The 46,739-nt window shown below is 62.2% G+C and carries 46 protein-coding genes, 1 tRNA gene and 1 pseudogene; 25 read left to right on the top strand and 23 right to left on the bottom strand.

Annotation, left to right across the window (positions count from 1 at the left end):
* Window positions 1-101 precede the first annotated feature (101 nt).
* The 3 genes from NKI37_RS30345 to NKI37_RS30335 form a co-directional block, all read right to left on the bottom strand.
* A complete protein-coding gene (locus NKI37_RS30345; RefSeq protein WP_023704148.1) occupies window positions 102-707 on the bottom strand; it encodes a general stress protein in 606 nt (201 codons plus the stop codon).
* A 31-nt stretch (window positions 708-738) separates the two neighbouring features.
* A complete protein-coding gene (locus NKI37_RS30340) occupies window positions 739-1,491 on the bottom strand; it encodes a DUF4142 domain-containing protein (protein WP_023700948.1) in 753 nt (250 codons plus the stop codon).
* 261 nt (window positions 1,492-1,752) lie between these two features.
* The gene (locus NKI37_RS30335; protein WP_023671089.1) at window positions 1,753-1,941 is read right to left on the bottom strand and encodes a hypothetical protein; all 189 of its coding nucleotides are present in this window, start codon (window positions 1,939-1,941) and stop codon (window positions 1,753-1,755) included.
* 130 nt (window positions 1,942-2,071) lie between these two features.
* On the opposite strand from NKI37_RS30335, the gene NKI37_RS30330 reads away from it, so the two are divergent.
* From NKI37_RS30330 to NKI37_RS30300, 7 genes are all read left to right on the top strand, one after another.
* Entirely contained in the window at window positions 2,072-2,458 is a 387-nt protein-coding gene (locus NKI37_RS30330) for a hypothetical protein (RefSeq protein ID WP_023710871.1), read from the top strand.
* 144 nt (window positions 2,459-2,602) lie between these two features.
* On the top strand, window positions 2,603-3,190 hold the full coding sequence (locus NKI37_RS30325) for a TetR/AcrR family transcriptional regulator (RefSeq protein ID WP_023710872.1): 588 nt from the start codon (window positions 2,603-2,605) through the stop codon (window positions 3,188-3,190).
* A 104-nt stretch (window positions 3,191-3,294) separates the two neighbouring features.
* Complete coding sequence (locus NKI37_RS30320; RefSeq protein WP_023700951.1) at window positions 3,295-3,870, top strand: DUF308 domain-containing protein; 576 nt, start codon at window positions 3,295-3,297, stop codon at window positions 3,868-3,870.
* Between the two features lie 118 nt (window positions 3,871-3,988).
* Entirely contained in the window at window positions 3,989-4,198 is a 210-nt protein-coding gene (locus NKI37_RS30315) for a hypothetical protein (RefSeq protein ID WP_023671091.1), read from the top strand.
* Window positions 4,199-4,257: 59 nt separating this feature from the next.
* On the top strand, window positions 4,258-4,527 hold the full coding sequence (locus tag NKI37_RS30310; RefSeq protein WP_023726509.1) for a PilZ domain-containing protein: 270 nt from the start codon (window positions 4,258-4,260) through the stop codon (window positions 4,525-4,527).
* Between the two features lie 170 nt (window positions 4,528-4,697).
* On the top strand, window positions 4,698-5,246 hold the full coding sequence (locus tag NKI37_RS30305) for a dihydrofolate reductase family protein (RefSeq protein WP_023710873.1): 549 nt from the start codon (window positions 4,698-4,700) through the stop codon (window positions 5,244-5,246).
* A 696-nt stretch (window positions 5,247-5,942) separates the two neighbouring features.
* Complete coding sequence (locus NKI37_RS30300) at window positions 5,943-6,377, top strand: hypothetical protein (protein ID WP_023671095.1); 435 nt, start codon at window positions 5,943-5,945, stop codon at window positions 6,375-6,377.
* A gap of 392 nt (window positions 6,378-6,769) precedes the next feature.
* Here NKI37_RS30300 and NKI37_RS30295 read toward each other — a convergent pair whose 3' ends face one another.
* The 7 genes from NKI37_RS30295 to NKI37_RS30265 form a co-directional block, all read right to left on the bottom strand.
* Window positions 6,770-7,582, bottom strand: a complete 813-nt coding sequence (locus tag NKI37_RS30295) for an SDR family NAD(P)-dependent oxidoreductase (RefSeq protein WP_352791115.1) — start codon at window positions 7,580-7,582, stop codon at window positions 6,770-6,772.
* Window positions 7,579-8,598, bottom strand: coding sequence for a sugar phosphate isomerase/epimerase family protein (locus NKI37_RS30290; protein WP_352791113.1), 1,020 nt, complete (start codon window positions 8,596-8,598; stop codon window positions 7,579-7,581). The genes NKI37_RS30295 and NKI37_RS30290 overlap by 4 nt, the downstream gene beginning before the upstream one ends.
* Window positions 8,595-9,362 (bottom strand): SDR family NAD(P)-dependent oxidoreductase, encoded by a 768-nt coding sequence (locus tag NKI37_RS30285; protein WP_023728472.1) that lies wholly within the window; start codon window positions 9,360-9,362, stop codon window positions 8,595-8,597. The genes NKI37_RS30290 and NKI37_RS30285 overlap by 4 nt, the downstream gene beginning before the upstream one ends.
* Window positions 9,363-9,401: 39 nt before the next feature.
* Window positions 9,402-10,508 (bottom strand): ABC transporter ATP-binding protein, encoded by a 1,107-nt coding sequence (locus NKI37_RS30280; RefSeq protein WP_023728471.1) that lies wholly within the window; start codon window positions 10,506-10,508, stop codon window positions 9,402-9,404.
* 25 nt (window positions 10,509-10,533) lie between these two features.
* Window positions 10,534-11,439 (bottom strand): carbohydrate ABC transporter permease, encoded by a 906-nt coding sequence (locus NKI37_RS30275; protein ID WP_023671100.1) that lies wholly within the window; start codon window positions 11,437-11,439, stop codon window positions 10,534-10,536.
* Window positions 11,432-12,355, bottom strand: coding sequence for a carbohydrate ABC transporter permease (locus tag NKI37_RS30270; RefSeq protein ID WP_352498863.1), 924 nt, complete (start codon window positions 12,353-12,355; stop codon window positions 11,432-11,434). Before NKI37_RS30270 ends, NKI37_RS30275 begins: the two co-directional genes overlap by 8 nt.
* 93 nt (window positions 12,356-12,448) lie before the next feature.
* On the bottom strand, window positions 12,449-13,714 hold the full coding sequence (locus tag NKI37_RS30265) for an ABC transporter substrate-binding protein (RefSeq protein WP_023683165.1): 1,266 nt from the start codon (window positions 13,712-13,714) through the stop codon (window positions 12,449-12,451).
* 211 nt (window positions 13,715-13,925) lie between these two features.
* Here NKI37_RS30265 and NKI37_RS30260 point away from each other — a divergent pair, with 211 nt between their 5' ends.
* The gene (locus NKI37_RS30260) at window positions 13,926-15,065 is read left to right on the top strand and encodes an ROK family transcriptional regulator (RefSeq protein WP_352791111.1); all 1,140 of its coding nucleotides are present in this window, start codon (window positions 13,926-13,928) and stop codon (window positions 15,063-15,065) included.
* A 29-nt stretch (window positions 15,066-15,094) separates the two neighbouring features.
* Here NKI37_RS30260 and NKI37_RS30255 read toward each other — a convergent pair whose 3' ends face one another.
* On the bottom strand, window positions 15,095-16,135 hold the full coding sequence (locus tag NKI37_RS30255) for an aminopeptidase (RefSeq protein ID WP_502896400.1): 1,041 nt from the start codon (window positions 16,133-16,135) through the stop codon (window positions 15,095-15,097).
* Between the two features lie 238 nt (window positions 16,136-16,373).
* Entirely contained in the window at window positions 16,374-16,607 is a 234-nt protein-coding gene (locus NKI37_RS30250) for a hypothetical protein (protein ID WP_023671105.1), read from the bottom strand.
* Window positions 16,608-16,792: 185 nt separating this feature from the next.
* On the opposite strand from NKI37_RS30250, the gene NKI37_RS30245 reads away from it, so the two are divergent.
* From NKI37_RS30245 to NKI37_RS30235, 3 genes are all read left to right on the top strand, one after another.
* Window positions 16,793-18,793, top strand: coding sequence for an AI-2E family transporter (locus NKI37_RS30245; RefSeq protein WP_023691875.1), 2,001 nt, complete (start codon window positions 16,793-16,795; stop codon window positions 18,791-18,793).
* A 129-nt stretch (window positions 18,794-18,922) separates the two neighbouring features.
* Window positions 18,923-19,081, top strand: a complete 159-nt coding sequence (locus tag NKI37_RS30240; RefSeq protein WP_023735062.1) for a hypothetical protein — start codon at window positions 18,923-18,925, stop codon at window positions 19,079-19,081.
* 274 nt (window positions 19,082-19,355) lie between these two features.
* A complete protein-coding gene (locus NKI37_RS30235; RefSeq protein WP_352791107.1) occupies window positions 19,356-19,484 on the top strand; it encodes a hypothetical protein in 129 nt (42 codons plus the stop codon).
* Between the two features lie 27 nt (window positions 19,485-19,511).
* Here NKI37_RS30235 and NKI37_RS30230 read toward each other — a convergent pair whose 3' ends face one another.
* Complete coding sequence (locus tag NKI37_RS30230; protein ID WP_352791105.1) at window positions 19,512-19,880, bottom strand: response regulator; 369 nt, start codon at window positions 19,878-19,880, stop codon at window positions 19,512-19,514.
* Between the two features lie 156 nt (window positions 19,881-20,036).
* Between NKI37_RS30230 and NKI37_RS30225 the strand changes: the two genes are divergently transcribed.
* The 3 genes from NKI37_RS30225 (at window position 20,037) to NKI37_RS30215 (ending at window position 27,683) form a co-directional block, all read left to right on the top strand.
* The gene (locus NKI37_RS30225) at window positions 20,037-21,830 is read left to right on the top strand and encodes a PAS domain S-box protein (protein WP_352791103.1); all 1,794 of its coding nucleotides are present in this window, start codon (window positions 20,037-20,039) and stop codon (window positions 21,828-21,830) included.
* Window positions 21,831-22,021: 191 nt separating this feature from the next.
* On the top strand, window positions 22,022-22,315 hold the full coding sequence (locus NKI37_RS30220; RefSeq protein WP_023704064.1) for a hypothetical protein: 294 nt from the start codon (window positions 22,022-22,024) through the stop codon (window positions 22,313-22,315).
* A 736-nt stretch (window positions 22,316-23,051) separates the two neighbouring features.
* On the top strand, window positions 23,052-27,683 hold the full coding sequence (locus NKI37_RS30215; protein WP_352791102.1) for an autotransporter outer membrane beta-barrel domain-containing protein: 4,632 nt from the start codon (window positions 23,052-23,054) through the stop codon (window positions 27,681-27,683).
* Between the two features lie 161 nt (window positions 27,684-27,844).
* Here the strand turns inward: NKI37_RS30215 and NKI37_RS30210 are convergent, their stop codons facing one another.
* From NKI37_RS30210 to NKI37_RS30185, 6 genes are all read right to left on the bottom strand, one after another.
* Entirely contained in the window at window positions 27,845-29,077 is a 1,233-nt protein-coding gene (locus NKI37_RS30210; protein WP_352791100.1) for a MalY/PatB family protein, read from the bottom strand.
* Between the two features lie 49 nt (window positions 29,078-29,126).
* The gene (locus NKI37_RS30205; protein WP_031244332.1) at window positions 29,127-30,251 is read right to left on the bottom strand and encodes an amino acid ABC transporter permease; all 1,125 of its coding nucleotides are present in this window, start codon (window positions 30,249-30,251) and stop codon (window positions 29,127-29,129) included.
* An 18-nt stretch (window positions 30,252-30,269) separates the two neighbouring features.
* The gene (locus NKI37_RS30200) at window positions 30,270-31,349 is read right to left on the bottom strand and encodes an amino acid ABC transporter permease (RefSeq protein ID WP_352794645.1); all 1,080 of its coding nucleotides are present in this window, start codon (window positions 31,347-31,349) and stop codon (window positions 30,270-30,272) included.
* A gap of 279 nt (window positions 31,350-31,628) precedes the next feature.
* Window positions 31,629-32,642 (bottom strand): amino acid ABC transporter substrate-binding protein, encoded by a 1,014-nt coding sequence (locus NKI37_RS30195; RefSeq protein ID WP_023671115.1) that lies wholly within the window; start codon window positions 32,640-32,642, stop codon window positions 31,629-31,631.
* Window positions 32,643-32,807: 165 nt separating this feature from the next.
* A complete protein-coding gene (locus NKI37_RS30190) occupies window positions 32,808-33,767 on the bottom strand; it encodes a LysR family transcriptional regulator (protein ID WP_023671116.1) in 960 nt (319 codons plus the stop codon).
* A 301-nt stretch (window positions 33,768-34,068) separates the two neighbouring features.
* Complete coding sequence (locus NKI37_RS30185) at window positions 34,069-34,272, bottom strand: CsbD family protein (RefSeq protein WP_023673385.1); 204 nt, start codon at window positions 34,270-34,272, stop codon at window positions 34,069-34,071.
* Between the two features lie 101 nt (window positions 34,273-34,373).
* Between NKI37_RS30185 and NKI37_RS30180 the strand changes: the two genes are divergently transcribed.
* Complete coding sequence (locus tag NKI37_RS30180; protein WP_155923352.1) at window positions 34,374-34,568, top strand: hypothetical protein; 195 nt, start codon at window positions 34,374-34,376, stop codon at window positions 34,566-34,568.
* A 569-nt stretch (window positions 34,569-35,137) separates the two neighbouring features.
* Here the strand turns inward: NKI37_RS30180 and NKI37_RS30175 are convergent.
* On the bottom strand, window positions 35,138-35,536 hold the full coding sequence (locus NKI37_RS30175) for a hypothetical protein (protein ID WP_023755061.1): 399 nt from the start codon (window positions 35,534-35,536) through the stop codon (window positions 35,138-35,140).
* A 508-nt stretch (window positions 35,537-36,044) separates the two neighbouring features.
* Between NKI37_RS30175 and NKI37_RS30170 the strand changes: the two genes are divergently transcribed.
* Window positions 36,045-36,497: a BA14K family protein gene (locus NKI37_RS30170; protein ID WP_023683173.1), complete on the top strand. Its 453-nt coding sequence runs from the start codon at window positions 36,045-36,047 to the stop codon at window positions 36,495-36,497.
* A 232-nt stretch (window positions 36,498-36,729) separates the two neighbouring features.
* On the opposite strand, the gene NKI37_RS30165 is transcribed toward NKI37_RS30170, so the two are convergent.
* A tRNA-Ser gene (locus NKI37_RS30165) sits at window positions 36,730-36,819 on the bottom strand.
* 359 nt (window positions 36,820-37,178) lie between these two features.
* Between NKI37_RS30165 and NKI37_RS30160 the strand changes: the two genes are divergently transcribed.
* The 3 genes from NKI37_RS30160 to NKI37_RS30150 all read left to right on the top strand — a co-directional run bounded on the left by NKI37_RS30160 (window position 37,179) and on the right by NKI37_RS30150 (window position 39,607).
* Window positions 37,179-37,925, top strand: coding sequence for a hypothetical protein (locus tag NKI37_RS30160; protein ID WP_023755060.1), 747 nt, complete (start codon window positions 37,179-37,181; stop codon window positions 37,923-37,925).
* Between the two features lie 116 nt (window positions 37,926-38,041).
* Window positions 38,042-38,365 carry a hypothetical protein gene (locus NKI37_RS30155; RefSeq protein WP_352791094.1) on the top strand — a complete coding sequence of 108 codons (324 nt, stop codon included), beginning with the start codon at window positions 38,042-38,044 and terminating at the stop codon, window positions 38,363-38,365.
* Between the two features lie 252 nt (window positions 38,366-38,617).
* Entirely contained in the window at window positions 38,618-39,607 is a 990-nt protein-coding gene (locus tag NKI37_RS30150) for a BMP family lipoprotein (RefSeq protein WP_023683177.1), read from the top strand.
* A gap of 290 nt (window positions 39,608-39,897) precedes the next feature.
* On the opposite strand, the gene NKI37_RS30145 is transcribed toward NKI37_RS30150, so the two are convergent.
* Window positions 39,898-40,311 carry a hypothetical protein gene (locus NKI37_RS30145; protein ID WP_023698757.1) on the bottom strand — a complete coding sequence of 138 codons (414 nt, stop codon included), beginning with the start codon at window positions 40,309-40,311 and terminating at the stop codon, window positions 39,898-39,900.
* A 13-nt stretch (window positions 40,312-40,324) separates the two neighbouring features.
* Window positions 40,325-40,531, bottom strand: a complete 207-nt coding sequence (locus NKI37_RS30140) for a SlyX family protein (protein ID WP_196813704.1) — start codon at window positions 40,529-40,531, stop codon at window positions 40,325-40,327.
* Between the two features lie 218 nt (window positions 40,532-40,749).
* Between NKI37_RS30140 and NKI37_RS30135 the strand changes: the two genes are divergently transcribed.
* The 6 genes and pseudogenes from NKI37_RS30135 to NKI37_RS30110 form a co-directional block, all read left to right on the top strand.
* Window positions 40,750-42,282 carry an ABC transporter ATP-binding protein gene (locus tag NKI37_RS30135; RefSeq protein ID WP_023698756.1) on the top strand — a complete coding sequence of 511 codons (1,533 nt, stop codon included), beginning with the start codon at window positions 40,750-40,752 and terminating at the stop codon, window positions 42,280-42,282.
* A complete protein-coding gene (locus NKI37_RS30130; RefSeq protein ID WP_352791092.1) occupies window positions 42,279-43,418 on the top strand; it encodes an ABC transporter permease in 1,140 nt (379 codons plus the stop codon). Before NKI37_RS30135 ends, NKI37_RS30130 begins: the two co-directional genes overlap by 4 nt.
* 1 nt (window position 43,419) lies before the next feature.
* Complete coding sequence (locus NKI37_RS30125; RefSeq protein ID WP_023671125.1) at window positions 43,420-44,391, top strand: ABC transporter permease; 972 nt, start codon at window positions 43,420-43,422, stop codon at window positions 44,389-44,391.
* A 109-nt stretch (window positions 44,392-44,500) separates the two neighbouring features.
* On the top strand, window positions 44,501-44,893 hold the full coding sequence (gene cdd / locus NKI37_RS30120; RefSeq protein WP_023714063.1) for a cytidine deaminase: 393 nt from the start codon (window positions 44,501-44,503) through the stop codon (window positions 44,891-44,893).
* Between the two features lie 12 nt (window positions 44,894-44,905).
* Window positions 44,906-45,724: a purine-nucleoside phosphorylase gene (locus tag NKI37_RS30115; RefSeq protein WP_023686468.1), complete on the top strand. Its 819-nt coding sequence runs from the start codon at window positions 44,906-44,908 to the stop codon at window positions 45,722-45,724.
* A pseudogene (locus tag NKI37_RS30110) lies at window positions 45,724-46,686 on the top strand (thymidine phosphorylase); the annotation flags it as partial. The gene NKI37_RS30115 and the pseudogene NKI37_RS30110, both read left to right, overlap by 1 nt.
* Window positions 46,687-46,739 lie beyond the last annotated feature (53 nt).

Below are 46,739 nucleotides of genomic sequence, written 5' to 3'. Positions count from 1 at the left end.
CACCCTAACCCCCCCCCCCTTTGGCGCCATATTCTGTGCCCCCGCCGCCCCCCCCCCCCCCCCCCGCGCCCCCCGCCGCCCCGGGGGCCGGGGCTCGATGATCAAAGTGGGCTGGCGTTGCGCGTTCTGTCGCGCTCGGCCTCGATGTCGGTGTAGGGGTCGGCATTGGCATCGAAGCCGGTCCAGCCACCGGCTTCGTAGGCGCGTCGGCGGTCTTGCAGATCGACCGAGTTGGACTCGCCAAGAATACGCTCGGCCTCATCGGCGAGTTCGTCGCTGACCCTGGCGGTCACCATCGTGCCACCGCGGCGAACGCCCTCCGCATAGACATGCGCATCCCTTTCGGGGACGCCGGACTCGGTCAGCGCCCCGACGATGCCACCGGCAGCGCCACCGACGACCGCGCCGCCAACGGCGCCGACCGCGGTGGCGGCCAGCCATCCTGCGGCCACGACCGGACCGACGCCAGGAATGGCCATGATGCCGAGCCCTGTCAGAAGCCCGCCGGCGCCGCCAATGACGGCTCCAAGACCGGCGCCGCCGGCTGCATCCTCGGCGGCGTTGGAAGTGTCGCCGTCGTCGTACCAGTCATCCGAATTGTTGGCGACGATGCTGATGTCGGCCTGCGGCACTCCGATTGCCTCCAGTTCGCCGACGGCATCGGAGGCATCATCGTAGTTGTCGAAAAGTCCGGTTACGGTTTTCATGGTCTTGATCTCCTCGATCTGGTTCAGAGGTTCAGTTGGCGCCGGCAACGACGTTGCCCTGATAATCGAGCGCCACGGTCGTGGTCTTGCCATCCTTGGTGGCCTGACCGCGCCAGATGCCCTGGTCGTCTTTGGTCAGCTTGGACACGCCGGAGAAGCCGGCATCCTGAATGCGGCTCTTCGCCTGATCCTCGGTGAAGCTGTTGGCACCCGGGATCGGGGCGGCCGGATTGGTGGTGTCGGTCGTGCTCACGGCCGGGGTGGTGGAGCTGGTGGTCGACGATGCATTGTCGGCGGAAGCGATCTTCTCGACCATTTCCTGATGCATTTTGAGCGTCGGCAAGGTCTCGGAGGCGAAGGTCTTCAACTGCGCGTTGTCGCCGTCCTTGGCATAGCTCTCGAACAGCGTGACCGCCTCCGAATGCGCATCGCGCTGTATCTGGACATAGGGCTTGTCGACGGCATCGTTGGCATTCTGCAGAGCCTCCAGATCGGCCTTGTGCTTGGCGTCCAGCTCCGTCGGCACTTTCAGCTTCTGTTCGCCGGCGATGGTCGCAAGCTTGGCGTTGGCGGCGCCGTGATCGTCGATCATCTTCTTGGCGAAATCCTTGACGCCTTGATCCTGCGCCTTGCCCTCGGCGATCTTGCTCGAATCCACCTCGAACATGCCGCCGATGGCGGCCTTGTCGACAAAGTCCTGAGCACTGTCGGCGGCGAAGGCGGGCAGGGCGAAGACCATGGCTGTGGCGGTGGCCAGCGAAGCTAGAAGAACACGTGTTTTCATGGACAGAGATCCTCGTTGGGGCACACATCGTGCTGTGAGCCTAACCAGTGCGGCCAAGCTTTGTTCCGCCGCCAAAGCGTTATAGCCGGGAGGGTCGATGCCGCGATGATGGCCCCTCATCCTCGGCTTTTGCGCCTTTGCGATGTCGACGCGTGGCGCGGACGGCGACCCGCTCGATGGGCGCCTTGCAAGTCCATCGCAAAGGGAAACGAGGCCTTCGCCGCCCGCAAATGAACACCGCCCGCGGTGGCCTATCGAGGTTCAGCGATCGTTGCGTTCGAGGCGGCGAGCAACCTCTGTTTGTGCGACCTGCAGCAGCGTGTCTATTTCGAACATCGCCGCCGCATGGCCGCCGTCGCGAATGACACGGCGGGCGCGGTGGAGCAGGTCGGAGACCGTCCGCAGCGTTTCAGCATGGCTCGATCGATTCGACAAATGCGTGCCCTCCATCAGCCACAACCGTTGGATCGGGAGAGTGTTCCCAAAGTTGGCGGCCGGCCGGGTGAATGACTGTGAGCGCAGGCGGCGGAACCATCCTTGTCCGTTGGCCGTTCCCCCTGCCTCAACGAGAGGAACAGCCATGGCCGAGAACGACACCCCGAAGGACACCCCGAAGGATACCGCGAAGGAAACCCCGAAGGACACCCCGAAGATTTCCGCCCGAGAGGCCCAGGAGGCCCTGGAGAAGCAGGTCGCATCGCTGAGGCGCGAGATCAGCAAGATCAACCGGACGCTTGCCGAGCGTGCAGAAGATGCCGTCGGCGAAGCCGGCGGCTGGTACGGCAGCGCGACCGAGCGCGCGGCACGGGCAACGCAGCAGCTGAGATCGCAGGCGCAGACGGTGTCCGAAGCCGTCCAGCAAAATCCCGGCACCATCAGCAGCGCTTTCGTGCTTGGCGGCATTGCCGGGTTATTGATCGGCATGCTGCTCGGGCAAAGCCAGGAACGCGACCGAAGCTGGTTCTAGTGGCGTATCTTATGACTATTGCGCCCGCCGGCTTTGCTGGCGGGCTTTGTATTTATGGACGCCAGATCAGTATCGCTTGAGTGAAAAACTCCCGCTCGGAAATTCGGTGTTGACAGCTGTCCTACTAGTAGGTAGGTAAACGCCATGAGCAACCTTGTGGCGACCTCCGATCAGATTCTGGCGTCCGCGCGAAACTTCATCGTGGCCGGCGGCTACAACGGATTCAGTTATGCCGATATCGCCGGCGAGGTGGGGATCCGCAAGGCGAGCATCCACCATCATTTCCCCAGCAAGGTCGACCTTGTCCGCACGCTTGTGGCGCGCCATCGCGAGCGTACCGAGGCCGGCATGGCAGATCTGGAAAGTAAACTCTCGGACCCGCTTGCACTGCTTCAAACCTATGCCGACTACTGGGCAAAATGCATTGAAGATGCGAGCGTCCCGTTTTGCGTCTGCGCGCTGCTTGCCAGCGAACTCCCTGCGCTCCCGGCTGAAATTGCCGTCGAAGTGCGGGCTTACTTCAGATTTCTGTCGTCCTGGTTGACCAGGGTCATGGAGCACGGCGCCGAGCAGGGGATTCTCGGATTTGCAGGCTCGGCGGAGCTGGAGGCCGAGACCTTCATGGCGACCGTTCATGGCGCCATGCTGTCCGCGCGCGCTTATGGCAACCCCGCCATGTTCGGCACCATTCTGACGCCAACCGTGCAGCGTCTGTCTCGGAAGGTTCACTAACAGGAATTTGCGCGACAGGGGCGGCGAGCCCCTTCACCGAATTCCCTCGACGCGTCCATCATGCCTACCTTCTAGTAGGTAAACACAAAAAGGGAAATCCGAAAATGCTTGCCAAGACGAATGAAGCCAACCAATCCTCATGGCTCAAGAGCTACTATTTCATACGCTTTGCCGTGGCGGCCGCCTGGGTGCTGCTGGCCTTTACCGTCGCCAGCACAATGCCGTCCCTGGCAGCCATCATGCTGGTCGCCTATCCCGCCTGGGATGCGCTGGCCAATTTCGTCGACGCCCAGCGCAGCGGTGGGCTAAGCCGCAACAAAACGCAGCTGCTGAACTTCGTCATCAGCATCATCACCACGGCGGCGGTCGCCATTGCTCTGGGCAAAAGCATGAATGCGGTGCTCGCGGTGTTCGGCGTCTGGGCGGTCCTGTCGGGCCTCTTTCAGCTGGCAACCGCGGTCCGGCGCTGGAAGTCCGGCGCGCAGTGGGCAATGGTGCTGAGCGGCGCCCAGTCGGCGCTCGCCGGCATCTTTTTCGTGAAGATGGCGGGCAGCGATGCGACGGTCGGGATCACCGATGTCGCGCCCTATGCCGCGTTCGGCGCCTTCTACTTCCTGGTCTCGGCAGTCTGGCTGACGGTCAGCGACGCGCGGCGCAAGGCGGCTGAGGCCGCCGGCTGAGGGCGTCGCGTTTCGAAAACGGGATTTGTGGTCGCCGCCGCCTGCGCGGCGCCCTCGACAGGTGAGTTGAGTTTCCCTGCCGCGGTCGTATGTTGTTGACCGTAGTGGAGGATCACAAATGCCCATTCGACGCAAAGCCACCGAGGCCGGCGTTTTGCAGCCATCCGAACTCGAGCTGTTGGGCCGTGTATTCGAGCAGCTTAAGCGCGACGGTCAGTCGCCCGAAGCACGCGACGCCATCGCATCCCGGATTATCGCGAACTATATGGCCGGCGTGGTCGACGAAGCCGAGCTCGTCAGTCTTTCGAGGCAACCGCTGGGCCGGTAGCGCGCTTTCCATTCCGGGTTCAGAAGAGTTTCAGGTCGTCAAATCAGAGGGATAAGGCAATGCCGGCTGACCCACCGATAGAGCGACGGTCGCATATCCGTGATCTTGTTCTGAAGGAAGCGACAATCCGCGTTGGCGACGCCAGTATCAATTGTCTGGTTTGTAACCAGCACGCCCACGGTGCGGAGCTGCGGGTGAAGGCCGATATCGCAATCCCCGACCGTTTCGTGCTTCACGTGCCGGTCGATCATACCAGCTATCGCGCCGTGGTGCGGTGGAGACGGAACGAGCGACTTGGGGTGCAGCTTGATTCGGGAAGGCAGGCGTAGAGGGCGATAGCCGGGACGGGTGCAGGGTTGATGGGACAAGGCAGGGCTCGTTTGCGGCACGAACGCTTCTTTCTATGCTACTTGCGATTTGCAATCAGTTGCTATAGCGTCTGACTGCTTGCAAATTACAAGCGGTTAATCCGTGAACCGACTATGTGAAGGCGCTGCTTATGGCCAAACTTATCTTGGGAATGAACGTCTCCATCGATGGCTATGTCGATGACCTTGCCGGAAATCTGGTCATGGGCGCACCAAGCCAGAAGCACTTCGAGTACTGGATCGAGACGATTCGCAACCATACCGGCGCTGTGTATGGCCGCCGGATGTACGAGGTCATGCGCTATTGGGACGATGATCACGCGGAATGGGACGCTCCGCTTCGCCAGTTCGCGACACTCTGGCGCAAGCTGCCCAAATGGGTCGTTTCGCGCACACTTTCACGGGTAGGCCCAAACGCCACCCTCATCTCCGGCGATATTGAAGCGCAGATTCGCGAGATCGCGGCCCGCACGGAGGGTACCCTGAGCGTTTCCGGTCCGGAACTGGCCGGCCTTATGACCAGGCTGGGGCTGATCGAGGAGTATCACCTGCACGTGAGGCCGTTCGTGCTCGGCAAGGGCAAGCCTTTCTTCCACGAGGCAAGGCCTCCGCTGCAACTGGTGTCGAGCACATTGATCGATGACGATACGGTTCATATGATCTATGTGCCGCGAGGCTGAACGATAAGGCGCTTCAGCGCCAACATGCGAACCAACACGTACGTTCGCAGTGGGCCTGGTCCCGGCCTTCGCACCGAGGTCTCACATGTCAGCTTGCGTGCTGGGTACCCAAGCAGCAGAGGGTCTGCTGTCGGCCGAAAATCTGCCGGTCAGCAATGCGCCCCATGCCGGTCAAAGAGGCCTTGCCGCCGTTCCTCCATAAGCAGACATTGCAGACCTACAAGGACATCGCTTTTACGCCCGAAGCGCCGCTTCGGTTGGTCCTTCAGTGACCTGGCGGCCCAAGGGCGTCGTCCTCCACCGCCCGCCCTCGTCCGCAACTCATCGTTGCCGCCAGCGGCTCTGCTCCTGGCCTTCCCCCGATGACCGAGCGGGTAGTGAAACATCATGGTCAAGCCTGAAAAGCAAGGTCCAACCTAACCGCCTTTCCAGGCCTGCGTCATCATCGTCCAGCAGTTCAGGATCCTGCGTGCGCCAGCCGGGTCCGCCGGGTCGGCCGGCCGCACAGTTTTTTTCATCCCGCTGGAACATTGGCGAAGGAATGCAGTTGGAGTCGCTGCAGATGCCGCCGCGTGGTGCCTGTGGGCGATTGGTGGCAACACCTGATCGGCCGCCGCTCCTTTACGAGGCGGCTTAGCGTGTGAGCCAATCCTGCAGCAAAGGCCTTGGGATTGGAACGACCAACAGGAGGCAGTCATGAAGCACCAGACACTCGATCAACTCCAGTCAGTCGCGGACATCAGTCCACTATCGCCGGCTCTGCTGGCTACAAGGACGCAACGGATAGAGCGGTGGGCGGAACTGCTCTATCGAAATCCGACGCGCTCCCTTGTGGCTCTCACCGGGACTGAGCATCTGCATCCCTCTGTCCGCGGAGAAGCGCGCGCGGTCGGATCGGCGATCAGTGTCGCCTTTGACGATCCACTGCTGCGTGCATCGGGCATGCAATCGGATACCTACGGGGAAGCCAGACGCTTCTTCGAACTCTCCGATTGGCAGTTGCATGAGATCGTCTGCAGTTGCCACACCGGCGCCACCATGCAGGCTGGCTGGGCCGCCGGGCGTGTCCGCAGGGTTCTCAATGGGAGCAAGATATTGGCTTGGCTGAGAAAAGGATTCATGCCGCACTGAGACACAGCGCTTGCGCCTGAAGAAGCATGCAGGCTCCAGCAGAGATTGCATCGGCTCCGCGAAGGCATGGCTGACCTCAATGAAGTAGGGCGGCCGAGTTGCTTGCGACTTCAGAAATGACGTTCACCATTGCTTAATGGACCTCGTCAGGGTGATCGGCAATTTCGTGAATAGCGAGTACCAGCGCCAGTTTCGACCAACCGGTCGGCAGCGCCCTCGTGACCAAGCGGGGTTACTTATCCTCGGTGCGTCACATGTGCGCTTGGTCAGCGGTATAGCCTGCCAATCCCTCCACAGCCGTTTTGACGCTGCGAAAAGCTCGAGGCGCCCAGGAATCCCGAAAACGGACCTTCCGCTTTCGGCCCCGAAATTGAAATTCGAGGCCTCCCCCATCACCCCGGAAAGATCGTAAACCCGCCATCCACCCGCAGCACCTGCCCGTTGATAAACCGCGCCCGCGGGCCAGCCAGAAACGCCACCGCCTCCGCGATCTCTTCCGGTTCCGCATAGCGGTTCAGCGATTTGCGGCTGGAATCCATGCGCTCCGGATCGACCACGCGGGTCGCCTGGAAGCGTGCCGTCTTGGTGGCGCCGGGGCTGACCGCATTGATGCGCACGCCGTCGTCGATCAGTTCCTTGGCCAGACAGCGGGTGTAATGCACGACCGCGGCCTTCAAGGTGGAATAGACGACCTCGGGCGAGCAGCCGAGATGGGCCGCCGCCGACGCGATGTTGATGACGGAGCCGCCGCCGCGCTGCTTCATCGGCGGCACGAAGGCCTGGCAGACCAGCATCGTGCCGATCAGATTGTTCTCGGTGAGCACGCGGATGTCGTCCAGTTCGATGTCGAGGGCGTTGTTCGGGTTTGGCTTGCCGCCCTTGGCGCCGATGTCGCCGCCAGCGCAATTGACCAGCACATGGACGTCGCCGAGATCGGCCTCGATCTTGCGCTTCATCGCGGCCACCGCCTTCTGGTCGCCAATGTTGCCGGTCACCGACGTGACCTTCGTGCCATGCCGCTTCAGGCGCTCGACCACTTCGCCGAGATTGGCGAACTCGCCGTATTTGGCCGGCGCCGTTTCGTCCATGTCGTGGATCGCGACATTGGCGCCGAGTTCCGCCAGGCGCTCGGCCATCACGCGGCCGAGTCCGCGGCCGGAGCCGGTTACGAAGGCGGTCAATCCATCGAGTTCACGTGCCGTCATCGGATATTCTCCATCAGTTTGCGCATGTTGGCGGCGCTGCGCCGGATCATGTCGAGCTCATAGGAAACCAGTGAGACGTCGTCCTCGCGCTCCCAGGGGGTGCTTGTGTCGGCATCGTCGGGCAGCCGGTTGCGCTGCGCCGCCGCCAGGCAGGCGGCAAAGTCGCGCGCCGTCTTCGGGGGATAGCCGCGCCACCAGTCGTCGCTAAGATAGCGGACATGCCGCGCCTCCAAGGCGCCCGGTTCGAGGACGGCGGTCAGGCGCTCGTGGTGCTGGCCGAGAATGGCAAACAGCTCCGCAAACGGCACCGCACCGTCGCCGATGGCGCAACGGATCAGCCGGTAACCTTCGGTCGTGAACTGCACGCGGTAATCCTTGAGGTGGACATGGCGGACATAGGGGGCGATCACCTTCGTAAAATCGAGCGGCGCTTCGCCGACCGGGAATGTGTTGCCGGTGTCGAAGGTGACGCCCACACTGTCACCACCGAGGGCGCAGAAATCGACGAGTTCCCGGCTGGTAAAGTCCTGGTGGTTTTCGATCGCAAGGACATACCCTTCGGCATTCGCGCGGGGACCCCATTCCACCAATCGCTCTCGAATGATGCCGACGTACTCGCTCCATTTTTCGCCGGCCGCGTTGCGGTCGCCGCAGAGAATGGGCGTCAGCGCGGTCCGGATGATTTTGGCGTTGAGCAGGCGCGCGGCCCGAAACGCATCGTCGAGCGGTTCGCCCACCAGCAGGCCGCCGCTGACGACCGGCGCGATGCGAAGGCCGGCGAGCCGTTCGCGCAGCGCGATCACCGCGTCGTCGGAAAGCTCGGTCAGCCATGGCACCCAGATCTCCAGCACGCGCGCGCCGAGATCGGTCGCGAGCGCGATGAAACCTTCGAGCCCCGCAGGTCTAGGATTGGCGCGTGGCGTGCCGCGGCCCTGGAGGCCGAGATGATAGGTCAGGCCGTAGGGGTTCAGGCCGACCTCGAGCATGAAGCGATCCTTTGAGTCAGGTGTGGTCATCGCAGGCCGGCATCCACGGTGATCGACTGCTTGGTGATCATGCGGCTGTCGTCGGCGGCGAGGAACAGCACCGTGCGCGCAATCTCCTCGCCGAGCAGAACCTTGCGGATCACCTGGCGCTGCACGACCTGGTCGACCGAACCTTGGGTCTTGTACCAAAGCTCCCGCTGCCGGTCGGTGATGACGGCGCCCGGCTCGATGGCGTTGACGCGGATGTTGTCGGGGCCAAACGCCCGCGCCAGCGCGAAGGTCAGCCCGATAACGGCAGCCTTGGCCGCCGCATAGGGCGCCATCTCTGACGCGCCGAAACGCCAGGCGATCGAGGAAAAATTGACGATCGAACCGAAGCCCAGTTCCTGCATGTGCGGATGCACGGCCTGGGCGGCAAAGAAGTGGTGCCTGAGGTTCACATCCTGGGCGTGGTCCCAATATTCCTGCGTCACGTCGGCGACGGAGAGGCGATTGTCATCGGCGGCGTTGTTGACCAGCACCGCGACAGGCCCTAGGCGGTCGCGCACCGTGCCGATCGCGGCCTGCAGGGCAGGGATATCGGTCACGTCGCAGCGCAGGAACAGTGGCGGATGCGCTGCCGTGGCGGCGAGGTCGCGGGCAAGCTGCTCGCCGGCCTCCTGCTGCAGATCAAGAAACGCCACTCGTGCGCCATTGGCGGCGAAGGCGCGGACCGTGTCGGCGCCGATGCCCGACGCACCGCCGGTGATCAGCACGACACGCTCGGACAGGCTCGGATAGGTGGCGAAGGACAAGGCGGAACTCTTTTCAGATCAAGCTTCGGTCAGATCGGGTCAGATCAGGCGTTGGGTCGTCGGGTCGAACAGGCACGCCCGCGCCATGTCGATGCCGAGCGTCACCGTCTCGCCCATAAGCGGCGTGCCGTCGGGGTCGAAACGGCCGGTGATCTCCTTGCCGCCCAGGCGCAGGACGGCCATGGTCTCCGCGCCTGTCGGCTCGACCAGTTCGACCACTGCATTGATCTGCGCGATGCCCGGCTTGCGGCGCGCAAGGTCGGGATCGAAGCGGTAGATATGCTCGGGACGGATGCCGAGCACGAGCTGTCGCGGCGTGTCGGATGGGAGCGCCTGGACGATCGGCAGGCTGGCCGTCTCGCCGTCGGCGGTCTGCAGGACGACAGTCGGGCGGCCGTCTTCCTGGCTCAGTTCCGCGGCCAAAAAATTCATCGCCGGCGACCCCATGAAGCCGGCGACGAACATGTTGGCCGGACGGTTGTAGATCGTGGCGGGATCGTCGAATTGCTGGACCTCGCCCTGATGCATCACGGCGATGCGCGACGCCAGCGTCATCGCCTCGACCTGGTCGTGGGTGACGTAGACGGTGGTCTTGCCGACGCGGTGATGCAGCTTCTTGATTTCGGTGCGCATGTCGACGCGCAGCTTGGCATCGAGATTGGAGAGCGGCTCGTCGAACAGGAACAGTTTGGGATCGCGAACCAGCGCCCGGCCCATGGCGACGCGCTGGCGCTGGCCGCCCGAGAGCTGTCCGGGCTTGCGGCCAAGCAGCGGTTCGATCTGAAGGAAAGCGGCAACCCGTTTTACAGCCTCGTCCTGCTGCGGCTTCGGCACGCGGCGGCTTTCCATGCCGAAGGTGATGTTCTCGCGCACCGTCATCGTCGGGTAAAGCGCGTAGGACTGGAACACCATGGCGATGTCGCGGTCCTTCGGCGGCACCGAATTGACCAGCCTTCCGTCGATGCGGATCTCGCCGGAGGTAACAGATTCGAGCCCGGCGATCATCGCCAGCAGAGTGGACTTGCCGCAGCCGGACGGTCCGACCAGCGCGATGAACTCGCCGTCCTGCGCCTCGAGATCGACGCCCTTCAGCACCTCGACCGCACCGTAGTTCTTGCGCAGCGATCGGATGGTCAATGTCGACATGCAATGCCCTTCACTTGACCGCGCCTCACTTGATCGCACCCTGGGTCAGGCCGCGGACGAAATACTTGCCGCCGAAGAGATAGATCAGCAGCGGCGGCAGCGCGCCGATCAGCACGGCGGCGCTCATGACATCGTAGGCGCGCACATTGGTGCCGCTTGCCGTCAGCGCGACGAGCGCTGCCGTGATCGGCTGTTGCTGCCCGGAGGTGAAGACGACGCCGAACAGATATTCGTTCCAGATGCCGGTGAACTGCCAGATCACCGTGACGATCAGGATCGGCGAGGAGAGAGGCAGAATGATCTTGCGGAAGATGCGCCAGAAGCCGGCGCCGTCGATGCGCGCCGCCTTGATCAGGTCGTCGGGGATGCTGACGTAATAGTTGCGGCAAAACAAAGTGGTGAACGAAATGCCCTGGATGACGTGGATGAGGACGAGCCCGTAGACCGAATTGCTGAGGCCGAGATTGCCGAGGATGAACGCCCACGGCATCAACGAAATCTGGCCCGGAATGAAGACGCCGAGCAGCATGCAGGTGAACAAAGCTTCCGAACCTCTGAAGCGCCATTTCGACAGGATGTAACCGTTCATCGCGCCGACCGCCGTCGAGATGATCGTGGCCGGGATCGTCATCTTCAGGGAGTTGTAGAAGTTGCGCTGCATGCCCTCGCAGGTGCCGCCGATGCAATAGGTGCTCCAGGCCTGGCCCCAGGCATCGAGGCGGAAGCTGCGCGGCAGCGAGATCAACCCGTTGCGCGCGATCTCCTGCTGGTCGCGGAATGAATTCAGCACCACCACCAGCAACGGGACCAGGTAGATCGCCGCGAAGACGACCAGCAGCCCATAGATGGCGAAGCGGGTGAGAAAATGCCGGCGCGACGCGACTGCGGCAGCGCGACGGTCGAGCGACTGGTCCAGGGAGACGTCAGCCATGGCCGGCTTCCTTGCGCCGGCGCCAGACCACCCAGAATGAATAGGGCACCAGCACCACGGCAACAGCGGCAAGCATCATGATGGCGGCGGCCGCACCTTCGCCGATCTGGCCGCGTTGGAACATCAGGTCATAGACGTAGATGGCGGGGAAGGTGGTCGAGATCCCCGGGCCGCCTTTGGTCAGGGCCGCCACGAGGTCGAAGGTCTTGATGGCGAACTGGATCTGGATGACGGCGACCGCCAGGAAGATCGGCGCAATGGTTGGCAGAAGCACCTTGCGATAGATGCGGAACGTCGATGCGCCGTCGATCTGCGCGGCCTTGACGAGGTCCTGATCCACCGAGCGCAGGCCGGCCAGGAACAGCGCCATGGCAAAGCCCGAGGCCTGCCAGACACCGGTGATGATCACCGCGTAGATTGCATAGTGCCGGTCGCTGGCCAGTGCGAAACTGAAGCTCGCCCAGCCGAAACCGCGCACCATGGCCTGGATGCCGTCGGTCGGATTGTAGAGCCAGCTCCAGACCGTGCCGGTGACGATGAAGGACACCGCCAGCGGATACAGGAAGATCGTGCGCCAGGCCGCTTCGCCGCGCACGCGCTGGTCGATCAGGATCGCCAGCAGCAGTCCCACGGCCATCGAGCCGACGATGTAGAAAGCGCTGAAGAAAAACAGGTTGTTGTAGGCGATGTTCCAGCGCCGGTTCGCCCACAGCGACGCGTAGTTGTCCAGGCCGACGAAGCCGTAGGTCGGCAGCAGCGAGGAGTTGGACAGCGAGATATAGAGCGTCCAGCCGGTGAACACGAAGACGTAGACGAAGCTCGCCACGAGAGAGGGGCCGAGCACCAGCAAGGGCATCGCGGAGCGCCAGGGGCGGGCGGGCGCCGGTACCGACAGGATCAGGTCGTGATTTGACATTCAGAGCACGGAGATTGGCAGAGCACAGGACTGGCGGAGCGCGGGACCGGGATGGCGGACGGCCGGGTGCGGATGGCGCCCGGCCATTCCCGTCTATTTCTGTGCTTCCGCCGCGTCGGCCATCGCATTGGCGCCATCCTCGGGCGACATGTCCGGCGTCGCCACGAACTCGGTAATGGAGTCCATGATCGCGCCGCGCATCTTCTGCGGGATGGTCATGTTGTGCGCCATCGAGCGGACCAGCGTGCCCTCCTTGATCGAAGCCTGCAGATCCTTCTGCGAGAGCTGCTGGCACGGATTGAAGCCCTTCGACAGATCGATATCCAGGCGTGCGGGGATCGAGCCCTTGGCCTGGTTGAAGACCGTCTGGAAGTCGGGCGACAGGATCAGGCTGGCCAGCAGCTTCTGGCCGTCGATGTAATCCTGGTCCTTCTGCTTGAAGAACACGACCGAGTCCGAGTTGAGGATGAAGCCGGGTTTGCCCCAATCGGTCGGCGCCTGGGCGCAGACATAGTCGGTGCCTTCCTTGAAGCCGGCGGCGGTCAAAAGGCCGATCGTCCAGTCGCCCATGATGTGGAACGCCGCGTCGCCCTTGCCGACGAGCGCCGACATCGAATCCCAGTCGCGGCCGACCATGCCCGGATCCATGTATTTGCTCGTCATCAGGCGCATCTGCGTGAAGGCCTTGACCATGCCCGGGCTGCGCATGGACTCGACATCGCCCTCGACGAAGGCCTTGCGATAGAGATCGATGTCCTGGCCATAGAGCACGACCTCGAACACCGTCGAATCCGTCCAGTCGGCGGTCGAATGCGAGATGCAGATCTTGCCTGTGGCGACGATCTTGTCGCAGGCCGCATTGAACTCGGCCCAGGTCTTCGGCATTTCCGCCACGCCGGCCGCCTGCATGACCTTGGGCGAGGCCCAGAGCCAGTTGATGCGGTGGATGTTCATGGGCGCGGCGACCCATTTGCCGGTCGGCTTCATCACCGGAAGCAATTCCGGCGCCACCACTTTCTCCCACCCTTCCGAGGCCGCCAACTCGTCGAGATCGGCGGTCATGCCGGTCTCGTTCCATTCGGCGATCTCAGGGCCCTTGAGCTGCACGGCAGGCGGGGCATTGCCGGCGATCACGTCGGCGCGCAGCTTGGCCAGCGTATTGGCGGTGTGGCCAGCGATCGAGGTCTGTTCCCATTTGCCGCCCTTGGCGGTGAACATCTCGCCGAGCTTGGCGATCGCCTGGGCGTCCGATCCGGTCGCCCACTGGTGCAAAAGGTTCGTCTTGGGTTCGGCGAAGGCTGCCCCGGCGAAAAATGTGCACGCAGCAGCGGCCGCAAGCGCGGTCATGACGGACTTCATCGTTTCACTCCCATATCGTGTTGCACGGTTCGTCTCGACCGCTTATGGCCGCGGTTTGAAGCCGCCGCCGGCGAGATGCGTCAATCTCGAGTTCTTTCCAAGATGACATATTGGAGCTATCAGTCAACGATGTTTATGTTGAGCCATGACAAAACCTTCGCTTAGAACCTGGCTAATCGACAGACCCTCCGCGTCGCCGGAGAGCATGATCGTGCGCTGCCTGAGCGAGCGCGGCGCACTTTCCGCGTTGCAGATCGCACGCGCCACCGGTCTGGCGCGCTCGACGGTGTCAACCGCGCTTAACGGCTTGAAAAAGTCTGGAATGGTGATCGAAGCCCCGACCAGCCGCGACGGCATCAGAGGCATCGGCAGGCCAGCCGCGGCGGTGACGCTCAATCCGACAGCGGGCACCTGCGTCGGCGTTCACCTGGCTCTTCAGCAGATACGGCTCATCGTCGCCGATGTCTCGCATTCCGTCATTGCCGAACAAAATATTCCAATGGCGCTGGACTACCAGCCGCAACAGGCGGCCCAGGCGGTCAAATCGGCGATTGCCCAATCCTACAGGGAAAATGGTCTGCCGATGGCGGGGCTCCTGGGGGTTGGTGTCTCCGTCTCCGGCCCTGTCAGCCGCGATGGAGTGGTGCTGCGCGCAAGCATGGTTCCAACATGGGCCGGCGTCAACATACGAGATGTGTTCGGACCCGTCCTGGAACAGCCGATCTTCGCCGACAACGAGAGCAACTGCGCGGCCATTGCCGAGCTGATGTGGGGTGCGGCCGTCGGCCAGGACGATTTCGTGCTGTTCAAGATCGATCTGGGTGTCGGCGGGGCCATTGTCCAGCATGGCCGGCTGGTGACGGGCGTCGCCGGCGGCGCCGGCGAATTCGGGCACATCAGCATCGATCCCGGCGGCGACCTTTGCCGCTGCGGCAATCGCGGATGCCTGGAGCTCTACGCGAGTTTTACCCGGCCGCTGGAACAGATTTCGCGTGTCGTTGGGCGGCAAGTCACCATGGACGATGTCATCGCCATGGCCGAGCAGGGCGACGTCAGGGCGTTGCGGATGATCGAGGATACCGCCGAGATCGCCGGCCGGGGTCTCGGCCTGATCGGCTCGGTGCTCAATCCGCCGCTTATCATCATCGGCGGCCACATGGCTTTGGCAGGGGACATTCTGTTGACGCCGCTGATCGCGTCCTATGAACGCCACACGCTGATCAAGTCCCGGGATGTCGCTCCCGCGCTGCGCACGCGCATCATCGTTGGCAGGCACACCGAGAACGATGCCTTGCTGGGCGCGGTCGGCCTCGTTTTGAGACACCAGACGAAGGAACTGTCGCTGGGGTGATCGTCAGGACCTGCCTGTGCTTGTTCAAGTCAATTGCACGTGTCGGCAGCCTTGAGCGCTTCGGCGCGGGACGATTTGGGCAAATCGGCGATCCGCCGGACAGAAGCGTAAAACCTCGGATAGTCGCCGGAACACAGGTCGAACAAGCGAAGAAAGGCCGGAACCTGTTCACCGTAGACAGAAGTTGCGGCGAGCTTGGCGTTGTTGATCGGGGCAGCGAACCAGGCGTCGTATCCCCGGTATCCCGCCCAGTGCCTGTCGCGCATCCGCCGATAGCGCGCCCGCATCCTCTCGATCGCGGCTGCCTTGGCAGTCGCCATCTTTTCCGGGGTGCGGGGACTACCATAGACCTGCCTTAGCTCGTCGCGCGTCTTCGCCACCAGTCCAAGAAAATCGGCGCTGCGCTTGCGATCGGCTTCGTAGCGGCGCAATCCGGCCCGGTCGCCGGCGGCGCGGAGCCATTTCCTGACGCCGCTGGTTTCGACGGCAACGGCGAACGCCTCGTTGAATGCGGAATCGTTATCGACATAGAAGCGCTGATGCGCCAGTTCATGAAAAACAAGGCTGGCGAGATAGGTGTCGTCCCGACGCAGCATGGTGCTCAGTAGCGGGTCACTCGACCAGCCAAGCGTGGAATAGGCGGTGACGCCCGAGACATAGACGTCCAGCCCCTGTCTTTGAAGTTCGACAGCGTTCTCAGTCGCGGATTTCCGGGAGAAGTAACCCCGGTATGGAACGCAGCCGAAAACCGGAAAGCACCAGGTTCGTGGCGCGAGCGAGAATTGCGGCGCGGCAAAAACGGCCCAGGTCACGGCGTCGCGATGGATGTCGACATAGCTGCGATAGCTGTTGTTTTCGGGCAGTGCCAGTTCATCTGTCGCAAACCGTCTTATGGCGCTCGCCGACGTCAATTTCGCGCGCAATGCCTCAGGCGTCGAAGGATCACGGATGAGTTTTGCAATATTTTTGCGGGCGGCCATGATCTGCGCGTGACCCTGCAACGACTGCGCGTAGTAGGAAATGCTCGTGCAGCCGGTCGCCCCGGACGCGATGATCGCCGCGGCAAGCATCCGAAGAACGCGCTTCACTGTTTGCCCACCCTTGCCCATCTCCCTATGCAGCAAACGTCCTGGTCACCCTCAAACAGGAGGCACCGGTTTCCGTCAAGAGCTGCAGGGGCAGGGGGCGACACCGACCTGGGCAGGGCAATGCGGGCATTCGCCTAGGATTGACGAAAGTCCACCGCAGGGCGGAGCGGGCGAGATACGGACCGTCCGTTGGGACGCCGTTCCCCCAAGCTGCCGCGCGCTACTGGTCCGAAAACCTCACGCTCACGCCGCGCTGGCGAAAATAAGCCTGCATCAACTTACGGCCCGAGCGGTTGTTCTGCGCCAATTTTGCCGGATCGAACACCGCCTGTTTTGCGCCCTCTCGTGTCAGCGCAGCCTTGAGCGTCGCGATATGGGCGTCGATGTCGGCATTGTCCGCCCGCAGCGAGGCATAGATACTTTCGGTCGCTTCGGCCACAGTCGGTTCGCTCACAGATGTCGTCCTTTGGTTGGTTGGGCGGCGGCTTTACCACAGATTTGCGGCTCCGACGATATCGACTGAAACGTCAGAGCACAGCGCCCAGGGCGCAAAACCGCAAAACGTATGTATTCGGCCCTGCTAAACATTGCCCGGCAGGCGAATGGGTCTAACTATCGCTAGGAAACGGGGGGAATCACGTGGCTGCCAATCGTCGAAACGACATCTCATCGTCCGAGCGGGGGCTAGGACGGATTCTTGCGGCAGGCAATGCCCATCCGCGCACAGCTCTGCCTACCGTGGCAACCATCGTCACGACAGTAGCTGCGCTGTATTTCGGTCGTGAGGTGTTCCTTCCCATTGCCATCGCGCTGCTTTTGACCTTTGCGCTGGTGCCGATGGTCTCCGCACTGAAGCGTGTCGGCTTGCCTCGGCTGCCCGCAGTGCTTCTGAGCGTGATTGGCGCATTCGCGGCCCTGGGCCTGTTCAGCTTCATTGTTGCGACCCAGGTAAGCGAGCTTGCTCAGAACATTTCCGTCTACCAGACAAACATTCTGACCAAGGTGCGTTCCCTCAAGGAGACGGGCGTTGGTGGCGGCATAATTGCCAGGCTGAGCGGGGTGATCGAGCGCGTCGGTCAGGAGATCGACAAGCAGGATGTGGCGCCGCCTGCGGCCGACAAGCCCCGGCGCGAGCCTGTTCCCGTCGAGATCGTCGCCCGCGAGAGACCTCTGGAGGTATTGCAGAACATCATCGGACCGTTGATCAGCCCGCTGGCATCAGCTGGCCTGATCATCATCGTCGTCATCTTCATGTTGCTTGAGCGCGAGGATCTGCGCGACCGGTTTATCCGCCTCGTCGGCTATGGCGACCTCCATCGCACAACGCAGGCATTGCAGGATGCCGGCAAACGGGTTGGCCGTTATCTGATCATGCAATTGGTGGTGAACATCGTCTACGCGATACCAATCGCGATTGGCCTTTGGGTGCTCGGCATTCCCAACGCGCTGCTGTGGGGGTTGCTGGCACTGGCGCTGCGCTTCGTTCCCTATATCGGCCCTGTTATCGGCATGCTGCTGCCCTTGTTTCTGGCCTTGGCGGTTGCGCCCGGCTGGTCGCTGGTGCTGTGGACCGCCGCACTGTTTGTCGTGATGGAATTGGTAACCGGCAACGTCATCGAACCGTGGCTCTATGGCTCGCGCACGGGACTTTCTCCTTTGGCAATCATCGTTGCGGCAATTTTCTGGACATGGTTGTGGGGGCCACTCGGCCTGGTCCTTTCGACGCCGCTGACAGTTTGCCTCGTCGTCCTCGGGCGACATGTTCCGCAGTTCGAATTTCTCGACGTCCTGTTTGGCAACGAGCCCGTCCTTGAAGCTCACGCCCGACTCTATCAACGGCTCCTGGCCGGCGATCCTGACGAGGCAACTGACCATGCCGAGGAGATCCTCGAGGAGAAGTACCTGATCGATTTCTACGACACTGTCGCCATTCCTGCTCTCCTGTTGGGCGAGCAGGACCGCATGCGTGGCGTGATGGGCGATCAACAGCGAAGGCAGGTGGCGGCGAGCGCCCAAATTCTTGTGGCAAATCTTGCCGACGATGCACAGGAAGAGGCAAGCGAGGAAGATGCGCCGACAACCACCGCGGAAGGGAGCGCGAGCAAGGAAACAGATGGCATCGAAGAGGAAGAGATCGAACTGCCCGACGGCAAGGACATGTCGGTGCTTTGTGCCGGCGGTCGCGGCGAACTCGACGATGCCGCTGCCGCCATGCTCGCTCAGGTGCTGGAGGTGCAAGGTGCTACGGTGGCGAAGGCCAGTTTTGTCGATATGGAGCCGGCAGGTATTCGTCGTCTCGAACTAGAGGCGATCGACACCGTCGTGGTCGGTTTCCTGAACCGGGATTCGCTCAAGCATGCCCGCTTTCTGGTCCGCAGACTGAAGCGCGCCAAGGCAGGTTTGAGAATTGGGATTGTGTTCTGGTCAGACGCGGAGCAGGGCGATGTCGGGCAAGAAAGGCAAGCTTTGGCCGCCGACATCAGCGCCGATTTCGTAGCCCACGGCATGGTCAACGCTGTGCTTGGCGCACTTTCTCCAGCGCCGGCCGTTCCCCTCAAAGTCGTTTCGAAACGCCGCGATCGACGGCGTCCGGCCCCTCGAAAACGGATCCCGGCCCAGGCAACGGCCGCAACAGCCTAGCCGCACCGCCATGTCTCAGATTGCCGCGCCGGCGCTGGAATGCCTGGTGCGACGGCAAGATCGTCCCCACTCGCAAACCATGGAACAATCTCGCGGCCTTGCGGTTCCTACCATCGAAGGAGAACCCCCATGCTTAGATTACTTATCCGCCTCGGCGCGATCTACGCGGCGTTCCAGATCGGCCGAGAGTTCGGCCGCAAGGAGACCGAAATCATGCTCCTGCCGCCGCCCGTTGACTACGAGCGGCACCCGACCTCAAGAAATGAAACCGAGTTCGGAGAGGCATAGGACCGCTCAATCTGTCTGGTCGATTTGGCCCGTGCTGGCGCGCCGTCCCTGCGCGGGGCGCATTATCGTGCGAACGGACCGGCCACTTGGCTGTGCCAGGATAGATCCTGGCAACGCAATAAGCCGCTATCTCTGCCGTTCAAACGCGGCACAGCGAGGTTGACCGTGCGTCGAGGAATGAGTCTCTCGCAGATCTTGGCGTTGAGCCGATGGAGAAGGAATGATCAGCACGGGCAAGGCACGACCCTAAGAAAGTGGAAGGGGAGAAGCACTGGTGCTGTCAATTGCCAGGGAGACCGGCATCACCGAGGATCACGGGCGCGAACTTGTTCGCCTGATCGGCGCCGGCCGCAATTCGCTGCTCCGTGAGGCGCGGCAGCTGCTCCGGCAGCGCCTGCGCTAGTTTAGACCAAAGGTGCTCAGAGCACGGCTATCCCGTCATCTTCTGCTGGCCGGCGGTCATGGCTATGAGAGCCCGGATCACCTCTGCAGGTCCGGCGGGTTTCATCACTCTTACGCCGGGCGAGAACGCTTCGTGGGTTTCCTCGACCCCCAGGCCGGAATAGACGACGAAAGGAACCGCCCGCGCTGCCAAGGTTTTTGCCGCGTCAACAGTCTCGCCGTCCGACAGCCTGACGTCCAGGATCGCTGCGGCGGGGGTATGGTCAGCAAGAAAACGTTTCGCCTGAGAACATGTCGCCGCTAATGCTACGGCAAAGCCCGCCTCCGAAAGATTGGACTCCATATCCAGTGCTATCAAGGCTTCGTCGTCGACGACAAGGACCAAGGGTTTGCCCATGCGCGGATGATCGCACGTTTGTAGATGGAAGACGAGTCGAGGCTACGTCCCTTTTTAGGGTCCGGTTCCCGTACGCCGCGGGTCCAGACCCCGAGCGATGGGAACCAACTGATCCAAGCCGCATTATATTTGGTTGGACTGAAAAAGGTGTTTGGGATGCATGAAGCAACACAGGCGACTGTTGTCGCCTTCGAAAACCCGGGAGTGTCCAGCAATGACAGTCTGGATTTCGATTACAAGGATTTCTTCCAAAACGGCGCCGTTGCCCTGCATCTGGTGAACGCAAACGGCGTGATCGTGCATGCCAACCAGGCTGAGCTCGACCTTCTCGGCTATCCCGCAGAGGACTACCTCGGTTGCCACATCGCCGAGTTCTATCCCGACCGGGACGTCATAGAGGACATTTTGGGTCGCCTTGCCAATGGCGAGAAGATCGTAAGATATCCGGCGCGATTGAGGGCCAGCGATGGATCGATCAAGCACGTCGAAGTCACCTCAAGCGGACATTTCCGGGACGGCAAGCTGATCAACACCCGGTGCTTCACGGTCGATGTAACCGACTTGGTGCACACCCGCTCGGAGCTCAGGCAGCATGACAGTACCTATCACCAGATACTCGACGGCCTTCCCGTCGCCATCTACACGACCGATCAGGATGGGACGATCACCTACTACAACCGCGCCGCGGCCGATCTGGCAGGCAGGGAGCCTGAAATCGGCAAGGATAAATGGTGCGTGACGTTCAAGCTGTTCACTGCCGACGGCAAGGAATTGCCGCACGATGAATGCCCGATGGCCATCGCGCTCAAGGAGAACAGGCCGGTCCGCAATCAGCAAGCTGTTGCGCAGCGTCCCGATGGATCGTTTTTTCCGTTCCTGCCCTACCCGACACCGCTGCGGGACGAGCACGGCGCTCTGATTGGCGCCGTCAACATGCTGCTGGACCTGACGGACCGCCAACGTGCCGAAGAAACCAGGCAGCACCTCTCAGCGATCGTGGAATCCTCATTTGACGCGATCGTCAGCAAGGATCTCAACACCATCATAAAAAGCTGGAACCAGGGCGCCGAACGGCTTTTCGGCTATACCGCCGACGAAGCGATTGGCCGGTCGGTGACCATGCTGATCCCCGAAGACCATCAGGACGAGGAACCCCGCATTCTCCAACGCATTCGCCGCGGCGAGCGCGTCGAACCATTTGAAACGACCCGCCAGCGCAAGGATGGCAGCCTGGTTCCGGTTTCGCTGACGATATCGCCCGTGCGTAACGCAACCGGGCAGATCACCGGCGCATCGAAGATAGCGCGAGACATCACGTCGACGAAGGAGAATGAATATCGCATCCGCATGCTGATGCGCGAGGTCAACCACCGGGTGAAGAACCAGTATTCGGTCATCCTGTCGATGATCCGGGAGACCAACAAGCGATCGGAGACGCCAAAACAATTTGAAACCCAGGTGCGCGAGCGCATCATGGCGTTGTCGCGATCTCACGACCTGCTTGTATCGGCGGATTGGAAGGGTGCCACGATCAGCGACCTCTTGGCGGCCCAGGTCGAGCCTTTCCCGCGGGGGGATGTGATCGAAATGTCGGGCCCATCATTGGTGCTCAGTCCCAACGCAGTTCAGTATCTCGGGATTGCCTTCCACGAATTGGCGACCAACTCGGCCAAATACGGGGTTCTCTCAGGGGACAATGGCCGGATTTCGGTCGCATGGGGCATCACCGGTTCCGGTGCTTCGAGGCTCTTTCACCTCACCTGGGCCGAAACCGATGGTCCGCAGGTTCAGACTGTCGGACAAGGTGGCTTTGGAACCGTTGTGCTGAAGCGGGTCGCGCCCGCAGCGGTCAGTGGGCAGGGAATTCTCGAACACGGTCCGCATGGCATAACATGGAGCCTGGAAGCGCCTTCGGTTTCCGTGGCAGCTTCTGTCGTCCAAGAAGCTTAGAAGCAGGAAGCAGCCCTGCAACGAGCATTCGTCAATTGGAAGCCCTTGATGCGGCCTTTGCGAGCGAAAACCCCGTTTCCGCTAAAGATCGCCAGAGCCATTGCTAAAGTCGGCAGAGCAAATCACCGGCAGAGGGCGCATTTCGTTGCACGGTACGGGACAGGACCGGCGTAGCCAGAGGCGAGGTAACTATGGACATCGACGAGTTCCGTGCGACCCTTCAGGGTGTAGAGCCCCCGGCGAATCTTGGGATGGCGCTCCACGCTCTATGGTGGGATAGACAGGGCGATTGGGAGCGGGCGCATGAGTGTGTGCAGGCCAACGAATCTGATCCGGCCTCTGTATGGGTTCATGCCTATCTGCACCGCAAAGAAGGCGACCTTTCTAATGCAGCCTACTGGTACCGCCGCGCCGGGCAGCCTGTGGCAACTGGCAAGCTAGACGCAGAGTGGGAGTCGATTACAGAATCACTTCTTGCAGGATAGTGAGGGTCGCCCAAGGGGCAGCCTAGCGCCTCATCGCCCCCGTAGAGGCGAAACTCACCTCCGCCCGATGGGATCGGCTGGGCCCAGGAGGTCCGAACGTTTCCGCATAAATTCATGCAGCGAGATTGTTCTCGCGATTCCGTAAGGTCTCTGTTTAATAAGCTATATCTAATATTGGCTACTTTCTGTCGCTCAAAAGTCGCAGACTTCATTTTACTGATCACCGTTAGCTTCTTGGTAGCTCTCATGACTATAAACTTCTTGCGGGCGAATAGCTTTCATGCTGCCGTCGCGCACTCAGGAATCAGGGAGCTTAGGCATGGCGGAGCGGATTGCGCGTGATGGGTTTTGGGTTTTGCATCTCGCGCGCTTGCCGCAAGTCGTGTCGCTTCGCTCCAGCACTTCCGCCTTGACGATCCTAACTGTTGCCCTTGCGCTGAGCGCCGCGCCGGCTCGGGCCGATGGCGGCAATGGTAGCAGCGCAGGCGCTGGACAAGGTGGCGTTGACGGCGCGCTCGCGAGTGCCACGGGTCAGAATGCCGCCAATGGCGCGACCGCTGGTGGCGGTGGTGGCGGCATTGACCTCACGACGGGTAACGGGGCGCCAGGAGGATCGGGAGCGGTAAGTGGGACAGCCAACAACCCAAATGGCGTTGCCGGTGCCACTGGTGCTACGGGTCTGGTCATCTCGACAGACGGGACCATTGCAACCAGCACCAGCGGCGGGGCCGGCGGTTTGGGCTCCCCTGGCACGAATGGCGTCGTCAGGAGCGGCGGCGGTGGCGGTGGCGGTGTGGGCGTCAGTGCCACGGCCGACGTTACAGTCACTGGCACAGGATCGGTGAGTGGTGGCACTGGCGGCCGAGGTGGGACCAATGGCAACAGCGGCAGCGGTGGTGGCGGCGTCGGCATATTCTCGTCCGCAAACGTGTTTGTAGAGGCGGGCGGCAGCGTTACCGGCGGCACGAGTCTCTCCACAATTGGGGTCCAAGCAGGTGGTGGCGGCGGCGCAGCTGCCATCGTCCTGATGGGCGGCGGGACAATCCAGAACAGCGGGAATCTGCTCGGGGGTGCCGGTGGAAGAACAGTTCTCGGCGGCGGTGGGGACGGTGGCGCCGCTGTTCTGCTGCTTTCAGGTGGAACCGTCATCAACAAGCTAGGTGCGACGATCGTTGGCGGCAGTGGCGGTCAGGGCTCCTTGGCAGGCGGCGATGGCGCCGCAGGGATCAAGGGCGCCAACATCGCGGTCATCAATGCGGGTACGATCAGCGGCGGTGCCGTCGGCACCGGTGGCGGAACGCCGGCAGCCGGCAAAGCCATCCAGTTCACCGGCGGCGTCAATTCGCTGGAGATTCAGGCCGGCTCCACCATCACAGGCAATGTGGTCGCTTTCAGCGCCGCGGATACATTCAAGCTGGGTGGCGATATCAGCGCCAGTTTCGGTGTGTCGCAGATCGGCGCTGGCGCCAAATATGACGGGTTTGGGTTCTACGAGAAAACCGGAAACAGCACCTGGACCCTAACGGGGACGACAACTGCCGTCACGCCTTGGACCTTGTCCGGCGGGATTCTGCAGATTTCGAACAATGACAATCTGGGCGCCCTCTCGGGCGGCTTGACCTTCGACGGCGGCACGTTGCGCACGACCACCAGCTTCGCCACCAATCGCAATGTCCTGATCAATTCGACCGGCGGGTTCGACACGGTGGCAGGCACGCAGTTGGACGTGTCAGGCCAGGTGACCGGCACCGGCACACTGGTCAAGAGCGGCGCCGGCACCCTCAACGTCACCAATTTGTCCAACAGCTATACGGGTGGCAACATCGTCAATGCAGGAACGCTTGCCGGCAACACCGTGGCGATCCGTGGCGACATCCTGGACAACGGCGCTGTCTCGTTTCTCGACCTCGGCCCCCACACCTTCGGCGGAAATATCTCCGGCTCGGGCAGCGTCGACATCGAAGGCTTCGGCACGCTGACGCTGACCGGTGCCAACACCCACAGCGGCGGCACGAAGGTCGGGACCGGCAAAAGCATCTCGGTCGCGTCGGACCAGAATCTGGGTGCCGCAACGGGCCTGCTGACACTCGACGGCGGCGAACTCGGCACGACAGCAAGCTTCGCCATGAGCCGCGATGTCAACCTCACTTCCGCCTATGGCTACTTCCGCGCGGCGGCGGGTACGACGCTGACCGCCAATGGCGAGCTGAGCGGCGTGGGCGGCGTCTACAAGGAGGGCGCCGGCACCCTGGTGCTCAAGGGCGACAGTACCTATTCCGGCCGCACCACCGTCGACAGCGGCAAGCTTATCGTCGAGGGCTCGCTCGGCAGCACCGAAACGACGGTCAACAGCGGCGGCACGCTGGGCGGCTCCGGCTCGATCGGCGGCGCGGTGATCGTCGCCGATGGCGGTGTGCTGGCGCCGGGGTCCAGCCCTGGCACGCTTACGGTCGGATCGCTCAGCCTGAGCTCCGGTTCTATGCTCGACTACGAGCTCGGCCAGGCGGGCATTGTCGGCGGCGGTGTCAACGACCTGATCGAGGTGACCGGCGCGCTGACGCTGGACGGCAGCCTCAACATCACCGATGTCGGCGGCTTCGGGCCTGGCGTCTACCGGCTAATCAATTATGGCGGCGCACTCACCGACAATGGTCTCGAGCTCGGCAATCTGCCGGCCGGTGTCACGGCCGCCGACCTGACGGTGCAGACCTCCGTCGCCAACCAGGTCAATCTCGTCAGCAGCGTCGGCACCGACTTGCTCTTCTGGGATGGTGACGCGGCCGGCAATGCCAACAATGATCTGGTCGACGGCGGCAACGGCACGTGGACGGCGACAAGCCTGAACTGGACGACGAGCACCGGCCTGGTAACTGGCGCGATGAAGCCGCAGCCCGGCTTCGCCATCTTCCAGACGCTCGGCGGCACCGTCATCGCCGACGGCAGCGCCGGCGCGCTTGCGATTACGGGCATGCAATTCGCCGCCGATGGCTACCGCATCGAAGGCGACGCCATCACGCTTGATGGCGCTGGCGGCGAGAGCATCATTCGGGTCGGCGACGGCACGGTGGCCGGAGCAGGTTACACCGCCACCATCGCCTCCGTGCTAACCGGGACCAGCAGCCTGACCAAGACCGATGCGGGCACGCTGGTGCTGTCCGGCGCCAACACCTACACGGGCGGCACCACCGTCCTGGGCGGCGTGCTATCTGTTTCAGCCGACAACAATCTCGGCGTTGCCGCTGGCGGCCTGACGCTCTCCGGCGGGACGCTGCGCAACACAGCGGCGTTCAGCTCGGCGCGCGACGTCACGCTTTCGTCGGCCGGCGGCACCTTCGACACTGTGGCCGACCTGACCTTGTCCGGTGCGATCTCTGGCGCTGGCAGCCTTGCCAAGACCGGCGCCGGCACGCTGACGCTTACGGGAACGAACAGCTATGGCGGCAACACGTTGGTCAGCGCTGGCACGCTGGTCGGCGATGCAACCTCGATTCGTGGCGACATCGGCAATTCCGGCACTGTCGTGTTCGACCAGGCGGCGGACGCCAGCTTCGCCGGCGATATCTCCGGCACCGGCGCAATGATGAAGGATGGCTCCGGCGTGCTGACGCTGTCAGGCACGTCGCTGCTGGACTGGACCGTCAATCAAGGCGGCCTCGTCTCGGCAGCCGAGCGCTTCGGTGGCGATGTCGCGATCGGCGCCGGCGCCTCCTTCACATTCGACCAAGTCGCCTCCGCCAGCTATGCCGGCGTGCTCTCGGGCGCCGGTACGTTCATCAAGGACGGCCAAGGCACGCTGCTGCTTGCGTTGGACAACTCAGGCTTTATCGGCGCCACTACGGTCAGCGGCGGCACGCTTGCCGCGGGCGCTGCGAACGCGTTCAGTTCCTCCTCGCAGTTTTCCGTCGCCTCGGGCGCCACGCTCGATCTTGCCGGCACGTCCCAGACGATTGCGGGGCTGAGCAACGCCGGAACGGTGCGCATCGCGGGTGGCGTCCCAGGCGACACACTTACCGTAAGCGGCGACTATGTCGGCAATAGCGGCGCCGTCGTTCTCAACGCTGCGCTCGGTGGTGACGGTTCGCCGACAGACATGCTGGTGATCGCCGGCAACACGTCAGGGACGGGTACCCTTCAGGTCGTCAATTTCGGCGGGTCGGGCGCCCAAACGGTCGGAGGCGTCAAGATCGTCGACGTCGGCGGCGTCTCGAACGGCAGCTTCTCGCTCGACGGCAATTATACCTTCGAAGGCGATGCAGCGGTCGTCGCGGGCGCCTATGCCTACAGGCTTTACCAAGGCGGCGTCAGCACACCGGCCGATGGCGATTGGTATCTGCGTTCGGCCCTGGTCAACGGCGATCCCGATCCGCAGCCACTCTATTCGCCCGGCGTGCCGCTGTACGAGGCCTATGAAGGGGTGCTGCAGGCCTTCAATGAACTGGGCACCATGCAGCAACGCATCGGCAATCGGTCGTGGGGCGAGGGTGCTACGCCGCAAGGTGCGGACCTGCCAGGCCAGGGCTCGGTCGACGGCAAGGCGATATGGGCGCGCATCGAAGCTGCCCATGCCGAGATCAAGCCGGAGACGTCGACCTCCGGCACGAACTATGACGTGACCACCTGGAAGCTGCAGGCCGGCGTCGATGGCCTGCTGCACGAAAGCGACGCCGGTACCCTGATCGGAGGGATTACGGCCCACTACGGAACCGCGTCGTCGGACGTCTCCTCGATCTTCGGGGCAGGGTCGATCGCTGCCACCGGCTACGGCGTCGGCAGCACGCTCACCTGGTTCGGCAGCGGTGGCTTCTACGTCGACGCGCAGGCCGAGGCGACATGGTATGACAGTGACATCCGGTCGGCCACGCTAGGCACCACGCTTGCGGACGGCAACAACGGTTTCGGCTACGGGCTGAGCATCGAGACCGGACAGAAGATCGCCCTCAACGGCAACTGGTCGCTGACGCCGCAAGCCCAGCTTGCCTATTCGTCGGTCGACTTCGACACGTTCACCGACCCGTTTGGCGCCGTCGTGTCGCCCGGCAGCAGCAACAGCTTCGTTGGCCGCCTCGGCCTCTCCGCGGACTATGAAGACCAGTGGGTGGACGATGCGGGGCAAGTCAGCCGCACCCACATCTACGGGCTCGGCAACCTTTACTACGACTTCCTCGACGGAAATGATGTCGATGTGTCTGGCACGAAACTGGTCAGCGAAAATCAGGCGCTGTGGGGCGGTGTCGGCCTCGGTGGCTCGCTGAGCTGGGCGGACGGTCGCTACGCCGTCTTCGGAGAAGGGACAGCGCGGACAAGCCTCAAGGATTTTGGCGATAGCCACGCCCTGGGAGCCAAGCTCGGGTTCGCTGTGAAATGGTAGCGGCGATCAAGCTGGACATGTCGACTTTGGCTTGAGCGTCGTATCCGGCACGGCTATGGAATCCGGACTTGCGGGCCACCCGGCTCGTCGCCCTCGGACGTTTCCTTACCGGCTGCCGGCATCAAGTACCAGGCTCGCAACCGAAGCACCCTGGCGGTCGATCACAGGGATGCCAGCGCGCTGGACATGCGCTCCAGTCCTTGGCGCAACAGAGCACGCGGGCAGCCGACATTCAGGCGGATGAAGCCTTCGCCGCCAGGCCCGTAGACGCGGCCATCGTAGAGATTAACCTTGGCCCAATCGACAAAGAATTTCTGAATTCCACCCACTCGGCGATCGAGCGCGCACGCATCCAACCACACCAGAAACGATGCGTCGGGCCGCATGGGCGTGATGCCTGGAAGGTGTTCACCGGCGAACTCGCAAACCAGATCGATGTTGCCGGCGATGTAGCGCGTGAGTTGGTCGAGCCACGGCGCGCCGCTGCTGTAAGCAACCTCCAGGGCCAGGCGGCCGAAAAAGTTCGCATTCACCATGAATGACGCCTGCATTGCGGCAAGAAGCGCCCTGCGGCGCTTTTTGCTGGCTACCGAAATGGTTGCCGAAGGAACCCCGGCAAGATTGAAAGTCTTCGTTGGAGCGGTGCAGATGAACGATTTCTCCGCAGCATCTTCCGAGATGGAGGAGAAGACGATGTGGGGGCGATCCGACAACCTTATGTCGCAGTGAATGTCGTCGGATATGACCAGGATGCCATGGCGCTCGCAGATGTCGTTGAGCGCCGCCAATTCTTCGCGGGTCCAGGCCATTCCGGCAGGGTTGTGAGGATTGCACAGCAGGAATGCCTTGGCACCGCCGGCCGCCAGTTTCTGGAAATCCTCCAGATCGAGTTCATATCTGTTGTTCTGCAGCCTCAGCCGGTTCGTAAGCAGAACCCGCCCGTTTCCCTGAACCACTTCGAAATAGGGCGAGTACACGGGCGACTGCACAATGACGCCGTCACCGGGCTTGGTGAAGGTTCGCAGTATCGCAGCCACCGACGGCATGATCGCCGGCGCGGGAAGCAAGGTCTCCAGTTTCGGCGACCAGTTGTGCCGGTGCGCGAACCACGATTGCACGATCTCATAGTGGCGCGGATCGCGGCGTGTGTAGCCGTAAATGCCATGCTCCGCAGCCTCGCGCAGTCGCGCGATGACGGTTTCCGGAGCGCGGAAGTCCATATCCGCCGTCCACAGCGACAGCAGGTCCTGGCCCTCGACCTGGGGAGAGAACTCGTCCCACTGGTTGGCCCATTTGACGGATCCGAACTGCCGACGGTCGTGGATCTGGTCGAAATCTATTCCCGCGATATGTCGTTGCCCAAGCGCCGATGCGGGCGTGTCTGCACAAGCCATTTGATAGTCACCTTGCCGCGGGCATTGCTTGTGGCATAATCATCGCCTCCTAGGATTTGTGGCCACGCGCCAATTGGCGCTCCATAGATTGCGAGTAACGCGACATGCCGAAGCAAAAGCTCCAGTAGACTAACCCCGCAAAGAGGTAGCCGGTTGATGAGATCGTCGGGCCTGCCCAGTTCGGATCGACGCGCGCCGTTTCGACGGCCTTCAGGAAATCCGCGATGCCGACGATGGCGACCAGAGTCGTGTCTTTGAACAGACCGATGAAGGTCGAGACGATGCTCGGTATGACGATCGTCAACGCCTGAGGGAGGACGATCAGGCGCATCATGTCGAAGTAGCCGATCCCGAGCGCCTTGGCCGCTTCGTGTTGGCCCTTCGGGATCGCCTGAAGGCCGGCTCTCACGACCTCGGCCATATAGGCGGACGAGAACAACGCTATCGCGATGAGCGGGCGCAACAGACGATCAGGTGTCAGATAATCCGGGACGAAGAGCGGCATCATGAAGTTCGCCATGAACAACACTGTGATAAACGGCACGCCGCGGACGACTTCGATGAACGTGACGCAAACCGTCTTGACGAAAGGGAGTTCCGATCTGCGTCCAAGCGCCAGGACAACCCCGATCGGAAGCGAGAAGACGATACCCACGATCGACATCAGCAACGTGATCAAGAGACCGCCCCAGAGCGTCGTATCGATGACAGGCAAATGAAGCCAGGCAACGCCGCGCACGAGAACGAACGCGGCCACGGGGTAGACGAGGAAGAACAGCAACGCCGCCACTTTGCGCCGCGGAGCCTTCGTCCACAGGAGCCAAACGATGAGGATGGCGCCGATCGCCTGCGCAAGGTCCACCCGCCACCGCTCGGAAACCGGATACGCGCCGTATCGCAGGTAGTCGAACTTCTCGGCGATGAAAGGCCAGCAAGCCCCCTGGCTGTTCGTACGGCAAGCTTCGTGGCCGCCGCTCCAGACCGCGTTGAAGATCGCAAAGCTCAGGAAGTGATGCAGCAGCCACGCGGCGAGGAGGACAAAGCATATTGTCAGCGCGCCTGAAGACGGCGTCGAAAACAGGTTCTTTTTCATCCAGCTCACTGGACCCGGTCGAACGTCCGCGGGAGGCGCCATGGCTGGTATGAGCGCGCTGATGTCAACTGGCGAACGCATGGACTGATCGCTCATCCGTCACCTTTCAACAATTGCAAAATGTCGGTTACACGCGTTCATGACCAATGACGTGGCAAGGGAGATGACGAGATAGACCGACAGGGTAATCGCCATGACCTGGACGGCGGCTCCGGTCTGGTTGAGCACCGTGCCGGCAAAGATCTGAACGAGGTCGGGATAGCCGATGAACACGGCAAGCGACGAGTTCTTGATGAGGTTGAGATACTGGCTTGTCAAAGGGGGAATGATGATGCGCAGCGCCTGGGGAACGACGACCAGACGAAGCGTCTTGCCCGGCGCCAGCCCCAGCGCATGCGCAGCCTCGGTCTGGCCCTTTGGCACTGCCTGGATTCCACCTCGCACGATCTCGGCGATGTATGAACCGGTGTAGACCGACAGACCGATCAGGAGAGCGGCAAACTCCGGATAGAGCTGATGCCCGCCTTGAAAATTGAAACCCCGCAGCTGCGGAGCGACGAACGAGACCGGCTCGCCAGCCGCCAGGAAAAGGACCAACGGAAATCCTATCAAGGTCGCCAGACTGACCAGAAGCACCGGCAGCTGCCTGCCCGTCCGTCTCTGGACGCTCCTGGCGCGAAACCAGAATGCAACGCAGCAGGAAATGGCCGCAACGAATGCCAGGCCCACCAGACCCGCTCCCGGATGCAAATGAATCTCCGGAACGATGAGGCCGCGATTGTTGAGGTAGACGCCGCCGGGCATGGCGATGGACGCCTTCGGCGAGGGCAACGGCTTGAGGACGGCGTTGTACCAGAACAGCAGCTGCAGCAATAACGGAACATTTCGCACAAGCTCGACATAGGCGGTCGCCACCTTCGAAACGATCCAGTTCGGCGACAGGCGGGCAACGCCGATGACGAAGCCAAGCAAGGTCGCGAACAGGATTGCGAGGAGACTGACGTAGAGGGTGTTGACCACTCCCACCCAGAACGCCTGACCGTAGCTGGACAATGCATCGTACGGTATCAGGGTTTGATTGATGTCGAAGCCGGCAGACTCATTCCAAAAGTCGAATGAGAGCGGAATCCCCCGGACCCGCATATTCGATGCAGTCTGCATGCCGATGCCCAGGGTCAAGGCCAGCAGGCAGCCGGCGAGCAAGAGCTGGTAGAAGATGCCCCGCACCTTCGTATCGTGCAGCGACAACCTCCTGCGCGACGGCGCGGGAAGCGACAAATGGGACATGGGCTGTTCCTATCGGGTCCGTGCAAGGCGCTGACGGTAACACGCCAGCGCCTTGCAACCATGCCTTTGCCTAAAGCGCGTCGGGTTTGAACGGACTCAGGCGACGCGCTTTAGGGTCTTCGGTATGCATGTCGTTGTCTCAAAACCGGGGCCATTTTTGAGCGACATGCATTAGCGGATCGGCGGAGCGTACTGAACGCCGCCTTTGTTCCAGAGCGCGTTCATGCCGCGCTCCATTTTCAGCGGCGAATCCTTGCCGACATTGCGATCGAACACTTCGCCGTAATTGCCGACCTGTTTGATCACCTCGACCGGCCAGTTATCGCCGAGCCCGATGTCCTTGCCTATGCTGCCTTCCACGCCAAGCAGGCGGCGGATGCTGGGATTGTCCGACGATTTCATGGCATCGACGTTCTTGGAGGTGACCCCGTATTCCTCCGCGGCCACCATGACGTAGAGCGTCCACTTCGCCACATTGAACCACTGGTCGTCACCCTGCCGCACCGCCGGGCCAAGCGGCTCCTTGGAGATCAGCTCGGGAAGAACAATGCTGTCGTCCGGCTTGGCCATGCGAAGCCTCGACGCGTTCAAGGTGGAGGTGTCTGCGGACAAGACGTCGCAACGCCCCTCCTCATAAGCCTTCACCACAGCTTCCTCGTCCGCGAAACCAACCGTCGTGTACTTGATCGACTGCGAGCGAAAATAGTCGGCAAGGTTCAACTCGGTCGTGGTGCCCTGGGTGACGCATATCGATGCGCCGTCGAGCCCCTTGGCCGACGTGATGTTGTCGGCCTTGCGCACCATGAACCCCTGGCCGTCATAGAAATACGTGCCGGCAAACAGTATGCCTAGCGACGTATCGCGGGACGATGTCCAGGTTGCGTTGTGCGCGAGAATGTCGATCTCTCCCGACTGCAAGGCGGTGAAGCGATCCTTTGGCGTCAATGGGATGAACTTGACCTTTTGCGCATCCCCAAGCACGGCAGCGGCCACGGCGCGACAATAATCGACGACAAATCCGGTCCATTTGCCTTCATTGTCGGGGAGGCTGAAGCCAGCCGTGGCCGAATTCGTGCCACAGGTCAGCACGCCATTTTTCTTGACATTGTCGAGGGTTGCGGACCACGCCGAGGAGGCGGTGCACGCGATGGCGAGGGCAAGTAGGCCCTTGAACGTTGATCTCATTTCGGCATTCCCCTGTTATTGTTGAAAGGGAATGTGCTCTCCAGGTAAACTATTCGTCAAATCGATTGTCCTCATGGTCAAAATGAGCGCTCCTCATAATTGCGCAGCACCCGCTCGCAGGTAAAAAGGCGCTCGAGTGTTGAAACAGACGACAGCGCGCGCGACCTATTTTACGGCCGACCCAGGTCTCCGACGGTCGACCCTTGGTCTCTTGGTCCGCGACTCGTTGTAGATGCCCACGATGATTTCCCGGAGCCACCTGGTTCCCGGGTCATTCGCCATCTGGCGGTGAACAATAAGCCAGGCATTCACATTCGATATCGGAATGGGTGGCGGGACCAACGTCACCTCACTCCTCTCGTCCAGCATTTGCAGGATGGCATCACCGCAATGGGTAATCAGTTCAGTGCCGCGAAGCGCCCAGGGCAGCACCGGATAGTTCGAGATGGTCGCAACGACATTGCGGCGAAGACCCATCTGTTTGAGGGCGGCATCCGCGAGGCCTTCCGCCAGGCCATCTGCGGAAATCTGGAGGTGAGAACTGGCCAAATAGGTTTCCAGCGTCATAGCGCTTCTGGCGATCTTGCTTCCACTCCACACCGCGCAAAACAATCGGTCCTGGCCAAGCTCCACCTTCAAGAGACCTGGGTCGTCGCGTATCGCTGCTCCCGTCAGCGCACAGTCAACTTGTCTCAAATAGACCGATGAACCGATTTCGGGTCCGTTTGCGGGAATGACGTTCAGCGTCGCGCCAGGAGCTTGCCTGGAAAATTCTCGAATGAGGCCCGGGATGAAAACCATGGCATGATAATCTGTAAGCCCAACGCGAAAGTTGCGTCGCGTCGTTGCTGGATTGAAGATCTGATGCCGGTCGATCGATGCGCGGATCGTCGCGAGTGCGGCGGAAATATTCGACAGCAGCTCAACTGCCCGGGGAGTTGGCCGCATCTCGCCGCCATCTCTGGTGAACAATTCATCCTGCAATAGATACCGAAGCTTCGACAGGGAGTGGCTTACAGCTGATTGTGTTCTGCCCAATTCGGTAGCCGCCCGCGTCACGCTCCTTTCCCGCATCATCACGTCAAAGACCCGCAATAGATTGAGGTCGATATCGTTATAATTCATGGAATTACCTCATCTGCGACCTGAGACCGCACCAGGCGGCACTACCGCGTTGGTTGCGACGGTGACAGATGGGGCACGAAGAGTGAAGACAGAGGTCCGGGGCTAAGCGCTTGAAACTCTGGCGGAACAGGTGACGACGACCGCCGCATCTCCCATTGTGGAGATCAGCGCGGCTGAAAGCCGACACGTTCCCAAAAATCGCTTGTTCAAGGCCGAGCCGAACGGCACACGGATGCCAAAACGCGAAAAGGGCGCAGTTCGTGACGGCGCCCTTTATTTGATAAGGTTCAACTGTCCTATCCTACGAGTCTTGCCGACCATACCAGTCGTCGACGTCTCGCCGCACTCGATCCTTCTCAATGCCGTAGCGTTCCTGGATCGTACCTTCGAGCTGATCGCGGTTGCCGGCTATGCGGTCGAGATCATCATCGGTGAGCTTGCCCCACTGCTCCTTGACCTTACCTTTGAATTGCTTCCAATTTCCTTCGACGCGATTCCAGTCCATAATGGCGATCTCCTTTCGTTTGTCCTTCGAACAACGGTCGTATGGCCGTTGGGTTCCGCTGCAGGAAAGTGCGCTTGCTGGTGATCTAGCAATGGAACCCGATGTCCGTCGCCCGCTTGTGTGCGCTGGCCCTTTCCGTTTTTGGGAACACAGCGGGCCTTTTGCCGTTGGGTGCGATGGAACAGCTTCGCAAGGAAATGCAGGTATTCGCCGATCCGGGCATGTGCGTCGCCCTGGCGGCAGTGCTGATGCCTTATGCGATCGGTGTCGCACTGCTGCTGCGGATAGCCGGTTGATGAACTTGCCAGCCGAAAGCGTTTGCGCAAGGCAAAACAGCCGGTCGGCCCCGCGCCTCTTTCCCCTACGCAAGAGGTGCGGGCGATGTCGCGGGCTTCAGTCCTTGTGCGGGACGATATAGCGACGGCTCACCGAATCCGCCCCTGTGCCCCGCGTGACGACAATGGTCCTGTATCCCGCGGGAACGGAACCTGTAGCCATCGGATCGATTAAACGGCATCGACCGACAATCTCTCCGTTGGGCGCGTCCGCGAGCCTCCTCGCTAGCGTCAACTGGCATGTGTCAAGGGATCCGAAAACGGCCGGTGATGTATCGAGTGGTTCGCAGACTCCCTGGCCGGGGCTGCAAGAAAGCAAAACTAGCACAGCAGCCGTTCCGGATCCATTTTTGAAGCCCCCTCCGCGAATGAGCCTCAACGCGCTATGTCGCAGTTAAGCCCGGTTGTGCCGAGCCCGGCCAGCAGGGGCAGGAAGCCATGCCCACTATATCGCGCTGCCGGAATCGCAGACGCCGGCAGCAACCAGCGAGATGACCAAGGCGCGGATGTAGAGCGGGACGAAGCTTATATCAGTGGTGGGTCTTTCGATCCGCCAGCGTAACCGCTTCGTCTATTTGTTGGCGCAGGCGGGTGAGGTCGTCCAACCGAAAATCAAGCGGCAGTTCCGCTCCACTCTCCAATCGGAGAAAGATGGCTACAGTGCCGTCCTCTTTCATGGCCAGTTGAGTGCTCGTTATAGAAATGCCCTGCAGTTTTGGTGTCATTTCGGCAGGAAGAGTGGCGACGAGCTTTCCCATCTCGGCCGAGAGGGCAGCAATTGCCAAAGGAACACATTGTGCGGAGAAATCGAGTTGGAATCTCTTTGTGTCGATTGATCCAAATGTGACCGACACCGTGCCTAAGGCGGCGTCGATCCCAGATGCTAAAACTACATCCAGAACCGGAGCTTTCATAACCGTGTCCGCCATGGCGTTCCCCCGCTTTGTTGAATCGCAGCAAATCATCATCCCTGCGCCGGCACAAGGACACGCCCAACGCTCCCCGCCAACCATGGGATCTACGCCTTGTCGACAAGTCGCGTCTTCCGCTTCGGCGCTACGTAGCTCTCCACTAAGCGAGCGTGAAATTCGAACTCGGCGCAATGATAACCCACAAAGACCAAATCTTGCCGTCTATGGTTATGGGACGGGTTAGGACCAGCAAGGTCCGCGGGATTTGCGGCGTGGGATCCTTCATGGACGTGGATCCCAATCGGGATAGATCTTGGCGGACAGCCTAAAGCCGATCGATGACGAGGCATGGGCGGATTGCATTCTGACTCCGGAGATGGTTGCGAAGCTCTCCGCCTAACCGCTCCGCATCGCAAACGACAGAACCCCGCCAAGTGTGGGGTTTTGTTGTGGCAGGCGGGCGGAACCGGAACGCTCTTAAACCGTTTAAAGCCCATAAGGGACGGCAACGGAAAGATAGAAGATCATGAATAAGATTGTATCGGGTATGCTGGCGGCCACACTGTCAGTTTCGTTCGCGGCCACCGCCGCTGTGCCTGCAGGTGCAGCGCAAATGTTCACGCCGCAGGCGCCTTCGGCGTCGTCCGATGTGCAGGCGGTGGACTACAAGCCGTGGATGAAGCATCGCGGCGATCGCAATTTCTCGCGCTACAACAATGACGGCCCCTACTGGAACGGCCATCGCGGCTCGCGCCATTACCGACACGGCTATCGCCGCCACGGCGATTTCTGGTTCCCCGCCGGAGCATTCATTGCCGGCGCCCTGATTACCGGCGCGCTCAACAACAACCATCGCGTCTACCGGGGTGGCGATTCGCATGTGCAGTGGTGCTACGATCATTACCGCAGCTACCGCGCCTCGGACAACACCTACCAGCCGAACTACGGCCCTCGTCGGGAGTGCAATTCTCCCTACTGAGATTTTTGACCGAAATGAGAACCCCGCTTCGGCGGGGTTTTTCTTTGTGTGAGGCGTGACGGCGAATTAGGGTTACGAGACCCGACATCGCTGTGAGGGACAAACAAATGCTCCGCCGCCACGAGACTCAAGATATCCGGCTGGGCAAGGTTCCGAAGAGTTGCTACCGTCGAGTTTCCCCGGTTATGGCAGATCGATAAATAGTCAAAAAATACAATAAAATCAACGGCGATGGCGGAGAGAGCGGGATTCGAACCCGCGTTACGGTCTCCCGTAAACACACTTTCCAGGCGTGCGCCTTCAACCACTCGGCCACCTCTCCGTCCTTGCATTCGCGCCGGCCGGTTTTGCCACGCGGGTTGGGGAGATGCATCCCTTTGGGATTTGCGGGAAGACCCGCTTGATGGACACCGCCAACCAGCGGATGCCCTTCCCGGCGCCCGTCAATCAAACAGGCGCGGGGCTCATCTAGTCGATCCGGCGCCGAATGCCAAGCCATAACGGCAGTCTATTCGCTTTGCCGGCCATGCATCGTTTCGCGGGGCGTTGAACGGCTCCGCTTGTAAGGCGCTTCGGTTCTGAATGGTGTGCACGGGCAAGGCGGCAGGGCCGGCCGCGCTTGACTTCGCCCCTCGCCACCTGTCGAGTGCGGCGGAGGCTTTGCGGGGGCAACGTCCAGACATGACATCGAGCAATGAACAGCCGGCCAGCGGAATGCCGGCCGGAAGCATGCCAGGCGGGCTGACGCCCGCAGGGCCTCCGGACAGCGGGCTGTCCTTCGTGCCCGTGGTCTGGCTCCTCTTCGTCATGGCATGGTCGGTCTACTGGCTGGTCTCGGCGCGGTGGCTGTTCGAGAGTTCCGGCGTGCCGGACAGGATCTTCTATTTCGTGCTTGGCGGACTGGCCTTCGACATCGTCACCATCGTGTGGGGGCTTTATCTGCTCGGCCTCGCCTTAAGCCGTTCCGCGCGCTTTCCGCGTCATTTCACCATCTGGCAGATCACCACCATCGCCTGGCGGCTGGCCGAGCAGGTCTATGCGCTGACCGTGCCCGATTTCACCGTCTCCGCCAGGGAGCTTGCGATCGCCGCCACCGAAATCGTCATCGGCCTGTTTTGCATTTACCTGCTGCGCCGCCGCGACGAGGCCAAGGCCTTTTATGCAAGGCCGGAAGCGCAGGCACCGTCAGCCTTTAGTTCGATCGTCGCCGCGCTGGCCGGCATCATCCTCGGCGCCGTCGTCGGCACTGTCGCCGGCTTCGCGCTTGGCGCGGGGATCGCCGAAGCCACCGACATCAGCTGTTTCGAAGGCGGCTGCGGCTACTTCGCGGTGTTCATCGGCCTTGCCGGGCTGGTGGTCGGGGCCATTGGCGGCGGCGTCCTCGGCGTCTGGCTCGTCCATCGGCGGAGCCGAAAGGTGGCCATATAGGCGGGCGATAGGCTTCAAATTCGCGTATGGCGATTGCACGCGGGGCGTGCGCATTCTATTCCTCGCCTTTGACCGGAAGGTCCTCGGGAGGAACTTGAGGACCGGGGAAGATTTCGATGTTGCGTTTTTTGTTTCGCCTCGCGGCCATGATCGCACTCTCGGTCGCCGTCATCATGGCCGTGCTCGACGCGACGCGCTCGGTGGCGGCTTCCACATTGGTCATGACGCCGCTGAATTCGAGCTGGCTGGCGGTTTCGCCCGACACCCGCGCGGCCTTCGAGACCTTCGTGCGCGCCAAGGTCAATCCGATGGTATGGGATGGCGGCATCGCCTGGGTGCTTGCCCAGCCGGGGTTTGCCGTGTTCGCGGTGCTTGCCTTCATCCTCTATGCGATCGGCTACCGGCGCCGGCGGCGCGGCGGAGAATTCGCGCCGGGCTGATGGGTTGTCCCAGCGGGCTTGCGACGACAACGCGGCAATCGTCCACAGCTGTCACCGCATTGGGCATGTTTTTCCAACGGGGGGCATGCTTTTCCAAAAGGTCAAAATTCCGCGTGAATTTTGTTTCGGGCCGTGCCAGATTGCCTTGAGCGGGAGGGGAGTACACTCCTGGCTGATGCCGCATGCCTGCCGGAGAACCGGGCAGGCGGACGGCGCGTAACGGAAAAAAATAACCGACAGGGTGTGGATCACATGAAACGTATCGTTCTCGGCCTCCTGGCCGCAACCGCAATGGTTCTTCCGGCTTTCGCCGCGGATGTCCAGCCGGCCATCCTCTACGATCTCGGCGGCAAGTTCGACAAATCCTTCAACGAGGCTGCCTATCACGGCGCCGAAAAGTTCAAGACCGAGACCGGCACCGCCTATGTCGAGTTCGAAGTGTCGAACGCCTCGCAACGCGAGCAGGCGCTGCGCCGCTTCGCCGAGGACGGCCGCAACCCGATCGTCATGGCCGGCTTTGCCTGGGAGGATGCGCTGAAGGTGGTCGCGAAGGAATATCCCGATCTCAACTTCGCCATCATCGACGATGCCGTCGATATGCCCAATGTCCGTTCGCTTGTGTTCAAGGAAAACGAAGGCTCCTATCTCGTCGGCATCCTGGCGGCGATGGCCTCGAAGTCCAAGAAGGTCTCCTTCATCGGCGGCATGGACATTCCGCTGATCCGCAAGTTCGAATGCGGCTATGTCGGCGGCGCCAAGGCGGCCGGTGCGACCGATGTCATCCAGAACATGACCGGTGACACGCCCGCGGCGTGGAACGATCCGGCCAAGGGCGGCGAGATCGCCAAGACACAGATCGACCAGGGCTCCGACGTGGTCTATGCCGCGGCCGGCGGTACCGGCGTCGGCGTGCTGCAGGCGGCGGCGGATGCCGGCAAGCTCGGCATCGGCGTCGATTCCAACCAGAACGGCCTGCAGCCCGGCAAGGTGCTGACCTCAATGCTGAAGCGCGTCGACGTGGCCGTCTACACCGCCTTCATGGACGGCAAGAACGGCACCTTCAAAGGCGGCCTGCAAAATCTCGGCCTCAAGGAAGGCGGTGTCGACTACGCCATGGACGACAACAACAAGGCGCTGGTCACCGACGAGATGAAGGCTGCCGTCGAAAAGGCCAAGGCCGACATCATCGCCGGCACGATCCAGGTGCACGACTACACCGCCGACAACGCCTGCCCGTATTGATTGATAAGAATTCGCTTACGAACCGCCGGGTAAAAGCCCGGCGGTTTTGTTTGAGGGCTTTAAAGGACGTTGAGGATTGGCGGAGGTCTCGGCGACGTCCGATCTCCCCCCTTGCGGGGGAGATGCCTGGCAAGGCAGAGGGGGGCTGTCCCTCGGCCTAACGGCCAATCAGGTTGGCGATCCTTCACACCCCCTCTGGCCTGCCGGCCATCTCCCCCGCAAGGGGGGAGATCGGCAGTTTCGGCGTTGCGGGTCCTTCTTCGCAAGTCCATATGCGATTGCCTTGGACGTCAAGGCAGAAGCGCACCGCCGGTCGACAACAAGCCCAAGAGATAACCCAGCGCAAACACCACGTTCAGCGCGATGGCGATGACGGCGCCGCGTCGGGCACCGAGCGAATGCACGCCGACGCCATAGGGCTTCCGCTCCAGTCTGCCGATCACCGGCTTCGCTTCGTCCTGGCCGACCACACGCATCTGCGGCAGTTCGGCGATGCGTTGCGAGATCAGCCGCCAGCGATCGTCGTCGCCCGAGGGCCGCCCCGTGCCGTCGAAGACATGCATGCGCTCGGCCAGCCGCATCACCGTGTCGCGGAAGGCGGGATCGATCGCCAGGTCTCGCTCGGCACGCTCGCGGTCGCGATCGTTCATCAGGCCAAGCACATAGTCGCCCGCCCGCGTAACGCGATCGCTTTCACCGGCCATCGGCTTCTCCTTGCTACCAGTGCGGCGGTTTGGTTATCGGCACGTCGGGTGCCGATTGTTCCTCCAGCGCCATGAAGCGCCCGGTCAGCGCATCCAGCTTGCGCTGCATGCGCTCGATGACCGTCCACTGTTCGGCGATCTGGCCCGACAGTTCCTCGATCGTCTTTTCCTGCTCGGCGGCGCGGATTTCCAGCGTCGTCAGCCGGTCGACAGGCATGATCATTCGAAACTCCCCAGGTCCTGGTGCACGCAGGTGCAGCATGATGCGACTGTCGAGCCTTGCATATTAGTGAATGTGAAGGTCTGCGGCCACGTTCGAAATTGACAAGCGCACCGGGATTTGTCGAGAGTGGCCACTGCGCCGCCAATTGGCACGGGTGGGGCATCATGCTAGGCGTTTTGACCAAGCGATAAAAAAATAAGAGTGGGACAGGCTGCATGGCGCAAGCCGCAATCGAACTGATCGGCATCAACAAGAGTTTTGGCGCCGTTCGCGCCAATCGCGACATCAATCTGGAGATCGCACGCGGCACCATCCACGGCATCGTCGGCGAGAACGGCGCCGGCAAGTCGACGCTGATGTCGATCCTCTACGGCTTCTACCAGGCCGACAGCGGCGAGATCCGCGTCGGCGGCAAGCCGGCGTCGATCAAGACTTCCAACGACGCCATCGCGCTCGGCATCGGCATGGTGCACCAGCACTTCATGCTGGTCGACAATTTCACCGTGCTGGAAAACATCATCCTCGGCGCCGAAAGCGATGCGCTGTTGAAAAAGAGCATCGCCAAGGCGCGCTCCGAACTGGAGCGGCTCGAGCGCGAATACGGGCTGGAAGTCGATCCCGACGCCATCATCGAGGAATTGCCGGTCGGCCTGCAGCAGCGTGTCGAAATCCTGAAGGCGCTTTATCGCGGCGCCGAAATCCTGATTCTCGACGAGCCGACGGGCGTATTGACGCCGGCCGAGGCCGACCATCTGTTTCGCATCCTCAGGCAGTTGAAGGACCAGGGGAAAACGGTGGTGCTGATCACCCACAAGCTGCGCGAGATCATGGCCATCACCGACAATGTCTCGGTCATGCGCCAGGGCACGATGGTGGCGACGCGCGAGACCAGCAAGACGACAGTCGGCGAACTGGCCGAACTGATGGTCGGACGGCGCGTGCTGCTGCGGGTCGAAAAGGGCGAGACGGAGGCCGGCGCGGTCAAGCTGGCCGTCAAGAACCTGACGGTGAAAGACCAGCGCGGCGTCACCATGGTCGACGACATCTCCTTCGATATCCACGCCGGCGAGATCGTCGGCATTGCCGGTGTCGCAGGCAACGGCCAGTCCGAACTGCTCGAGGCGATTTCCGGCATCAGGCGCGCGGTTTCCGGCTCGGTGATGCTCGATGGCAAGCCGATCGACCTGACCGGGGCCGCCGATCCCGGCGAGTTGCGCGACCGTGGGCTCGCCCATGTGCCGGAGGACCGCCATCATGTCGGCCTGGTGCTGGCCTTCGAGGAGAACGAGAATTCGATCCTCGGCTACCATGACGACCCGCGCTACCTCAAAGGGCCGTTCCTCAACATCGACGCCATCATGACCGATGCCAAGGACAAGATCGAGAAGTACGATATCCGTCCCGGCAATCCGCGTCTGAAGACGGCGAATTTCTCCGGCGGCAACCAGCAGAAGATCGTGCTGGCGCGAGAAATGGAGCAGGATCCCGGTGTTCTGATCGTCGGCCAGCCGACGCGCGGCGTCGATGTCGGCGCCATCGAATTCATCCACAAGCGGCTGATCGCAATGCGCGACCAGGGCAAGGCGGTGCTGGTGGTGTCGGTCGAGCTCGACGAGATCCGTTCGCTGTCGGACCGCATCCTGGTGATGTTTGCCGGGCGCATCGTCGGCGAACGTGGCCCCGAGGCGACCGAAGGCGAGCTTGGCCTGCTGATGGCAGGCGTCGATCGCCAGGAGGCGGCAGAGTGAGCACGCCTTACGCCAAGCTGCCGGCCTGGGCCGATTATGGGCTGATCCCGCTGATCAATCTGTCGGTGGCCTTCATCGTTGCCGGTTTCGTCGTCATGCTGGTCGGCGAAAACCCGTTTCGTGCCGCCGTCATCCTGGTCGAGGGCGCTTTCGGCAAGGGAACCGGCATTGCCTTCACGCTGTTCTATGCCACCACCTTCATCTTCACCGGCCTGTCTGTGGCGGTGGCCGCGCATTGCGGCCTGTTCAACATCGGGACCGAGGGCCAGGCCTATATTGCCGGCCTTGGCGTGGGCGTGGTCTGCCTCGCCTTCGACACTGTGCTGCCGTGGTGGCTGACCTTTCCGCTGGCGATCGTCGCCGGAGCCGCCGTCGGTGCGCTGTGGGCGCTGATCCCGGCCTATCTGCAGGCCAAGCGCGGGTCGCACATCGTCATCACCACCATCATGTTCAACTTCATCGCGGCCTCGATCATGGTCTACCTCCTGGTTGGGCCGTTGAAGCCGGCGGCGTCGCAGGCGCCGCAGACGCGCAACTTCCTCGCCGGCGCCGAACTGCCCAAACTCAACTGGATCATCGAACTGTTCGGCGCCAAGATCCGCTCGGCGCCGTTCAACATCTGCTTCCTGCTGGCGCTGCTCATGGCATTCCTGGTCTGGCTGCTGATCTGGCGCACCAAGCTCGGCTACGAGATGCGCACCTATGGCCACAGCCCGAAAGCGGCGCGCTATGCCGGCATTTCGGAGACCCGCATCATCATCATCGCGATGATGATTTCGGGCGCGCTGGCCGGCATGATGACGCTGAACCCGGTGATGGGCGACCAGCACAATGTGGCGATCGATTTCGTCTCCGGCGCCGGCTTCGTCGGCATCGCCGTGGCGCTGATGGGCCGACTGCATCCGGTCGGCATCGTGCTGGCGGCGATCCTGTTCGGCATGCTCTACCAGGGCGGTGCAGAACTTGCCTTCGAGATGCCAGCGATTTCCCGCGACATGATCGTCATCATCCAGGGCCTGGTCATCCTGTTTGCCGGTGCGCTAGAGCACATGTTCCGGCCCTATGTGCAGGCGCTGTTCGCTTCGTTCAGTCCAAGGTCGGTCGGCATGGAAGCGGTCAAAGGGAAGGGCGCCTGAGATGGATGTGTTCATCGCCATCGTGCAGATCCTGGACTCGACCATACGCCTGTCGGTACCCTTGCTGCTCGCTTGCCTCGCCGGCCTCTATTCTGAACGCGCTGGCGTCTTCGACATCGGGCTGGAAGGCAAGATGCTGGTCGGCGCCTTCGCCGGTGCGGCCGCAGCTTCGGTCTTCCATTCGGCCTTCCTCGGTCTCGGCATGGCGATCGTGATGTCGGTCGCCTTTGCCCTGGTGCACGGCTTCGCCTCGATCACCCACCGCGGCAACCAGATCGTTTCCGGCGTGGCGATCAACTTCGTCGCCGCCGGGTCGACAATCATTCTGGGCCAGGCCTGGTTCCAGCAAGGCGGGCGAACGCCGGCGCTGCAGCCGGGCGAGCGCTTCGAGGCCATCACTCTGCCAGGTGCTGCCGCCATCCACGACGTGCCGATTATAGGGCCGATCTATTCCGAGCTTTTGTCCGGCCATTCGATCCTGGTCTATCTCGCTTTCGCCATGGTGCCGTTCACCTGGTGGGTGCTGTTTCGCACCCGCTTTGGCCTCAGGCTGCGCGCCGTCGGCGAGAACCCGGCCGCCGTCGACACCGCCGGCATCTCGGTCGCCTGGCTGCGCTACCGGGCGCTGATCTGCACCGGTATCCTCACCGGCATCGCCGGCGCCTACCTGTCGATGGTGCAGAATGGCGGCTTCGTGAAGGATATGACCGCCGGCAAGGGCTACATTGCGCTGGCGGCGCTGATCTTTGCCAAATGGCGACCGGTGAACGCCATGTTCGCCTGTCTTCTGTTCGGCTTCCTCGACGCGGCGGCGATCCGCCTGCAGGGTTCGCCATTGCCGTTGATCGGCAAGGTGCCGGTGCAGTTCATGCAGGCGCTGCCCTATGTGCTGACCGTGATCCTGCTTGCCGGCTTCATCGGCAAGGCGATCCCGCCGCGCGCCGGCGGCGTGCCTTATGTCAAGGAACGTTGATCCGGGCGCGCCCAGGAGCACTGTGTCGAACATGCGGCTGGTGCTCGAAAGGCGCCAGGAAAACGCAAAGCGCCGGGTTTTGACCACGATCGTCGGAGAGAACGTCTAGATGTCGCATGATCTGTTCGAAGCCGCGCAGGAGGCCATGGCCAAGGCCTACGCGCCCTATTCGAAGTTTCCGGTGGGTGCGGCGTTGCGCACCGAAGACGGCCGTGTCTTCACCGGCGCCAACATCGAGGTCGCGTCCTATCCGGAAGGCTGGTGCGCCGAGACCACGGCGCTCGGCCATTACATCATGGGCGGCGGCGGCAAGATCGTCGAGGTCGCCGTCATTGCCTCGCGCATGGCCAAATGCTCGCCCTGTGGCGGCTGCCGGCAAAGGCTGGCGGAATTCTGCCGGCCGGACACAAAGCTCTATCTTTGCGACAACACCGGCGTGGTCGAGACCGTGACCATGGGCGACATGCTGCCCTACGGGTTTCGTGGCGACATTTTGAAGTGAGAGTTGGCTGATATGAAGGAAGCTCTGGACCACCTCGTTGAAAGGCTGGACGGGTTGGCGCCGACAACGGCGATGGTGCTGGGGTCGGGCCTTGGCGGGCTTGTCGACCAGGTCGAAAATGCCGTGCGCATCTCTTATGCCGACCTGCCGGGTTTCCCCCGCAGCGGGGTGACTGGCCATGCCGGCGAGGTGGTCGCGGGGCTTTTCGCCGGCACGCCGGTGCTGATGCTGTCCGGCCGCGCCCATTATTACGAGCACGGCGTTGCTGCGGCGATGCGGCCGGCGCTGGAGGTGCTTGCCGGCATCGGCATCACCAAGCTGATCCTTACCAATGCCGCCGGCTCGGTCGATCCCGACATGCTGCCTGGATCGGTGATGCTGATCACCGATCACATCAATTTCTCCGGCTCCAACCCGCTGATCGGCGAGCCGAGCGACCGCCGCTTCGTCGGCCTGACCGAAGCCTATGATGCCGGCTTGCGCGCGGCGATCGAACGGGCGGCGAAGGCGACAGGGACGGCGCTGCACAAGGGCGTCTATATGTGGTTTTCCGGTCCGTGTTTCGAAACCCCTGCTGAAATCCGCATGGCCCGCGTCATGGGCGCCAATGCGGTAGGGATGTCGACCGTGCCGGAGGTCATTCTCGCCCGCTTCCTTGGGCTTCGCGTAGCCGCCTGTTCGGTGATCACCAATCTCGCCGCCGGGATGACCGGGGCGGAACTGTCGCACCAGGAGACCAAGGACATGGCGCCGATCGGCGGCGCACGGCTGGCGACGATCCTTGCGCATGTGTTCCAGGATGGGTTGCCGGAGCCGAAGGGCGCTGCCTGATGCTTCCGCAGGAAATCATCCGCCGCAAGCGCGACGGCCAGAAACTGTCCCCGCAGGAGATTTCGGCCTTCGTCGCGGGCGTAACTTCGGGCAGCGTCTCGGACGGCCAGGTCGGCGCCTTTGCCATGGCGGTGTTCTTCAACGGCATGAACCGCGACGAGGCGGTGGCGCTGACGCTCGCCATGCGCGATTCCGGCGATGTGCTCGACTGGTCGGACCTGCCGGGTCCGGTCACCGACAAACATTCGACCGGCGGCGTCGGCGACAATGTCTCGCTAATGCTGGCGCCGATCGTCGCCGCTTGCGGCGCCTATGTGCCGATGATCTCCGGCAGGGGCCTTGGGCATACCGGCGGCACGCTGGACAAAATGGATGCCATCCCAGGCTATATCAGCCAGCCGGATATCGCGCGCTTCCGCAAGACCGTGCTCGAGACCGGCTGTGCCATCATCGGCCAGACCGCCGATCTCGCGCCCGCCGACCGTCGCCTCTATGCGATCCGCGATGTGACCGGAACGGTGGAATCGGTGCCGCTGATCACTGCCTCTATCCTGTCGAAGAAACTGGCGGCCGGCCTGCAGTCGCTGGTGCTCGACGTCAAGGTCGGCAATGGCGCCTTCATGGAGAAGTCGCGCGACGCGACAGCACTTGCCAACAGCCTGGTCGAGATCGCCAACGGCGCCGGCCTGAAGGCCTCGGCGCTGGTCACCGGCATGAACGAGCCGCTGGCGTCGGCGGCCGGCAACGCGGTCGAGGTGCGCAACGCCGTCGATTTCCTCACCGGGAGGCTCCGCGACAAGCGACTGGAGGATGTGACGCTGGCGCTGGCCGCCGAGATGCTGCAATCGGCAGGGCTGGCGTCGTCCAATCAGGACGGTCTCAGGCGCGCGGCCGAGACGCTGGCCGGGGGGGGGGGCGGGGGGGCCCGGGCGGCGGGGGGGGGGGGGCGGGGGGGGGGGGCGCCGGGGGTGGGGGGGGCGCGCGCAAAAAAAAGGGGTTTTTAAAAAAGAAACCC

It is taken from the genome of Mesorhizobium sp. M0626, assembly GCF_040320665.1.
GTDB lineage: Bacteria > Pseudomonadota > Alphaproteobacteria > Rhizobiales > Rhizobiaceae > Mesorhizobium.
The sequence above is the reverse complement of the archived record's forward strand: the minus strand, read 5'-3'. Positions and strand labels throughout refer to the sequence as shown.

Bases quoted from the DNA above. Each gene is read 5' to 3' on its own strand.
- NKI37_RS30345 (WP_023704148.1), bottom strand. From the start codon at position 707: ATGAAAACCGTAACCGGACTTTTCGACAACTACGATGATGCCTCCGAT.
- NKI37_RS30340 (WP_023700948.1), bottom strand. From the start codon at position 1,491: ATGAAAACACGTGTTCTTCTAGCTTCGCTGGCCACCGCCACAGCCATG.
- NKI37_RS30335 (WP_023671089.1), bottom strand. From the start codon at position 1,941: ATGGAGGGCACGCATTTGTCGAATCGATCGAGCCATGCTGAAACGCTG.
- NKI37_RS30330 (WP_023710871.1), top strand. From the start codon at position 2,072: ATGGCCGAGAACGACACCCCGAAGGACACCCCGAAGGATACCGCGAAG.
- NKI37_RS30325 (WP_023710872.1), top strand. From the start codon at position 2,603: ATGAGCAACCTTGTGGCGACCTCCGATCAGATTCTGGCGTCCGCGCGA.
- NKI37_RS30320 (WP_023700951.1), top strand. From the start codon at position 3,295: ATGCTTGCCAAGACGAATGAAGCCAACCAATCCTCATGGCTCAAGAGC.
- NKI37_RS30315 (WP_023671091.1), top strand. From the start codon at position 3,989: ATGCCCATTCGACGCAAAGCCACCGAGGCCGGCGTTTTGCAGCCATCC.
- NKI37_RS30310 (WP_023726509.1), top strand. From the start codon at position 4,258: ATGCCGGCTGACCCACCGATAGAGCGACGGTCGCATATCCGTGATCTT.
- NKI37_RS30305 (WP_023710873.1), top strand. From the start codon at position 4,698: ATGGCCAAACTTATCTTGGGAATGAACGTCTCCATCGATGGCTATGTC.
- NKI37_RS30300 (WP_023671095.1), top strand. From the start codon at position 5,943: ATGAAGCACCAGACACTCGATCAACTCCAGTCAGTCGCGGACATCAGT.
- NKI37_RS30295 (WP_352791115.1), bottom strand. From the start codon at position 7,582: ATGACGGCACGTGAACTCGATGGATTGACCGCCTTCGTAACCGGCTCC.
- NKI37_RS30290 (WP_352791113.1), bottom strand. From the start codon at position 8,598: ATGACCACACCTGACTCAAAGGATCGCTTCATGCTCGAGGTCGGCCTG.
- NKI37_RS30280 (WP_023728471.1), bottom strand. From the start codon at position 10,508: ATGTCGACATTGACCATCCGATCGCTGCGCAAGAACTACGGTGCGGTC.
- NKI37_RS30275 (WP_023671100.1), bottom strand. From the start codon at position 11,439: ATGGCTGACGTCTCCCTGGACCAGTCGCTCGACCGTCGCGCTGCCGCA.
- NKI37_RS30270 (WP_352498863.1), bottom strand. From the start codon at position 12,355: ATGTCAAATCACGACCTGATCCTGTCGGTACCGGCGCCCGCCCGCCCC.
- NKI37_RS30265 (WP_023683165.1), bottom strand. From the start codon at position 13,714: ATGAAGTCCGTCATGACCGCGCTTGCGGCCGCTGCTGCGTGCACATTT.
- NKI37_RS30255 (WP_502896400.1), bottom strand. From the start codon at position 16,135: ATGCTTGCCGCGGCGATCATCGCGTCCGGGGCGACCGGCTGCACGAGC.
- NKI37_RS30240 (WP_023735062.1), top strand. From the start codon at position 18,923: ATGCTTAGATTACTTATCCGCCTCGGCGCGATCTACGCGGCGTTCCAG.
- NKI37_RS30230 (WP_352791105.1), bottom strand. From the start codon at position 19,880: ATGGGCAAACCCTTGGTCCTTGTCGTCGACGACGAAGCCTTGATAGCA.
- NKI37_RS30225 (WP_352791103.1), top strand. From the start codon at position 20,037: ATGCATGAAGCAACACAGGCGACTGTTGTCGCCTTCGAAAACCCGGGA.
- NKI37_RS30220 (WP_023704064.1), top strand. From the start codon at position 22,022: ATGGACATCGACGAGTTCCGTGCGACCCTTCAGGGTGTAGAGCCCCCG.
- NKI37_RS30210 (WP_352791100.1), bottom strand. From the start codon at position 29,077: ATGGCTTGTGCAGACACGCCCGCATCGGCGCTTGGGCAACGACATATC.
- NKI37_RS30205 (WP_031244332.1), bottom strand. From the start codon at position 30,251: ATGCGTTCGCCAGTTGACATCAGCGCGCTCATACCAGCCATGGCGCCT.
- NKI37_RS30195 (WP_023671115.1), bottom strand. From the start codon at position 32,642: ATGAGATCAACGTTCAAGGGCCTACTTGCCCTCGCCATCGCGTGCACC.
- NKI37_RS30190 (WP_023671116.1), bottom strand. From the start codon at position 33,767: ATGAATTATAACGATATCGACCTCAATCTATTGCGGGTCTTTGACGTG.
- NKI37_RS30185 (WP_023673385.1), bottom strand. From the start codon at position 34,272: ATGGACTGGAATCGCGTCGAAGGAAATTGGAAGCAATTCAAAGGTAAG.
- NKI37_RS30180 (WP_155923352.1), top strand. From the start codon at position 34,374: ATGTCCGTCGCCCGCTTGTGTGCGCTGGCCCTTTCCGTTTTTGGGAAC.
- NKI37_RS30175 (WP_023755061.1), bottom strand. From the start codon at position 35,536: ATGGCGGACACGGTTATGAAAGCTCCGGTTCTGGATGTAGTTTTAGCA.
- NKI37_RS30170 (WP_023683173.1), top strand. From the start codon at position 36,045: ATGAATAAGATTGTATCGGGTATGCTGGCGGCCACACTGTCAGTTTCG.
- NKI37_RS30160 (WP_023755060.1), top strand. From the start codon at position 37,179: ATGACATCGAGCAATGAACAGCCGGCCAGCGGAATGCCGGCCGGAAGC.
- NKI37_RS30155 (WP_352791094.1), top strand. From the start codon at position 38,042: ATGTTGCGTTTTTTGTTTCGCCTCGCGGCCATGATCGCACTCTCGGTC.
- NKI37_RS30150 (WP_023683177.1), top strand. From the start codon at position 38,618: ATGAAACGTATCGTTCTCGGCCTCCTGGCCGCAACCGCAATGGTTCTT.
- NKI37_RS30145 (WP_023698757.1), bottom strand. From the start codon at position 40,311: ATGGCCGGTGAAAGCGATCGCGTTACGCGGGCGGGCGACTATGTGCTT.
- NKI37_RS30135 (WP_023698756.1), top strand. From the start codon at position 40,750: ATGGCGCAAGCCGCAATCGAACTGATCGGCATCAACAAGAGTTTTGGC.
- NKI37_RS30125 (WP_023671125.1), top strand. From the start codon at position 43,420: ATGGATGTGTTCATCGCCATCGTGCAGATCCTGGACTCGACCATACGC.
- cdd (WP_023714063.1), top strand. From the start codon at position 44,501: ATGTCGCATGATCTGTTCGAAGCCGCGCAGGAGGCCATGGCCAAGGCC.
- NKI37_RS30115 (WP_023686468.1), top strand. From the start codon at position 44,906: ATGAAGGAAGCTCTGGACCACCTCGTTGAAAGGCTGGACGGGTTGGCG.